The organism is Sivoneniella epilithica UHCC 1019 (genome assembly GCF_040830845.1).
Classification (GTDB): Bacteria; Cyanobacteriota; Cyanobacteriia; order Leptolyngbyales; family Leptolyngbyaceae; genus ULC077BIN1.
Map to the genome: position 1 here is coordinate 57,672 of NZ_JBFPDP010000007.1, position 52,879 is coordinate 110,550.

Annotated in this window: 53 protein-coding genes; 30 read left to right on the plus strand and 23 right to left on the minus strand. The window is 47.5% G+C overall.

Annotated elements, in window-relative coordinates:
• Positions 1-394 precede the first annotated feature (394 nt).
• Positions 395-3,460, plus strand: a complete 3,066-nt coding sequence (locus AB3R30_RS06535; RefSeq protein WP_458648349.1) for a hypothetical protein — start codon at positions 395-397, stop codon at positions 3,458-3,460.
• A gap of 20 nt (positions 3,461-3,480) precedes the next feature.
• Complete coding sequence (locus AB3R30_RS06540; RefSeq protein ID WP_458648350.1) at positions 3,481-5,202, plus strand: hypothetical protein; 1,722 nt, start codon at positions 3,481-3,483, stop codon at positions 5,200-5,202.
• Between the two features lie 171 nt (positions 5,203-5,373).
• Here AB3R30_RS06540 and AB3R30_RS06545 read toward each other — a convergent pair whose 3' ends face one another.
• Complete coding sequence (locus tag AB3R30_RS06545) at positions 5,374-5,793, minus strand: HHL1-like protein (protein WP_458648351.1); 420 nt, start codon at positions 5,791-5,793, stop codon at positions 5,374-5,376.
• A 186-nt stretch (positions 5,794-5,979) separates the two neighbouring features.
• Positions 5,980-6,345, minus strand: coding sequence for a hypothetical protein (locus AB3R30_RS06550; RefSeq protein WP_458648352.1), 366 nt, complete (start codon positions 6,343-6,345; stop codon positions 5,980-5,982).
• On the opposite strand from AB3R30_RS06550, the gene AB3R30_RS06555 reads away from it, so the two are divergent.
• The 4 genes from AB3R30_RS06555 to AB3R30_RS06570 all read left to right on the plus strand — a co-directional run bounded on the left by AB3R30_RS06555 (position 6,324) and on the right by AB3R30_RS06570 (position 9,412).
• Positions 6,324-8,327, plus strand: coding sequence for a tetratricopeptide repeat protein (locus AB3R30_RS06555; protein WP_458648353.1), 2,004 nt, complete (start codon positions 6,324-6,326; stop codon positions 8,325-8,327). The two genes, AB3R30_RS06550 and AB3R30_RS06555, sit on opposite strands and share 22 nt — an antisense overlap.
• Positions 8,328-8,415: 88 nt before the next feature.
• Positions 8,416-8,628, plus strand: coding sequence for a hypothetical protein (locus AB3R30_RS06560; protein ID WP_458648354.1), 213 nt, complete (start codon positions 8,416-8,418; stop codon positions 8,626-8,628).
• Entirely contained in the window at positions 8,625-8,993 is a 369-nt protein-coding gene (locus AB3R30_RS06565; RefSeq protein WP_458648355.1) for a type II toxin-antitoxin system VapC family toxin, read from the plus strand. The genes AB3R30_RS06560 and AB3R30_RS06565 overlap by 4 nt, the downstream gene beginning before the upstream one ends.
• Positions 8,994-9,040: 47 nt before the next feature.
• Positions 9,041-9,412: a helix-turn-helix domain-containing protein gene (locus AB3R30_RS06570; protein ID WP_458648356.1), complete on the plus strand. Its 372-nt coding sequence runs from the start codon at positions 9,041-9,043 to the stop codon at positions 9,410-9,412.
• A 56-nt stretch (positions 9,413-9,468) separates the two neighbouring features.
• On the opposite strand, the gene AB3R30_RS06575 is transcribed toward AB3R30_RS06570, so the two are convergent.
• Positions 9,469-9,699, minus strand: a complete 231-nt coding sequence (locus AB3R30_RS06575; RefSeq protein WP_458648357.1) for a hypothetical protein — start codon at positions 9,697-9,699, stop codon at positions 9,469-9,471.
• 429 nt (positions 9,700-10,128) lie between these two features.
• Between AB3R30_RS06575 and psb32 the strand changes: the two genes are divergently transcribed.
• From psb32 to AB3R30_RS06605, 6 genes are all read left to right on the plus strand, one after another.
• Entirely contained in the window at positions 10,129-10,758 is a 630-nt protein-coding gene (gene psb32, locus AB3R30_RS06580) for a photosystem II repair protein Psb32 (protein ID WP_458648358.1), read from the plus strand.
• A gap of 147 nt (positions 10,759-10,905) precedes the next feature.
• Positions 10,906-11,220 (plus strand): DUF2283 domain-containing protein, encoded by a 315-nt coding sequence (locus AB3R30_RS06585; protein ID WP_458648359.1) that lies wholly within the window; start codon positions 10,906-10,908, stop codon positions 11,218-11,220.
• Positions 11,221-11,265: 45 nt separating this feature from the next.
• Positions 11,266-13,215, plus strand: a complete 1,950-nt coding sequence (locus AB3R30_RS06590; protein ID WP_458648360.1) for an AMP-dependent synthetase/ligase — start codon at positions 11,266-11,268, stop codon at positions 13,213-13,215.
• 134 nt (positions 13,216-13,349) lie between these two features.
• Complete coding sequence (locus AB3R30_RS06595) at positions 13,350-13,799, plus strand: YlqD family protein (protein ID WP_458648361.1); 450 nt, start codon at positions 13,350-13,352, stop codon at positions 13,797-13,799.
• Between the two features lie 368 nt (positions 13,800-14,167).
• Positions 14,168-16,078, plus strand: coding sequence for a molecular chaperone DnaK (gene dnaK / locus AB3R30_RS06600; protein ID WP_458648362.1), 1,911 nt, complete (start codon positions 14,168-14,170; stop codon positions 16,076-16,078).
• A gap of 227 nt (positions 16,079-16,305) precedes the next feature.
• Positions 16,306-16,794, plus strand: a complete 489-nt coding sequence (locus AB3R30_RS06605; protein ID WP_458648363.1) for a DUF2996 domain-containing protein — start codon at positions 16,306-16,308, stop codon at positions 16,792-16,794.
• Between the two features lie 3 nt (positions 16,795-16,797).
• On the opposite strand, the gene AB3R30_RS06610 is transcribed toward AB3R30_RS06605, so the two are convergent.
• Complete coding sequence (locus AB3R30_RS06610) at positions 16,798-17,292, minus strand: NINE protein (protein ID WP_458648364.1); 495 nt, start codon at positions 17,290-17,292, stop codon at positions 16,798-16,800.
• 341 nt (positions 17,293-17,633) lie between these two features.
• On the opposite strand from AB3R30_RS06610, the gene acsF reads away from it, so the two are divergent.
• Entirely contained in the window at positions 17,634-18,710 is a 1,077-nt protein-coding gene (acsF, locus tag AB3R30_RS06615; protein ID WP_458648365.1) for a magnesium-protoporphyrin IX monomethyl ester (oxidative) cyclase, read from the plus strand.
• Positions 18,711-18,831: 121 nt separating this feature from the next.
• Entirely contained in the window at positions 18,832-19,770 is a 939-nt protein-coding gene (locus AB3R30_RS06620; protein ID WP_458648366.1) for a hypothetical protein, read from the plus strand.
• Here AB3R30_RS06620 and AB3R30_RS06625 read toward each other — a convergent pair.
• Positions 19,767-20,177 carry a hypothetical protein gene (locus AB3R30_RS06625; RefSeq protein WP_458648367.1) on the minus strand — a complete coding sequence of 137 codons (411 nt, stop codon included), beginning with the start codon at positions 20,175-20,177 and terminating at the stop codon, positions 19,767-19,769. The genes AB3R30_RS06620 and AB3R30_RS06625 overlap by 4 nt on opposite strands.
• Before the next feature lie 72 nt (positions 20,178-20,249).
• Here AB3R30_RS06625 and AB3R30_RS06630 point away from each other — a divergent pair, with 72 nt between their 5' ends.
• Positions 20,250-21,089, plus strand: a complete 840-nt coding sequence (locus tag AB3R30_RS06630; RefSeq protein ID WP_458648368.1) for a prephenate/arogenate dehydrogenase — start codon at positions 20,250-20,252, stop codon at positions 21,087-21,089.
• A 39-nt stretch (positions 21,090-21,128) separates the two neighbouring features.
• Here AB3R30_RS06630 and AB3R30_RS06635 read toward each other — a convergent pair whose 3' ends face one another.
• The 5 genes from AB3R30_RS06635 to AB3R30_RS06655 all read right to left on the minus strand — a co-directional run bounded on the left by AB3R30_RS06635 (position 21,129) and on the right by AB3R30_RS06655 (position 26,196).
• Positions 21,129-22,034, minus strand: a complete 906-nt coding sequence (locus AB3R30_RS06635; RefSeq protein WP_458648369.1) for an ABC transporter ATP-binding protein — start codon at positions 22,032-22,034, stop codon at positions 21,129-21,131.
• 42 nt (positions 22,035-22,076) lie between these two features.
• On the minus strand, positions 22,077-22,868 hold the full coding sequence (locus tag AB3R30_RS06640) for an ABC transporter permease (RefSeq protein ID WP_458648370.1): 792 nt from the start codon (positions 22,866-22,868) through the stop codon (positions 22,077-22,079).
• Between the two features lie 18 nt (positions 22,869-22,886).
• Positions 22,887-23,681, minus strand: a complete 795-nt coding sequence (locus AB3R30_RS06645; protein ID WP_458648371.1) for a class I SAM-dependent methyltransferase — start codon at positions 23,679-23,681, stop codon at positions 22,887-22,889.
• A 146-nt stretch (positions 23,682-23,827) separates the two neighbouring features.
• Positions 23,828-24,790, minus strand: a complete 963-nt coding sequence (locus AB3R30_RS06650) for an orange carotenoid protein N-terminal domain-containing protein (protein ID WP_458648372.1) — start codon at positions 24,788-24,790, stop codon at positions 23,828-23,830.
• Between the two features lie 374 nt (positions 24,791-25,164).
• Positions 25,165-26,196: a hypothetical protein gene (locus tag AB3R30_RS06655; protein WP_458648373.1), complete on the minus strand. Its 1,032-nt coding sequence runs from the start codon at positions 26,194-26,196 to the stop codon at positions 25,165-25,167.
• A 331-nt stretch (positions 26,197-26,527) separates the two neighbouring features.
• On the opposite strand from AB3R30_RS06655, the gene AB3R30_RS06660 reads away from it, so the two are divergent.
• Positions 26,528-27,082 (plus strand): PEP-CTERM sorting domain-containing protein, encoded by a 555-nt coding sequence (locus AB3R30_RS06660; RefSeq protein ID WP_458648374.1) that lies wholly within the window; start codon positions 26,528-26,530, stop codon positions 27,080-27,082.
• A gap of 139 nt (positions 27,083-27,221) precedes the next feature.
• Entirely contained in the window at positions 27,222-27,359 is a 138-nt protein-coding gene (locus tag AB3R30_RS06665) for a hypothetical protein (RefSeq protein ID WP_458648375.1), read from the plus strand.
• 268 nt (positions 27,360-27,627) lie between these two features.
• Here AB3R30_RS06665 and AB3R30_RS06670 read toward each other — a convergent pair whose 3' ends face one another.
• The 3 genes from AB3R30_RS06670 to AB3R30_RS06680 all read right to left on the minus strand — a co-directional run bounded on the left by AB3R30_RS06670 (position 27,628) and on the right by AB3R30_RS06680 (position 30,065).
• Positions 27,628-27,990 (minus strand): ribulose bisphosphate carboxylase small subunit, encoded by a 363-nt coding sequence (locus tag AB3R30_RS06670; RefSeq protein WP_458648376.1) that lies wholly within the window; start codon positions 27,988-27,990, stop codon positions 27,628-27,630.
• A 59-nt stretch (positions 27,991-28,049) separates the two neighbouring features.
• Complete coding sequence (rcbX, locus tag AB3R30_RS06675; protein WP_458648377.1) at positions 28,050-28,466, minus strand: RuBisCO chaperone RbcX; 417 nt, start codon at positions 28,464-28,466, stop codon at positions 28,050-28,052.
• 168 nt (positions 28,467-28,634) lie between these two features.
• Entirely contained in the window at positions 28,635-30,065 is a 1,431-nt protein-coding gene (locus tag AB3R30_RS06680; protein ID WP_458648378.1) for a form I ribulose bisphosphate carboxylase large subunit, read from the minus strand.
• A gap of 384 nt (positions 30,066-30,449) precedes the next feature.
• On the opposite strand from AB3R30_RS06680, the gene AB3R30_RS06685 reads away from it, so the two are divergent.
• The 3 genes from AB3R30_RS06685 (at position 30,450) to ureC (ending at position 33,292) form a co-directional block, all read left to right on the plus strand.
• The gene (locus tag AB3R30_RS06685; RefSeq protein WP_458648379.1) at positions 30,450-30,587 is read left to right on the plus strand and encodes a hypothetical protein; all 138 of its coding nucleotides are present in this window, start codon (positions 30,450-30,452) and stop codon (positions 30,585-30,587) included.
• Positions 30,588-30,850: 263 nt separating this feature from the next.
• A complete protein-coding gene (locus AB3R30_RS06690; protein ID WP_458648380.1) occupies positions 30,851-31,513 on the plus strand; it encodes a phytanoyl-CoA dioxygenase family protein in 663 nt (220 codons plus the stop codon).
• 69 nt (positions 31,514-31,582) lie between these two features.
• Positions 31,583-33,292, plus strand: coding sequence for an urease subunit alpha (gene ureC / locus AB3R30_RS06695; RefSeq protein ID WP_458648381.1), 1,710 nt, complete (start codon positions 31,583-31,585; stop codon positions 33,290-33,292).
• Between the two features lie 256 nt (positions 33,293-33,548).
• On the opposite strand, the gene AB3R30_RS06700 is transcribed toward ureC, so the two are convergent.
• Complete coding sequence (locus tag AB3R30_RS06700; protein ID WP_458648382.1) at positions 33,549-33,848, minus strand: ferredoxin; 300 nt, start codon at positions 33,846-33,848, stop codon at positions 33,549-33,551.
• 373 nt (positions 33,849-34,221) lie between these two features.
• Here AB3R30_RS06700 and AB3R30_RS06705 point away from each other — a divergent pair, with 373 nt between their 5' ends.
• Positions 34,222-35,250: a Gfo/Idh/MocA family protein gene (locus AB3R30_RS06705; RefSeq protein ID WP_458648383.1), complete on the plus strand. Its 1,029-nt coding sequence runs from the start codon at positions 34,222-34,224 to the stop codon at positions 35,248-35,250.
• Between the two features lie 82 nt (positions 35,251-35,332).
• On the opposite strand, the gene AB3R30_RS06710 is transcribed toward AB3R30_RS06705, so the two are convergent.
• Positions 35,333-36,094 (minus strand): OB-fold protein, encoded by a 762-nt coding sequence (locus AB3R30_RS06710; RefSeq protein ID WP_458648384.1) that lies wholly within the window; start codon positions 36,092-36,094, stop codon positions 35,333-35,335.
• Between the two features lie 158 nt (positions 36,095-36,252).
• Positions 36,253-37,479, minus strand: a complete 1,227-nt coding sequence (locus tag AB3R30_RS06715) for an N-acetylmuramoyl-L-alanine amidase (protein ID WP_458648385.1) — start codon at positions 37,477-37,479, stop codon at positions 36,253-36,255.
• 348 nt (positions 37,480-37,827) lie between these two features.
• Here AB3R30_RS06715 and nei point away from each other — a divergent pair, with 348 nt between their 5' ends.
• The gene (gene nei / locus AB3R30_RS06720; RefSeq protein WP_458648386.1) at positions 37,828-38,649 is read left to right on the plus strand and encodes an endonuclease VIII; all 822 of its coding nucleotides are present in this window, start codon (positions 37,828-37,830) and stop codon (positions 38,647-38,649) included.
• A 10-nt stretch (positions 38,650-38,659) separates the two neighbouring features.
• Here nei and AB3R30_RS06725 read toward each other — a convergent pair whose 3' ends face one another.
• Genes AB3R30_RS06725 through AB3R30_RS06735 form a run of 3 tightly spaced genes read right to left on the minus strand, consistent with a single transcriptional unit; the run spans position 38,660 to position 40,393 of the window.
• On the minus strand, positions 38,660-39,166 hold the full coding sequence (locus tag AB3R30_RS06725; RefSeq protein ID WP_458648387.1) for a GNAT family N-acetyltransferase: 507 nt from the start codon (positions 39,164-39,166) through the stop codon (positions 38,660-38,662).
• 10 nt (positions 39,167-39,176) lie between these two features.
• Positions 39,177-39,782 carry a Uma2 family endonuclease gene (locus AB3R30_RS06730; RefSeq protein WP_458648388.1) on the minus strand — a complete coding sequence of 202 codons (606 nt, stop codon included), beginning with the start codon at positions 39,780-39,782 and terminating at the stop codon, positions 39,177-39,179.
• A 17-nt stretch (positions 39,783-39,799) separates the two neighbouring features.
• The gene (locus tag AB3R30_RS06735) at positions 39,800-40,393 is read right to left on the minus strand and encodes a tRNA isopentenyl-2-thiomethyl-A-37 hydroxylase MiaE (protein ID WP_458648389.1); all 594 of its coding nucleotides are present in this window, start codon (positions 40,391-40,393) and stop codon (positions 39,800-39,802) included.
• Positions 40,394-40,638: 245 nt separating this feature from the next.
• Between AB3R30_RS06735 and coaD the strand changes: the two genes are divergently transcribed.
• Positions 40,639-41,208, plus strand: a complete 570-nt coding sequence (gene coaD, locus AB3R30_RS06740) for a pantetheine-phosphate adenylyltransferase (protein WP_458648390.1) — start codon at positions 40,639-40,641, stop codon at positions 41,206-41,208.
• Positions 41,100-41,798: an ATP synthase subunit B family protein gene (locus tag AB3R30_RS06745; protein ID WP_458648391.1), complete on the plus strand. Its 699-nt coding sequence runs from the start codon at positions 41,100-41,102 to the stop codon at positions 41,796-41,798. Before coaD ends, AB3R30_RS06745 begins: the two co-directional genes overlap by 109 nt.
• 131 nt (positions 41,799-41,929) lie before the next feature.
• Here the strand turns inward: AB3R30_RS06745 and AB3R30_RS06750 are convergent, their stop codons facing one another.
• The 3 genes from AB3R30_RS06750 to AB3R30_RS06760 form a co-directional block, all read right to left on the minus strand.
• A complete protein-coding gene (locus AB3R30_RS06750; protein WP_458648392.1) occupies positions 41,930-43,102 on the minus strand; it encodes a beta-ketoacyl-ACP synthase in 1,173 nt (390 codons plus the stop codon).
• A gap of 65 nt (positions 43,103-43,167) precedes the next feature.
• On the minus strand, positions 43,168-43,848 hold the full coding sequence (locus AB3R30_RS06755) for a peptidylprolyl isomerase (RefSeq protein WP_458648393.1): 681 nt from the start codon (positions 43,846-43,848) through the stop codon (positions 43,168-43,170).
• A 189-nt stretch (positions 43,849-44,037) separates the two neighbouring features.
• Positions 44,038-44,604 carry a photosystem I assembly protein Ycf4 gene (locus AB3R30_RS06760; RefSeq protein WP_458648394.1) on the minus strand — a complete coding sequence of 189 codons (567 nt, stop codon included), beginning with the start codon at positions 44,602-44,604 and terminating at the stop codon, positions 44,038-44,040.
• A gap of 264 nt (positions 44,605-44,868) precedes the next feature.
• Here AB3R30_RS06760 and psbD point away from each other — a divergent pair, with 264 nt between their 5' ends.
• Together psbD and psbC are read left to right on the plus strand one after the other, a co-directional pair.
• Positions 44,869-45,927, plus strand: a complete 1,059-nt coding sequence (psbD, locus tag AB3R30_RS06765) for a photosystem II D2 protein (photosystem q(a) protein) (RefSeq protein ID WP_458648395.1) — start codon at positions 44,869-44,871, stop codon at positions 45,925-45,927.
• Complete coding sequence (psbC, locus tag AB3R30_RS06770) at positions 45,911-47,299, plus strand: photosystem II reaction center protein CP43 (protein ID WP_458648396.1); 1,389 nt, start codon at positions 45,911-45,913, stop codon at positions 47,297-47,299. Before psbD ends, psbC begins: the two co-directional genes overlap by 17 nt.
• Before the next feature lie 225 nt (positions 47,300-47,524).
• Here the strand turns inward: psbC and AB3R30_RS06775 are convergent, their stop codons facing one another.
• Entirely contained in the window at positions 47,525-48,091 is a 567-nt protein-coding gene (locus tag AB3R30_RS06775) for a Fur family transcriptional regulator (protein ID WP_458648397.1), read from the minus strand.
• A 536-nt stretch (positions 48,092-48,627) separates the two neighbouring features.
• On the opposite strand from AB3R30_RS06775, the gene AB3R30_RS06780 reads away from it, so the two are divergent.
• The 4 genes from AB3R30_RS06780 (at position 48,628) to AB3R30_RS06795 (ending at position 52,671) form a co-directional block, all read left to right on the plus strand.
• Positions 48,628-49,344 carry a DUF4079 domain-containing protein gene (locus AB3R30_RS06780; RefSeq protein WP_458648398.1) on the plus strand — a complete coding sequence of 239 codons (717 nt, stop codon included), beginning with the start codon at positions 48,628-48,630 and terminating at the stop codon, positions 49,342-49,344.
• Between the two features lie 113 nt (positions 49,345-49,457).
• On the plus strand, positions 49,458-50,003 hold the full coding sequence (locus AB3R30_RS06785) for a GbsR/MarR family transcriptional regulator (protein WP_458648399.1): 546 nt from the start codon (positions 49,458-49,460) through the stop codon (positions 50,001-50,003).
• Between the two features lie 92 nt (positions 50,004-50,095).
• A complete protein-coding gene (locus AB3R30_RS06790) occupies positions 50,096-51,445 on the plus strand; it encodes an efflux RND transporter periplasmic adaptor subunit (protein WP_458648400.1) in 1,350 nt (449 codons plus the stop codon).
• Between the two features lie 5 nt (positions 51,446-51,450).
• Positions 51,451-52,671, plus strand: coding sequence for an ABC transporter permease (locus tag AB3R30_RS06795; protein ID WP_458648401.1), 1,221 nt, complete (start codon positions 51,451-51,453; stop codon positions 52,669-52,671).
• Positions 52,672-52,879 lie beyond the last annotated feature (208 nt).

The following is a 52,879-nucleotide window of genomic DNA, read 5'->3' on the forward strand; positions in this document are numbered from 1 at the left end:
TAATCTGTAATAAAACTTTGCAAGGGCGATCGCATTTGGCTAGCCATAAATCGTAATTCAGAGTTTCGCCAAAAAACTATTATTTTCTTGGTTTCCTAGCGTACACTTCTATCACTTTATACAACAAGAGAGTGCTGGTAGAATTGTGACACATTTTGAAGATAAGACAGTAACCCTAAACAATGGGCAAACTAAAGTATTGAGTATGGGCAATATCTAGCGTTCATCATCTAGGGCTTGATTTTGGGCTGATTCATGCTTTTTAAGGTGAGTTTCACCTAGGCAGAGTCCTGAACTAGGGAAGCCTTGAAGTATTTTTGCTCAAGTGTATTAGCTAGAAGATGCTGCTATCCCTTTCATTCTCTTTCCTCGTTTATTAGTCAGGGGCTATATTGTGACTTCTCAGAAGGATCAAATCCAAGCCTTAATTGCTGAAATTGACAGTGTCTTACAAAAGGCAAATTCTCGTTTGCCGTGGGTCATGTCTGGAGAGATTGCTCAACAGCGGCAGGTTTTGGAGCGTGTTCGGAATTATTTAGTGGTGCTTCAGCAGCAGTTGCCTGTGGACGAGCAGCGGCAAGGAGTCACTTATGCTGTACCTATCGGGTATCCGCCAGAGTTTTATCCAACGGGTGTTTCTGGGTCGCGATCGCCTGGGTTAGATGCTCAACAAATGATGCAAACCATTTTGCAAGAGATGAGCTATCTGCGGGCAAGCGTTATGCAGCCCATGCAAGCGGATCTAGAGAATTTGCGGCAGCGGCGAGAGTTGCTAACCCAAGAAGTGAATCACTTAGAAACTGAACGGCAAAATCAGACGTTTGCCCAGCTTTCTCCCAATTATTCTCCAAACTCGCAACAGTTTGCTGATGACCTGGTTCAAGTGCTGATGAGTCGACTACAAGAGAGTTTGTCTCAGCAAATTGGGCAGGCTTTAGGCAATGTTCAAGCTCAGGCACTTTCCTATCGGGCAAAGGCTAGCAACTTGGGCGAACCGTCGCTAAGTGCGCTTGCTAATCCTCAATATGAGCAATTACAAGCATTGCGATCGCGCTCCGACCAGATGCTAGTGAACCTAGATTCCACGCTCAATCTTGTTTTTGAATCACTCCAGCGCAATATTCAAGCCTATCAAGCATCGCTGACCCAAGGGCTAGAACGAATGCATACCATGGGGCAACAAAGCGAAGTAGCGTTTAAAACGCTGATTAAAGAGTTAGCGCAACAGTTGAATCAGGAAGCATCATCTTACTTACTCTCGTTAGCTCAAGGGCAAGCTGCGGTAGACCCCAAAGCGGTAAATCCAGACCGCAGAGAGACTTTTAGCTCTACTCCTGAGCCACTTTTGGAATCGACTGCTCGTCAAGCGATCGCCAACCCATCAATCTCTAGCCTGTCGATCGCCCCCAATTCTAGCCCAAATTTTCCCTATCCCGGCATGGAAGTTTTGGCAACTGATTTATCTACTACTGACCTGATCGGGTCTATCGGGGATCAAGACAGCAGCTTAGATGCAGCTTTGGAGTTTTGGTTGAGATCGACAGATAGTGCCAATTTTGAGGGTACAGAACTCGTTTCAAGTCTGGATGTTAACAGTCTGGTTGATATTCCATTGAACGATTCAGCCCCTGCACAAGCCGAAGTAGATTTTTCATCTCTGAGTGATGCTGCGATCGCAGCCTTTGGTTTATCTGCGCCTGAACCTGTATCTCAGCCTGTGACAGATGCAGATACTACCGAGTCAAATAATGATGACTTCAAATTTCTAGAAGAAGTAGTTCTAGAAAAAGTAGACAGTGAACTAAACGTTCCTCTCGCTTCCTTCACGCTGCCAGTAGAAGATAGTTCAGTGGAACAAGACGAGTTCTATCAAAGTTTGTTTGGAGATAGCGCTACTGAGCAGACTGATCTTGCTAAACCAGAGGCGATCGCGTTTCTCAACGACCTATCTAATGACTTATCTTCAGCAGTCACCCAGCCTAAAGCGGCTGAACCTAAGAGCGAACTGGACAACATTGAGCAGTTAGCGGCTTTGGCTGATCTTACGTTTGAGTCCAGCGGTGGCGACTTGGAGTTACCCGAACTTTTTCTAGAAGAAGCCAAAACAGAATCAACATTCATCACGGAGCTACCCGCTAGCTTGTTTGATGATGTTTCAAGTGTGGCTCAATCTTTAGAGCCATTTCCCCTCACTGCTGAAGCAGAATCATTACTCACGGATCTAGATCCCTTATTTTCAAAACCCGATAGCATCGGCTCCTTAACCGATTTATTTGAAGATCTTCCTCCTGAATTGGCGCAATCTACCCCCACTGATCCACCCGCAACAGATCCACCCGCGATCGCTCGTGATGGTGCTTCGCCGCCAAGTGCTGCACCGATGGCTAATCCTCCTGAATTGGTACAATCAGATGCTCTCACGATTGGTTTACCTGACTCTGAGTTTGCCTTAGAAGGAAGAGACGATCAATTTACTCGTGCGGCGCTGGATGAAAATCTTTTGCCCGATGCGTTCCATGAAACCGACACCGTTAGTTTTAACTTGGATGATGTGACCCTCAGCAGCCTGAGTGAAGATTTGTCTAACGTAGAAGCCCCCACCCCCTGGCAATCCGACGATCTCGCTACCGATGATGTGCCATCCTTAGACGAGTTTGCCCTATTTTTGGAAGATACCCAAGAAGTACAGCCCATTGAACCATTATTTGAACTCTCGTCCAGCGATCGCGCCGACCTCAGCACCAACCTCAGCGCTGACCTGACCATTGAAGAATTTGGCACCCTGTTCGATGATGCTCCTAACATTAGCCCTGCCCCCCTGCCCCCTGCTGTGAGTTCAAGTCTACCCACTCTTTCACTTCAGGAAACTCAGAGCGATCCTGAACACCATACAAGCAACACTGCCCCACCCAAAGCCGTAGATGATGGTTCTGCGCCTTTTACTCTAGAAGGCATGGATGACTTATTTGGAGATGCCCCAGACATTAGGTCAGTGCCTTTACCCCCTGCGCCCCAGCCCCTTGATCTCTCTGATCCCTCTCTATCTTCCTTAGGAATGCAGGATTTATTTGACGCTGATCCTAGTAGCTCCCCACCTGTTGGTACAACCCTACCCTTCACCTTAGAAGGCATGGATGACCTTTTTAGTGATGCTCCTTCGGTTCAGGTCACGGAATCGCCTGCATCGCGCCCAGCCACAAAGGAAATTTCGCCCTTCAAACCGAACCATGGAAAGCAATCCGTTGAGGAATCAACACCTATCAAGCCAGACCCACTCAATCATCTAGAACCAGAAGAGAATACTAGCAATACCCTAACTGACTCTTTGTCAGAAAATCCATCTAATACCCCGATTGATTTGGGGTTAGATGAAGCCTTTGAAAGTTTGTTAGGTAAGCCTACTGCGCTACATCCTTCTACTCTGAACGAACAGGGTAAGGAAAAAAAAAAGGCGCTCTAACCGCAAGCGTCCCAAAGGATTTGGATGAAGAAACCTTGGGTCGCTTTCCTGTAAAGGAGGGGGGCAGCACAGCGCGATCGCCTTGGTATTTGGGCATTGATATTGGCACAACCGCAGTATCTGCTAGCTTATTTAATCTAGAGACACGCCAACACTCCGCGATCGCGTGGGTGAAAAATACGCCACACGATCAGTTATCGTGGTCGGCGCTCCCGTCTGAATTGCCCAGTTTCAAGCCCTATTTCAACAGCGCGATTCCTTATTTCTCACCCATCACGCAGCAATGGGAACCGCTGATTGTGCGATCGCCTGATCAACATAGCCCCCTAATCCAGGTTCAGCACCAGTTAATGACCCTACTAGCGACTTTGAGATCGGCTGATTCTAGCTGGAGTTGCACGGCAGAAGGGCTGGATAATTCAGCTTTTCAATTGGCGCTCCAACAGCTTGCAGGTATCGTGGTAAATCAACCCATGGGCGCATCAGATGCCTATCGGTTCAACATCCGAGAGGCGGTGTTGGCAGCCGGATTAGTTAGTCAACCAGACAACATTTTTTTGCTTGAGGAAGGGGTTGCTGCCCTGCTCGCAGAACTGCATCAGCCGAGTACCCTGCCTAGTATGGAAACAACTGGTACAGGAACCACCATTTTGCAGTCCCCTGTCACGACCCTAAATGGAGGGATACTTGTCGTCAGCGCTGGAGCCACCACCACAGAACTTGCACTCATACGGATGGCTCAAGTAGGAGTTAATTTAACCCGTGCCGAGGTGCAGCAGCGTCGCCTTCCGTATGCAGGAAACGCGATCGATCAAGATATTATTTGCCAACTACTCTATCCCATGGGCAGCGATTGGGACGATTTAAGGTTAGAACCTTTAGATTTGCCCTTACCGGGTGAACCCGATTTGGAAGCTCGCCGTGTCTTACAGCAGCATTTAGAAGGAAGCCTTCACGGGCAAAAACGATTAAATGCCGTTAGGAAAATTAAGCCGATTCTATGTCAGCAGGATGTTGGAGCGATCGCCGGCAGTTCTCAAACAGCCCTCGAGTATGAAGATTTTTATAGTTGGGTGCTGTCTCCTTACTTACAGCAGCTTAATCGAGAACTGAATTTGCTATTGAGCCAAGCGGGAATCACCCCAAATCAGATCCAGCGAGTCGTCTGTACGGGCGGAACGGGTGCCATTCCTGCGATCGCCCAATGGCTCCAACAAAAGTTTTCTCAAGCGCAGACTGTACAAGATGTGGCTGACTCAAACAGCGCTCCTACACGCGATCGCGTTGCCAAAGGACTCGCGTTGCTGCCATGCTTTCCTCAAATACTAGACAGCATTCGGCATCAATACAGCGATTATTTTTTACTGCGAAAGTTGCTAACAGTGCCAATTCAAGCAACCGAAGCCTTGTCAGCGAACCAAATTTTGCAGCGATTAGAGCAGCGCGGCGTGAACGTTGCCGCCTGTAAATCTACCCTGATCGGCTTTTTGGATGGACAGCTACCCACTGGACTAGTGCCCTCCAAAGCCACGAAACTGTTCACACTAGAATCCAGCCAAAACGCTGATTATCAAGCATTGACAGCGGCTCCACTCTTTTCTTGCCACGATCGCCACTATCGACTCAATCCACAACAGCGCGATCGCCTGTGGCATCATCTACAAACCATTCTTGCCAAGACTCATCAAACTCTCGAAAACCCCTTGACCGTTGGAATTAAGAAAGTAGAGCGCAGTAAATAATAAATGCAGTAGATCAAACGTCAACATTGACTATCTGGCGTTGCTGATTGCAGCTATGATTTCCCTCATCCCCAACCCTTCTCCCCAAGGAGAAGGGAGCTAGAAATCTTATTCCCTCGCCCGTTGGGAGAGGGCTAGGGTGAGGGCACATTTAGGCGTTCATAGATCAATTCAGCAACGCCGACTATCTTTCAATAATCCAGAAAAGCGGTCTTTAAGCTGCTCGAAAAAGTTGCCTTTACCCGGTTGAGGAAGCTCTGCGAGTTGAATCGGCTCATCAGGAAACTGTTTTAACTGATAGCCATATTCCAAAAATTGCTGATGCTTTTTAAGCACGGGAAACAGCCGAAACGCACCTTGTAATAGTTCAGATTCCTGTTGGGCGATCGCATGATTAATCTTGTTCAGCCGACTCACAGCCAGCGACCCGACTGGATACCAAGTTTTTTTATCTTTAATCCGAATAAAAATATTGAATTCTGGCAAACCATCTGCCTTCATCTTGTCGTACTGCTGAGCCGCTTCCCCGCGCACATCAGCACTTTTTGAAGGTTTCTTGGGCTGTTTTGGCTGACCAAACCCATTACTCATAAATGATGCTTTCCTTCTGTTTATTAAAATGTTTAATAAAAGTTTACACCTTTAGCGACCTTCGAGATCGCGCCCAATTCCTGACTATTTCCTATTTTTCTGCAAAGTCCGTCAAAATAGCAGAAGTGGCAGCATGAATTAATTCAAACTCTATGAATGCACCCCGGCGGAATCGCGCCCGTGTTCTCACCCCCGATGGACTGAAGCAGTTACGGGAACGAGTGCGATCGCACGAAAACGAAGAGAACTCAGGCTGCAAGTATACGCTGGAAAAGTTGGGCGAGTTGACTGGGCTAGATCCTGAAACCGTAAAAAACGTTTTGGATGGCAACGGCTCCGATAAACGAACGATCGCCCGTTGCTTTGAAACCTTTGGCTTAACCCTGACCGATAGCGACCATAGCCCAGCGGCTCCACCACCAGCGGCACAGGCTGATCCGAATTTTGTTGGACGGGAGGGCGCGATCGCCGATCTGACCGCGCTGGTGAGCCGGAAGGCAAACCTGATTGTGATTCAGGCGCGGGGCGGCGTGGGCAAAACCACCCTGGCACGAAAATATCTCCAGCAAGAATTTGGCTCCTACCTGGAGTTTCCGATCGCCAAGGAAACCAAGGATATCGCTTCAATTGAAGGGCTGATTGAAGAAAAGCTGCGACAACTGGGCGAAGAACCAGGGCGCGAATTTTTGGTGTCCCTCGATCGGCTCAAGCGTAAACTGCAAAGCGATCGCATTGGCATTTTGATTGACAACCTGGAACCTGCCTTAGATTCCACCGGTAAATTCATCGAAGCCCACCGCCGATATTTAGAACTGCTGCGCGTTTTGAATGATCCGACCGTGCAATCCCTGACGCTGATCACCAGTCGAGAACGCCTGCGAGAGCCTGCGATTACAGTTCACCATTACGGACTGAAAAGTTTGGATCTGCAAGCTTGGTCGCAGTTCTTCCAAAGCCGCAGCATTCAACTTACGCCCCTCTCTTCCAATGCGAGTGAGAGCGCTCTAGCGGCTTTGCATCATGCCTATGGTGGCAATGCCAAAGCGATGGATCTAATCAGCGGCGTGATTTTGGAAGATTTCTCTGGAGAAACAGAGGCATACTGGCAGGCAAACCAAAACGATTTGCTGATTGAGCGCGATTTAGAAGACTTGGTGACGCACCAATTCAATCGCCTACAACAGCTTGATCCAGATGCCTACAATCTGCTCTGCCGCATGGGTTGTTATCGCTATCAAGATGTGCCAACCGTGCCCATAGAAGGGCTATGTTGTCTACTGTGGGACATCTCAGAAAATCGCCATCGCCGAGTAATTAAATCCTTGCAAGACCGCTCACTGGTTGATTGTAAAAATGGAGAATTTTGGTTGCATCCAGTGATCAGAGCAGAGGCGATTAGTCAGTTAAGAGTAAGGCAAGATTGGGAAACAGCAAATCGCAAAGCAGCAGAATTTTGGGTAATGTCTGTAAGTACATTTGAGACATTACAGGATGCTCGAAAAGCATTTGAAGCTTGTTATTTTTACATAGAAATTAGTGATTTTGAAAAAGCTAGTGCTGCAATTTTAGAAGAGAGAAGAGCCAAATACTCTAGATTTGGAAGTACTGAATCTCTCGGTCGAATATTTCATAAAATTGGAATGTGTAGTCAGGCAATTACCACTATAAAACTGGTTGCACAGAATATCTTGTCTAGTTCTTCTCTTGCACTAATTTACTCTATTTTAGGAGATTTATATTCATCTCTTGGCGATTTACATGAAGCCATAAAACATTACGATCAATCAAAAATAATTGCTTCAGAGGCAATAGCTAAATCATCTCCGAATTGTCAAAATCTTGCTGAAGATAGTTTTCTTGAAAAACTTAAATTAACAGAAATGCATTCTTTCTTCAATATTGGAATTTGCAGAATATTTCTTGGGGATCTTCATGAAGCTGCAAGGATTTTTGAAGATGGAAATTCTCTTTTTAGAGATAAGAGTTGGTCTATTTATTGTGATTTTGATGTCAATAAGATTATTTTGTTCTATTTGGCTTTTCTAAACTCTTGTCTAGGTTTAACTAAAGAGGCTTTTCAGATATCTGAAAAGCTTTATGAGGAGATCTTTCAGGGTGACCTACCTAGATGGGTCACGGAATATAGACTTTTTTTTCTTGGCAAGGCATACAGCAACCTAGAAGAACTTAAAAAGTCTTTTAGAATATATCGAAAAGTACTCTCTCTTGCTGAAGAAACAGATTTTACTCAAGTCAAAATAAGAGCTACTTATAGTTTAGCAGAAATTTATAGAAAACAGGGCAACTTTCAACAGGCAATTTTGTATCATTTTGATTCAGTTAAGTTAGCAGACCAGATAGGAGCTAGACATGATTTAGCTGAAGCTTATTATCAACTTGGATTGACCTTTCAAGCAATGGATGAAGATGAGAAAAGCCAAGAAAATTTTCAAGAAGCGATTCGGGTATTTAGTGAAATGGAAGCGCCGAAGCAGGTGGAGAGAGTGAGGAGATCAATGAAAAATGAAAAATGAAAGATGAAGGGAAGTGATGAATATGAAATTGGCTGAGTCTTCGGCTTAAAACTCAAGTTAATCAGTGGAACTTAATTTGAAAATAATAATGAAACCGATTAAAAAGCAAATTGTTACTGATGAATCGATGCGTCCTGTTGCAGTTCTGATTGACTATCAAGATTGGCAGGCAATTGAAAAAATTCTGGAAAACTACCAACAGCAAGATACACCATCTGCATTGGCTGCTTATGCGGGTGTGATTCAACTTACGGTCGATCCTCTAGACTATCAACAGCAAATTAGAGATGAATGGGAATGAATCATTCTCTAATGGTGCTTGATACAAATATCGCTCTGTATTACCTGGGTGGACGCTTAACAGATCCCTTGCCCGATGGTTTATATCATGTTTCCATAATCACTGAGATGGAATTACTTTCCTATCCCAATCTTAGTCAAGCAGAAGAACAACAAATATGTAGCTTTTTGGCTCAACTGCTGATTGTTGCCATTGATGAGCCAATTAAAAAAATGGCGATCGATCTTCGCAAACAATATCGACTGAAATTGCCTGATGCGATTATTTCAGCAACAGCCCAGTCTCTCAAGGCACTCTTATTAACGAATGATCTCAAGTTATCCAGCATTCCTATACTACAAACACAATCATTACCCATCAAATGAATGCTCTCTTTCAGACGACTAGTTTAAAAACTCCTAGCAGCTATTACATGCAACTTCTGAATGAATTTCCACCACGTTCGATCGCAAATGATGCGAAGCTAACAGCAACCCAAGCTCGAATTCATTTAATCATCGATCGGGGTAAGCTGACCCAGGACGATCGCGATTATCTAAAAGTATTAGGAATGTTGGTCTATGACTATGAAGAACACCATGAGCCAATGCCCAAACTCAAAGGCGCTGAACTGCTCAAAGCCTTGATGGAAGAATCCAATCTTCAACCCAATGATTTAGTTTCCATTTTGGGAAACGAGTCTGCCATTTTAGAAATTCTGGATTATAAAAGCCAACTGACAGAGGAGCAAATTCAAGAACTCGCTTCATTTTTCCATCTATCTCCTGCTGCTTCCTTTGCCTGAGTAAGTCAGTGTGTAATAAAACAGGTGAGAGAAGATCAATGCAAAATTGAAAACAGCTATTGAATGGATTCCATCACCACCGCTACACCGACGATGCAGAGAACGATAATGGCAAATTTCATGAAGTACTGTTCAAGTAACGCCATCAATAGGGTGATCAGTGGCATGAATCCGACGATGCCGAAAAACAGGAAAGCAATGAGCAAGCCAAACAGACTCAGCAGAAAATATTTGAATACTTTGCTGGCAAATCTGAGCAGCCAGTCCTGGTGATAAAAGTTTTTCATCCTAACTTCCTTGGTTTGGGGCTGATGCTGTCAGTATGCGATCGCCCAACAGGTCGAACCAGGGAACATACAGCCGTTAATCGCGAAGTTAGGAGTTTTTTGAGAGGAGCGATCGCGGGATTTGAGCAGTCGGCTTTTCAGCGCTTGGAGGATTTAGCCTTTAAAGTTGCACAACTGCTTAAAATCGGGGAAATGCGCTTATCTTCCAAAAACTCAAGTAAGCCCGTACTATGTGACACTGGCGATCGATTGAATTGCCTATCGGGATAGATAAGCGTAGTATTTGAAGAAGATAATGTTGCTACAAATATTGATATGAGTCGGCTCCTCAACCTCTTTTCATTGCTGATAGTTGCAAAGAATTTCTTACGACTTACATTTCAGCGGCTGTGTCTATCAGTCTTGCTAATTTTGCTCGTCACACAACTGATGACATTGCCAGCTAGCGCGACCAGTTTATATGAAATTCCTGACTTGCCAGAGGATACCTGGGTGATTGACAAGGCTGAAATCCTGAGTCGCAATACTGAGGGTAAACTCAGCACTACTTTCTCTGAGATAGCCGCTCAGTCTGGTTTGGAAACTCGCATTGTCACCATTCACCGATTGGATTATGAAGAGACGATCGAGGGATTTACCGACAAGCTGTTTAAGCGGTGGTTTCCTACGGCGGAAGAGCAAGCAAACCAAACGTTGCTGGTGATTGATAATGTGACGAATAATACTGGAATTCGCACGGGAGAAAAGGTGAAATCAGTGATGCCCGACGCGATCGCCACGAGTATCGCTCAGGAAACCGTTTTGATTCCCCTGAAAGAAGGCAACAAATATAATCAGGCGTTTCTGGGTGCAGGCGATCGCTTAGTTGCCGTGCTTTCGGGTCAAGCCGATCCAGGTCCTCCGGCGGTAAAAGATACTGTGATGGTAGAAGGCACGTTTGCCACGCCCGAAAAAACGAAAGAAAGTAATGCCACCGTTTGGGTGATTGGCTTCCTCGCTGCTGCAACTATTATTCCCATGGCAACCTACTACTTTTATCAATACATGGGTTCCCGTTAAGTAGAAGCTAAAACCGGAGTAAAACGTTAGAAGATAAGCTGATTGCCCAGAAAAGATTGAATGAGAAATTGGTTTTACGAGTGGTCTATCGAGAATATGAATCGTTTATTCTCATTATCACGCTCTATCCAGGGAGGCGAAGCCGATATGAAAAAGATTAGCTACAGTCAAGATGTTGATGCTTTGCTAGTTGAGCTATCCAATGAGCCGATCGCTTATGCAGAAGACGATGGGCAGGTGATTCTACATTACTCTGATTATGAAAAGCTAGTTTTAATTGAAATTCTAGATTTCAAGAAATTTATTTCGGATGATGCAGTCCTGGCGAAAGTGCCCGATTCTGAGCCAGAACGCTATGATCACTTACTCACAGGCGAACCATTTCCTGCAATGAGTACTGGCAGCCGCCCAACCCAACCGTTGGAAGGCGATCGTGGACTAGAGTTAAATCAAGATAGCTGAGATAATGGTTTCAGCAGCTTTTCTTTGCCAATGCAGGAGCCACGTATGAGCCGTTCTAGTGCGCCTTCCATGACTCAATCTTCTCAACCCTTTGATTACAATGCAGTGCCATCGATTCCGGCAATGTGGGCGATCTCTGCCCAGCGCTTCAGCACAATTGTTGCAGTGCAAGATTTTCATAGTGTGCCGCCCGTCACCCTGACTTATACGGCGCTCCATCAGCAAATGCAGGAATTTGCCGCTGGATTGCAGGCGTTAGGGGTAAAAGTAGGCGATCGCATTGGCTTGTTTTCTGACAATAGCCCCCGGTGGCTGATTGCCGATCAAGGCATTATGACAGCGGGTGCGGTGAATGCGGTGCGCGGCTCCCAAGCAGACACAGATGAGTTGCTGTTTATTTTGGAAAATAGCGGTGCGACGTTTCTGGTAGCAGAAGATTATGCCACCTTTAAAAAGTTGGGCGATCGCCTATATGATCTCCCTATTCAGGCGATCGTGTTGCTATCCGACGAAACGCCCGACGAAGATGAGCGGCTGAAAATCTTGAATTTTCCCCAACTCTTAGAACTGGGTATTGGGCAAACACTGCTGCCACTGTCTACCCAGCGAGATGATTTAGCAACGCTGATGTATACTTCTGGCACCTCTGGCAAACCCAAAGGCGTAATGTTGAGCCATGGTAATTTACTCTCGCAAGTGGATGGGGCAGGTCGGGTTGTGCGGGTACAGCCAAGAGAGCGGGTTCTGAGCATTTTGCCCGTATGGCACTGCTATGAACGGACGTTTGAATACTTCATTTTTGGGCATGGTGCTACTCAGGCATACACCAACATTCGCCATGTGAAAAAGGATTTGAAGGATTTTAAGCCGCACTATATGGTGGCAGTCCCTCGCCTGTGGGAATCGATTTGTGAAGGGGTGCAAAAGCAATTCCGAGATCAACCTGCGAAAAAACAGAAGCTTGTTCAGTTCTTTTTACAGGCTAGCGATCGCTTCATCCGGGCGCGTCGCACGTTGCAAGGGTTAGATCTGGAAAATCTCAATCCATCTACCCTAGATCGAGTAACGGCACTGATCCAGATTGTCCCCTTTGGAATTTTGCACGCTCTGGGCGATCGCTTAGTGTATAAAAAAATTCGAGACGGCGTAGGGGGAGAAGTCAAGTATTTCGTCAGCGGCGGTGGTTCCATTGCCGAACATCTGGAAGATTTCTTTGAAATTGTTAGTCTGGAGATTTTGGGTGGCTATGGGCTGACCGAAACCTCACCGATTACCCATGTCCGTCGCCCCAATCGCAACCTGCGGGGTGCCGATGGGCAGTCGTTAGTTCAAACGGAAACGCGGATTGTTAACCCCGAAACACGCCAACCTGTGGCGATGGGTCAACAAGGTCTGGTGCTGCTGCGTGGACCTCAAGTGATGCAGGGCTATTATCAAAATCCCAAGGCAACCCAAAAAGCGATCGATGCAGAGGGTTGGTTTGATACGGGCGATCTCGGCTGGATGTCAGATCAAGGCGATTTGATTATTTCTGGACGCGCCAAAGATACGATCGTTCTAACCAATGGCGAAAACATTGAGCCGCAGCCGATTGAAGATGCTTGTCTGCGGAGTGCTTACTTAGATCAGATGATGCTAGTGGGGCAAGACCAAAAGGTGTTAGGGGCGCTGATTGTTCCCAATATAGATGCCTTGGAAAAGTGGGCAGCGGCACAAGGATATACGCTACAAACGGCAGACTTGGAGAGTAAAAGTCAAGGCTCCGAGAAGCTATTAACCTTGGACAGTAAGCTAGTGCAAGATTTGATCCGGCAGGAACTCAATCGTGAAGTCAAAAACCGCCCCGGATTTCGCCCGGACGATCGCATTGGACCATTTCGTCTGATATCTGAACCATTTGCGATCGACAATGGATTGTTGACCCAAACTCTAAAAATTCGGCGAAATGTTGTGATGGATCGCTACCAGGGTATGATTAACGAGATGTTTGTTTGATTCCATAATGTCCTGCTCAATAGGCATTGTACGGCTGGCTAAACGATGATTGTTGGGCTACTTCTGCCTGCTCATACGTGTAAAGCTCTTTTCACCTAAACATCTTTTTCTCTTGACCTTTAATGAAGCGTTTTATGGATGTCTCACCCTCTCAATTAATTCTAAAGCGTTCTGTTAATGTAAAAGCGATTGTTACGCCCCGCTGGAAAGAAGAGGCGCAGCAACAACTGCAAGACCAAATTAATCAGATAGATAATCAGCTTCAACAGCTTGAAATGCAGGCGCAGCGAATGATTTCTGAGATTCAAAAACAAAGTTTGCAACTGCCTGGTTCTGAAGGCAATCAGCAAATTGAAAGCATTCAAGGACAAGTTAATCAGAAGAAAAGCGAATTACTGGAGCAAAAAAATCAGGTTTTGCAACAGCTTCAGCAAGTTCAAGTTTTAGAGATGGATCAAGAAGTCAACCAAGGACAAATCGATAGCGTTTTTCGGGTTGAGTTGGGAGATAACTTGATTGAAAAAATGCAGGTTGAACTGCTGCTGCGTGATGGCATGGTTGAAGAAATTCGAGGTATGGTTTAACCAGAGCTATTTTCTTCTAGACAGGGAGGATAGCAAGTCATAAACTGACTTCCCCCATGATTGCTGTCCCTCCATAAACCCGCTTGCAAGTGTAACCGAGGCGCACCTGCCCCCTTCTGGTGGGGTAGTTTATCGTGGTGTCAAAACTCAAAACTCAGAATGCTACAACCGCCCCACTAGGTACGGTAAATACTCCTTCATCAGAAACCATAATTGAGACGACTATGGAAGGAGGAGTGCTGAGCTATGGGAGAAATCGATTAATAAACGATGATTTCCGGGTCTTCTCATGATTATCAATTGTGACAAGTGAACAGCCCCTTAGATATTTTTAATCTCTCGCAGTAGTTGATGGAGCCGAAGTAGCAATGGCAAAAGTCGTCGGAATTGACTTAGGTACAACAAATTCGTGTGTAGCGGTGATGGAAGGTGGCAAACCCACTGTTATTGCGAATGCGGAAGGCTTCCGAACTACGCCTTCTGTAGTCGCTTTTGCAAAAAATGGCGATCGCTTGGTGGGTCAAATTGCCAAACGCCAAGCCGTGATGAATCCTGAAAATACTTTTTATTCAGTAAAACGGTTTATTGGTCGTCGGTTCGATGAAGTTGCCAATGAGCTAACTGAAGTTTCCTACAAAGTTGTGAATGTCAACGGTAACGTCAAAATTGATTGCGTTGCTAAAGGTGAGCAGTTTGCCCCAGAGCAAATCTCCGCTGAAGTGCTTCGTAAGCTGAAAGAGGATGCTAGTAAATATTTAGGTTCAGATGTCACCCAAGCCGTAATTACTGTTCCTGCTTACTTCAACGACTCCCAGCGCCAAGCAACCAAAGATGCCGGAAAAATCGCTGGCTTAGAAGTTTTACGGATCATTAATGAACCCACCGCTGCTTCGCTGGCATACGGCTTGGATAGAAAGAGCAACGAAACTATCCTTGTGTTTGACTTGGGCGGCGGCACCTTTGACGTGTCTATCCTAGAAGTGGGCGATGGCGTGTTTGAAGTGCTGGCGACCTACGGTGACACTCACCTAGGCGGCGACGACTTTGATAAAAAAATCGTAGATTATCTGGCAGACGAATTCCGCAAATCTGAAGGAATTGACCTCCGTAAGGACAAGCAAGCTCTGCAACGCCTGACTGAAGCTGCCGAAAAAGCCAAGATTGAGCTATCCAGCGTCACTCAGGCAGAAATCAACTTGCCTTTCATCACTGCAACTCAAGATGGTCCCAAACATCTGGATACTACGCTGACCCGTGGCAAATTTGAAGAACTTTGTGCCGATTTAATCGATCGCTGCCGGATTCCCGTAGAAAACTCGCTGCGGGATGCCAAGTTGGGTAAAGAAAGCATTGATGAAGTGGTGATGGTGGGCGGCTCTACTCGCATTCCCTCCATTTTGGAACTGGTTAAACGTATTTTAGACAAAGAACCTAACCAGACTGTTAACCCTGATGAAGTGGTTGCGGTTGGCGCAGCCATTCAAGCAGGTGTATTGGCAGGCGAAGTGAAAGACATTTTGCTGCTCGACGTTAGCCCACTTTCCCTGGGGGTCGAAACCTTGGGCGGCGTGATGACCAAAATTATTCCTCGCAACACCACCATTCCTACCAAAAAATCTGAGGTCTTCTCAACGGCAGTGGATGGTCAAAGCAACGTGGAAATTCACGTTTTGCAAGGTGAACGGGAGATGTCGAACGATAACAAGAGCTTGGGAACCTTCCGTTTAGATGGCATTCCTTCGGCTCCCCGTGGCATTCCTCAGATTGAGGTAATTTTTGACATTGATGCCAACGGTATTTTGCAAGTCACCGCCAAAGACAAGGGCACTGGTAAAGAGCAATCGATCAGCATTACCGGCGCTTCCACGCTACCCAAGGATGATGTGGAGCGCATGGTGCGTGAAGCTGAGCAAAATGCTACGGCAGACAAGGAACGCCGTGAAAAAATTGACCTGAAAAACCAGGCAGACTCCCTGTGTTATCAGGCAGAGAAGCAGCTTGCCGAACTCGGTGACAAAGTTTCTGATGATGACAAAACAAAGGTTGAAGGGTTGATTAAAGATCTCAGGGACGCGATCGCCCAAGACGATAGCGATCGCATCAAAACCCTCACCACTGAACTTCAGCAAACTCTATATACCATTGGTAGCAGCATTTATCAGCAAGCCGATGGCGCAACGGCTCCGGGTGCAGAAACTCCTGATGCTGATGCTGGAGCTAGTTCCTCCACGGGTACTGAAGAGGATGTGATTGATGCTGACTTCACCGAAAGCAAATAAAGCCCTGTATCATAGTCGGTTGAGTTTGGAGCAGTTCATCAACAAAAAGGGCTGATCAGCCCTTTTTGAGAAAATCCATTCACCCATTGATTTCTTTAATGCCTAGATACAGTAATCCTTGATAGTTCACTGACCTTGAATTCCAGTAGAATCAGGCAGTAAGCAAACGATGCTTAGCGACTTTTCCCCACTGCTGTTAAGTCTTTGAAAAAGGATTGAGCCAACTCATGCCAGAAGAAACGACTCCAGATTCAGCTACTCCAGAGCCAGTTAAAGAGCCAGCGATCGCTGGCGCAAAACCTGAAGCAAAAGCCAAAAAAGAAAAACCACCTGCACTGGAAGACAAGCCGTTTCCTGACTTTATTCAGCAAGATTTCCTCCCGGCACTTAAAGCAGGACTCGAAAGCCAAAGCATTCAAGGAGTAGAACTGTCCCTTGAAAAGAAAAAGATTGATGTCATCGGCTTTAGCCAATCGCCAGACTGCTGGCAAGTAGTCGGGGTTTGGAGTAGCGGCTACAAGCAAACCCGCGAATTTAACCTTTACTTTTTTGATGAAACCATCAATGGTAAGAAAGGATTTTCCTATGCTGAAAGCGGCGGCAAAGCCAGCACCTTAGAGTCTTTTCGGATTGATGAACGCAAATCCGATTTAGGGCTGCTAGTGTTTTGGACTTTGCAGCGCCTCAATGCTCAAAAGTGGCTGGTGCGAAACTGAGGACTATAGCTCTCTAAAGTGGTATAGCACTACGCCCGTTGCGACATCGTTGTAAGTGTCCACATAACCCGTTTTAACCAGAGTACGTAGAGTTGCTTCAACGGCAGCGAAACTTGCGTCTGTATCAATCACCCCTTGAGTGACTGAAAGCTTGCCACCTCGCGCTTGAGCCGCTTTGACTAATTTTACGGCAAGTTGATCGGGTCTTGGCTGAGGAACTACAGTAATCACTTCCGGTTTTTTGATGACCCGTTCGATCGCGGGTTGTGGAACTGAACTACCCGGTAGCGTTCCCTGACTGGCTCGAAGCTTAGTGTTGTATTCATCCACCATGCCAGGAACTAACACGAGATCAAACAACTGACCAAAACCCATCAGCCCAAAGGTAAACAGCCAGAGTAGCCCGGTGAAGGTTTTGCCGTTGTATAAACGTTGAAGTCCGTGAAGTTGGAGGAGACAGCCCAACCAAAGGACATAGGAAGTCGCAACATTATTCATATAACCCGTTGCATAGTAAAAGTGCGGCAGAAGGCATTTTCCCATGATAAGGATTTTGATTTGAGATGGACAGAAAAGTCAGCAAGAATTTAGGGCGTTGTGCGTTGGGTGGGCGAAAGCTTTAATATCTAATGTTTTGATAAGTTTGACGGTGTGTTGTAAGTCTTAATATTTTTTAGGTCATTAATTATAGGTTGGGTTGGTAGACTGATGGACGTAGCGATCTCGGGGCAATCCCCTATAATCGCTATAGCCGATGGGTACTCCTAGCGTAGAAAAGAGTACTTGCATCAAATTATTAAATAACCATTCTGTAGCTCAGAACCTAGAGAAAACGACTCATGGTAGATTCCCTTAAAAAGCCAAGTTTTGAAGAGTTGCGTCCCGGCATCAAAGTTCCGGCAAAGGAAACCATTCTCACGCCTCGCTTCTATACCACTGATTTTGATGCAGTGGCAGAAATGGATATTTCTGTGAATGAAGATGAGCTACAGGCAATTCTAGAAGAGTTTCGGGTAGATTATAATCGCCATCACTTTGTGCGGGATGCCGAGTTTGAGCAATCTTGGGATCACATTGACGGCGAAACCCGAAAGGTGTTTGTAGAATTCTTGGAGCGCTCTTGCACGGCTGAATTTTCTGGCTTTCTGCTGTATAAAGAACTCAGCCGCAAGCTCAAAGGCAAAAACCCAACTTTGGCAGAGTGCTTTGAGCTAATGTCGCGGGATGAAGCTCGTCATGCAGGCTTTTTAAATAAGGCGTTATCCGATTTCAACCTCCAGCTTGATCTCGGCTTTTTGACTAAGAGCCGCAGCTATACATTTTTTCAGCCTAAGTTCATTTTTTACGCGACCTACTTGTCTGAAAAGATTGGCTACTGGCGCTACATCATGATTTATCGCCATTTGGAATCGCATCCAGAAAATCGCGTTTATCCAATTTTCCGCTTCTTTGAAAACTGGTGCCAAGATGAAAACCGTCATGGTGACTTCTTTGATGCGATTATGCGCGCTCAACCTCAGTTTTTAAACGACTGGAAAGCGCGACTGTGGTGCCGTTTCTTCTTGCTCTCTGTGTTTGGCACGATGTATCTCAATGATGTCCAACGATCGGGCTTTTATGAAGCGCTTGGGTTAGATGCACGGGAGTATGACAAGGGCGTGATTGAAAAGACCAATGAAACGGCTGCCAGAGTCTTTCCGATCATGTTAGACGTGGCAAATCCAGAGTTCTACGATCGCCTGGAAGTTTGCGTGGGCAACAACGAAAAGCTGACGCAAATCGCCCGTTCCAATGTACCCAAACCGCTGCAACTGGTTCAGAAATTGCCTTACTACTTGGCAAATGGCTGGCAGTTTGTGAAGCTGTATTTTATGAAACCCATTGATGTGGTTCATACGCATGGTGTAGTACGCTAGAACATAGTATTCTCTGATTAATCGTTAAAACTCTGCATCTGTGATTTTTTCCGGGTGCAGAGTTTTATTTATGTGGCAGTGTATTGAAACGCATGTTTTAGGTGTGAGGAGAGTTTTTTGTATGAACAGTTCCAGAAGGCGATCGCCCCAACTCCCAGCAATTTTAATTTCGTCTTCCGTTTGTCTAGCTGCCAGCCTCCTAGTTGGTTTAGCTGGAACTGCCCAAGCAAATCCTACTTCTAAGCTTTTGGTGTCTTTAAAGGAAGACTTGCACCCCCCATCAGAACATCCTGCGAGTCAGCCGCTAGAGAAATCACTGAAGGATTTAAACAACCCGTTTAATCCCCAAATGACGATAAGCCCTGATGTTGGGACAGAGAGCAATCCAACAGAGAGCAATCCAGCCGCGCGATCGCCCTTGCAAGTGTCTCATTCTGCTAGTGATCTTGCCCAAGCTGAGCCTGCACTAGAAGCTCCACCTGCTAGACCTGCTGATGCGAGTCCGGTGCTGGATAAGTGGGAAAAACAAACGCCCAACGTTTTAGACGATATTAGACGCGATCCGAGTTTTCGGACTCGTGTACGTTTGGGGCTGTCCTACTTTCCTAGCACCAATGATGCGCTGGGCTGGAATGTCGGCGTAGAAGATTTTTTCATCGGCAAAACCAGCTTGACCCTCAGCGGTAACTATATTGCCTCTTTCAATGGCGATCGCAAAGCGGGTGGAGCCGACCTCCGCTATTACCTCTTACCTCTGGGCGGCTATTTTAATATTGCTCCCGTGTTGGGCTATCGCTACTTAGAATCTCCGCGCTACACGACCGATGGCTTAAATGTGGGGTTTCGGGTGCAAGCGGTGCCTTCCCGCACGGGTGCGGCAGACTTGGCTTTCATGCTCACTTGGGTCGATCCGGGTCAATATGATGAGGTAGGGGTACTCACGCTGTCGTTTGGCTATGCGCTGACTAAACATGTGCGGCTATCAACAGACATAGAAAAGCAAAACTCACGCTACAAAAAAGATAATCGGTTTGGCATCTCGCTGGAGTATATGTTTTAGGATGAGGCGGCGAAAAGCGATCGATGCGCTATACAAACTTGCCGCACAAACCGGCTTAAGTGCTGATGGTTCGTCTGTCCCGTTTTGCTGGCGATCGCAGTGTTTTCTGCATATAAATGTGCTATCACAGGCATTATTTCCGTATCGATCGCCACTCTAAACAAAGCGATCGGCAGCAATAAATCCGATCCCTGGCGCAAATCATACAGTTCAGGTAACGCTGACTGGGCGATCGCTAGATCTCCTGTAACTAAGGCTAACGGTCGTACCCAACATACCCGACGCTGCTCGGCAACTTGCACCACCTCGGCATACAAACGGCTAGAGTCATGTTCCAAACAAACAATCTGCGAGGGTTGAAAAGAATGGGCGGAATCGCCGGGAAATTGTTTGGAAAGCAAAGTCATGGTAGCGATTGGATAATCACTTAATTTTATCGAGAAAGTCCTATTTTAGAAGTTGACGCACCAGACAACTTTATGGTTATTGGCATTGTCGGACTGGGATTGATTGGTGGATCGTTGGGGCTAGATTTTCGATCGCAAGGGCATCGTGTTTTAGGAGTCAGCCGCAAGTCGGAAACCTGTGAACGGGCGATCTCACGGGGTGTAGCTGATCAATCTAGCGTCAGTCCTGAGATTTTGCGACAGGCAGATGTGGTGTTTTTGTGTACACCGCTGGGTGTAATGGAAGCTGCTATGGATGAAATTCTACCTTATTTGTCATTGGATGCCGTGGTGACCGATGTGGGATCTGTGAAGGGATGGGTAATGCAAGAGATCGCCCCTAAATGGAAGAATTTTGTGGGCGGGCACCCCATGGCAGGAACGGCAGAAAGCGGCATCGAGGCAGCCCAGCGAAAGTTATTTGTCAATTGTGCGTATGTGCTTACGCCTGCTGAAACTACGCCGTCGGAAGCGGTGCAGCAAGTAGAGGAACTGGCACGATCGCTGCAATCTCATGTTTATCGGTGTTCTCCAGATGAACACGATCGCGCGGTTGCCTGGATTTCTCATTTACCTGTAATGGTTAGCGCCAGTCTAATTTCTGCCTGTATCGGCGAGGCGGATCAAGCGGTTCTAGAATTGGCAAAAAAGCTTGCTAGCTCTGGGTTTCGGGATACTAGCCGGGTGGGGGGCGGCAATCCTGAATTGGGCATGATGATGGCAAAATACAACCAAAAGGCACTGGTGCGATCGCTCTATGCTTATCGGGAGCAGCTTGATCAGGCGATCGACCAGATTGAACACTCTGACTGGGGCGCTCTAGAACATGATCTGCATGCCACTCACCATAACCGACCCCACTTTATTTCATAAATTTCTTGTCGATGGTGGCTAGAGTGATGATGAATGGTGTCAGGCGTGGACATGGCTAGTGTGGGTGACTTCTAGGTAAATATGTTCTAGACGAACGGGCTGACGAGCGATCGAAGTGAGTGGAATAGTTTCAAACAATGCCACAATTTCCTTTAGTTCCAGACTTTGAGGTAGCCAAAAGGCAAGGTCGCCCCCATAACGACGATGAACAAAGCCAAGTTCAGTTGCACGAGCGATCGCGGCTTCCGACTGAGTCGTTTGCACCGTAACCACTTCGTGAGCAGGAACCCATTGACGCAGTTCTGTTAAAGTGCCTTCTGCCAATAGTCTGCCCTGTTTGAGAATCCCAATGCGATCGCATAACCTTTCCGCTTCATCCAGCAAATGCGTCGTCAACAGAATCGTGATGCCTTGATTTTTAAGCTGGCGAATCAGATTCCATAACTCATAGCGGGCTTCCACATCTAGCCCAGTGGTTGGTTCATCCAAAATCAGCAATTTGGGTTGATGCACTAGGGCGATCGCTAAACTGAGTCGGCGCTGCATTCCGCCGCTGAGAGTTTCGGCTAAGCTCGCTGCCCAATCTGCCAAGCCTACCGCTTCTAAGCAATAGCGAACTTGTCGAGTCTTTTCCTTGCCGCGTAATCCATACAAGCTGGCAAAAAAGCCAAGGTTTTCCGCACAGGTCAGAGATCGATACACTAATGTTTCTTGGGGAGCCACACCAATCCAATATTTCGTTTTTTCGGAAACAGCTTGTCCATTCACCTGCACTATGCCGCTATCTGCCTTCAGCAAGTTACAAAGAACATTGATCGTGGTGGTTTTGCCTGCTCCATTGGCTCCCAACAGCCCGTAAATTTGCCCGGTTGCGATCGACAAATTCAAGTCATCCAAAATCGCTGTCCGACCATAGCTTTTATAAAGATGCTCAATATTCAACATAGGAAGATGGTAAATTCAAAACTCAAAACTTTCTCCTCCCCCCTACAGCCTTCTTTCTACCTGGATCATACGTCGGTAAGATAGCCAACCAGCGCCAACCATGAATATGGCAAACACGGCAAGGAACCAAAAATTTGGGGCGATTTCCGACAAATTTCTTCCTTCTGCTAAGACTTTGGTTAGAGCTTCCGTCATGTGATAAATGGGATTGAACTGAGCTAAGTCGAGCAGCGTTTTTGGAAAGATGAAGGTTGGAACAAAGGCACCGCCCAAAATTAGCAAGGGCACCCCAAACGCAGCGACGAGAGTATTCACGTCTTCGGTACGACGGGCTAGTTGAGTGCCTAAAATAAAGCCCACGCCGACATAGGACAGAATGCTCAGCAAAATAATCATAGCGGCAAGCAAGGGGGAGCCTTGAAACTGTGCGCCAAGGGCGATCGCCACTACTCCAACCAAAATAGTTTGACCGATCGCGATCGCGCTTAGTGCCAATCCAATTCCTAAAAAATAGGAGATGCCGCTTAAAGGACTGAGGAATAATCGCTTTAAAGTACGTTGCTCTCGTTCTGAAACGACCGTGGCAACGCTACCGCCTAAACAACTGAAGAAAAGCGCGGCTCCAACTAAGGTCGCAGGTGCCGATCGCTCCAAGGCTTGCCCCAAGGTCAACGGTTCCGGCAGCGCCGTTTTGGAACGTTCTGCAAAAATCAACCCATTCATTACCAATACCGCGATCGGAAACACTGCCCAAAAAAATAGGCTGCGCTGCCGTCGTCCAAGTTCGGTTAGGATACGCTGGGCGATCGCGATCGTTTCATAGACATATTTCATAGAACCAAACAACTGCGCTTATCCACTAACTTTAATCGCCTCGACTTCCAGCCGCACCATTTTGACATGAGAATTTCCCTGGCGATCGAGTGGATGTTGATCTAAATAGCATTCAAGAAATTCTGCAATCAACTCCTCCCGTCTAACTTCCGGCACTCGGTGAATGTAAGGCATCCAGGTTGTCCGAATCCAACTGGCTAAACCCTCTTTCCCTAGGTGAGTCATATCCTTCGGCACAAGTTCCAGCCGTACAGGTTGAAAGTCAAACTCAGGTAACCAAGCCCCATACTTGTCTGGACTATAAAAAAAGTAGGGAAACTGAAAATTTGTGAAATAAGGCTGCCAAGTAGACTGCTGAATTAACGCCTCAAACACCCTCACAACGTCATCAGCATTGCCCTTCCCTCCACAGGAAATAACTAACTTTCCGCTCGATCTCAATACTTGACTAGCACCTCGCAGAAACGCTGGATGATCATCCACCCAGTGCAGCACCGCATTGGAAAAAACCACATCAAAAGTGCGATTGCTCTCAATTTTACGGGCATCCATGCAGACAAACTGTAGATTTGCGATCGCGGGTTGTAAATGCTCAGCAGCAGCGAAATCCACCATTTCAGTCGAACTGTCAATTCCTAAAACAAATCCATTCGGCAAACGCCGCGCCAGTTCAGCCGTCATTTTGCCATCGCCACAGCCCACATCTAAAACAGTTTCATTGCCACTAAATTTGAGTTTGGTTATTAACTCATGCGCCCATGCTGTCTGTGCTGACGAACTTTTAGCATAATCCTCAGCATTCCACTGCAACATGATTTATCCTCAACAATCTGCCCCCTCCAGTTTCACTTGAAAACTGACCCAAAAAAGTAGGGCAAACATCGCTCACCCTACTTTTAGATATTAGACTGGCGATTTTGGATTAATGAACCCAAAATACTCAGAACTTAAACTCAGTCCTACCGACGAACTAAGTTAAGAAGCTCTTTAGGCGATGCCAACAAATCAACCGCCACAAAGTAAATTTTGCCTTGAGGATCAAGCAAAAAGCGCCATGCAATATTCATACCAACACTGGCACCAAACCAAGGAGTTTGCACCTTACCTGTTACCTTAACGGGCGTGTAGCCTTGATCGGGTGCTTCAGCAACGCCCCGTTCTGGCATCATTTTCAGCCCTTGGCATTCTTCTCGCATATATGCCAAGATTGCCTGCTGACCCACAATGGGTTTTTGAAACGGAGGTTGCAATGCACCCTCAGCACCAAATAGCGCAACTGCTGCTTCAAAGTCATTGGCGTTCATGTTGTTGATGTAATCAAAGACTGTAGGATTATCAATGCCTTCAATCTTGACCTGACTCCGAGATGCCATCTCTGTAGGCACAACCACAGGATCTTCAACTTTCTTGTAGCTACCCGGTGCATTTGGATCAAAGCCCATGTCAAGAACCATGTTTCTCAAGATGGTGATCTGTTGTCCTGAATCAGCTTCCCGAACCGCTTGCAGCACACCTGCCGCTTTGGTTGAAAGCTTATATCCCTCTGGAATCGGAGCCACTAAACCCTGTGCCATCCATTCTCCAAGCTGATACCAAAAACCTAGCTTAATATTCATGCTGAAAGATGCATAGGAGCGGCAGATGGGCGTATCAGCGCGGTTTGCCAAGTCACACATCACCTGAGTTTGCGCCATGGGTGGCATTTGCTTGATTTGCTCAAGAATGCCCTGTGCCAAAATCATGTTGGCAGCGCCAGGAGCCGCGACGGTAATGGTTTTACCCATTTCAGTATAGATAAACCAAATCAGTGCTAGTTGATCTTCTGCACCCAATTGATTAAAGGACTCGATCGTGGCTGGGACAACATTGGCAGCTAAAGTTCCTGAAAAAATAGAACGAGCGGACTCGATACTAATTGCCATAGGTCAATCTCCAAAGCGCTCTCAGCGCATATGTAAAGAACTGTTACAGAGTATATCAAGAATTGTTGCGAAACTGAAATTATATTAATTTTTTGCTATCTGTTGTTTGCTAGGAAGATTATCAACAGCTTGCGTAACAGCGCTTAGTAAAGTGGCACAATCTGACAAAAGGTTAAGAATCGCTCATTCAAGATGAAGGGAAACATTCAAATGGAGTGGATCGGTCGCGCTTTTTCGTAGCTCAGCGATCGCGATCGTTTTTCTCTAAATAGACCAGTGATCGAGCATTTCACTTGTCTAGCGCTCAACCATCTCAAATATTCTTTTATTGCTCAATACATGATAAACGAGGGCGATCGCTCACCTGAGCAAAGCTATACCGAATCCATGCCCAACAGGTTTTTCAACTTTAACCAAAGCAGCCTGATTTTCCAAAACTTGCTGCTTTCCATCCCAGCAATTGTACTTTTCAACAATTTGACCTCAGCGTGTAGCTGCTCTGTGTTAAGACGACTAGATGAGGAGCTATTTAACTGTTCATCGAAATCTGGCGAGGTGAATTTTGGAAAATGAACCAGCGCACTTTCGTTTGTTTCATTCAGCGAAAACCAAAACCAATGTCCATTACGGGAGAATAGTTGATCTCCTAATAGATCTACCAGAGCGTTATTTTGCTCGTGGCTCAACTCAGTATAAAAACTCTCATCGGCTGAGTGTAAAGGCAGATGATTACGAGAGGTAAAGTCTACTAGGGCGATCGCTTGCTCGACTGCCGAGGAAAGGTGACCCAATACCACCCGGACAGTATGGTCGCTGTAAATATCATCGTTTCCCGCCCGCCATAAAGGCTTGTCTCCATAGCTTTCTTGTCCCGCGTGGTATCTCAAATCAGTGATATCATGCACCAAAACAACATGCTCACGGTTTTTCAGCAAAGGCATCAGCGAACCCAGCATATACTCCGCGACATCGAAGCCGTGAGCATCCCACAGGACTAAGATTCGCTGACTATTCCCTAAAAGCGCTTTAGCCTCAACCTGTAAAATGTCCGCGACTCTCGCATCCAATAGCTGAAACCACTCAACTGGGACAACTTGGCTGACTCGCGATCGCGTAGATTCTTGCCAATTCGTTGACCGACACAAGCTGACGACCCGACAATTTCCAATCTGATTTGCCGCCTCTGTAAAAGCACAAGTAGAGTTACCCAGGTTTCGCCCCAACTCCAACACCAAATCCGGCTTAAACTCCAAAACCGCTGCGTATAAATGAACCCACTGAGCCAACGCTAAAGAGTCTGGATCATCAACCGCGTGAAACAATGCTTGCAGGCGATCGCGCCTTTGCTGAAGGACTTGACGTTGATTCCAAACCGCAAAAGCAGGACTAAAAGGAGAGGATTGCATACCTAGAAAACTCACACATTGCACGTTCAAAAGTATGACAGCGATCGCTCAACTTAGCACCGATGGACAAGTGCTTGCTCCTGCGCGTGAACTAATCCGCTTTTTCAAAGAAGCTTGATGAGCAGTGTCTCTTAATATCTCCGGCGAGAAAGTATTACACGAAAAGAGTCTTGATAATCCTCTGTTCATGAAGATATTGGAAAGAGTCTTGATAATCTCCGATCAGATGATTAGTGTATGAAAACATTCCGATGGATCAATAGTTAGCTGGCTTTGTCCAACATCCTTGCACCTGTTTTCCAAAATTATCGATATCACAGGAGTACTCATCATGCGATCGCTAGTCCCAACCGCTGTAGCTTGCTTACTTTTAGCCCAGAGCATTTGCACCAAAGCAGAAGCAGCAAACATCGTCAACTTAACCCAGGGGCAATGGGAAGTTACCGGATCTGATAGCGTTAATTGGAACGGTTCAGACTTGGTTTTCGAGACCCAAAGTCCAAATGGTGCAGACTTTAACATTACTGGCTACTTTGATTGGTATAGCAGGGAAGTCTATCGAGGGCGCGAGTTGTTTACTGGAACCTACACTTCCAATGGACTTTTGAATTTGAGGGGCTTTCAACTTATCAATCCGATTGGCATTGGGCTGGCTAATTACCAAGCCGAAGTTCTCAGCCCATCACAAATTGACAATGGGACTTGGCGACTAGGGGGGATTCGCGGCATATGGACTGCCATAAACTCAAATACTGTTCCAGAATCAAATCCAAATACTGCTGCTGTTCCCGAACCTAGCTCCATGCTTGGATTGGGCATCGTGGCATTGGGTGGAGCCATGCTCAAACGGCGCACCAAGCGTAAAGCTCCTCAGCAGCTTGACTAAGCTAAGCAATCAGATACGGATATTGCAATGGGCAGCGGATTATCTTCACTGCCTGTTGCTTGGTCAAATATTCTTACGGTTTTAAAGTCACTGGTTTTAGAAAAGTTGCAATTAACTGCATTCACATTCCTAATCCCTTATGAGCCAAAGTCTAACATTAGAACTTAGTGAGCAGGTGTTTGTGGCAATTCAGCGACAAGCACAGGTGATTGGGATTTTTAGCCGCTACCCTGCTAGAGAGACAGTTTTCACAGGCTTTCAAGCTACTTTTGGATAACGCTGAGCAAAATGTGGCGCGCTCCAGGTTTGAGCATCATTTCGGGACATTAACACTACGCAACTCTACAGATTTAGGCAACGAAAGCATTGATGCGGATCTGGCAAAAAAGTATGCCAGCACTCATGAAGGAGAATAATGCTCTTCGATACTTTAGAGTGCAGGGAAAAGTTATCGGTGGGGTGCGAAGGATGGAATTTCTGATCATTCACACAAAAATAGGGTGGAACATCGCTGACCACCCTAAATCATTTAGTTATTCAACAAGCTAATAGCGGTAGCCGCTGCCGCCGCTGGTGTTGCCTGTGCTGCCGGGTTTGTGAACGATGAAGCTCATGACTTGACACTGTTTGATGTTGTCAAATGCAACCACGCGGATGTAGCAATTGCCATATTCTGAGCGGCATTGTTGCACTTCATTTAGCACTTCTTGAGGAGAAGAGCAGCCAAACATAGGCAGTTTCCACAAAGTCCAGTAGTAGGTTTCTGCATTGGAGTCTTCGTTAAACTCAACCGCAGGATGGAAGCCTTGGTCAATGGTGTATTGAATTTGGCGAGCGATTTGAGCATCCGTCAGGGGAGGCAAGTAAGAAAAAGTTTCGTAGCGCCGCTCTTTTGGGAGAGTCTTCATGAAAGTCCTCGGTAATGTCTAAAGGTTTAGGGTTGAAATCAACAGCTTTTAGCAATTGACTAATAGCTGTCGGGTTGATAGCCAGATTCCTGTTCAGGTTGTTCGGGCTGTTCAGGATGACTTGCGGATGCAGTGGGATCAGTTTGCGTCATTCGTTCCAACTGCTGAGTTCGCTGCTGTAAGTTGGCTTGCTGGATTCCCGTGCGGAGCATTTCCGGTAGGTAATCTGCCATTTCTTCAACAATATGTTCTCTGACAGTGAGAAGGCGAAAGGCGATCCGCTGCTCTTCTTGAAAGAGCGCTGTTAGATACACTTCGCTATCCTGAACGCTGACTCGAAGGGAAAACTGGCGTAACCAGTAAGCCCGTTTCGGTTCAGTTTCATCTAGCTGGGCAATCACCACTCGCAACGCCTGATAAGTCACGTAGCTAATCAGGGTTTTGGTTGTATCTTTCGCAATTTGCTTGAGATCCATAAATCAGAAAGTTTTGAATTTTAAGTTTTGAATTTTGAGTTAGGGTTCAACGTTGGCTATCAGCACTCTGCTAAAAGAACCAGAAAGTCGGGCTTCATCCACTGAGAACTGAATGCCTAAAACGTTCTTATAACTCAAAACTCAAAACTCATCACTCAGAACTTATCTTTAGATCGTGTCTTGTGCTTCAAACTCAAACTTGATTTCTTTCCACAGTTCGCAAGCGGTCGCCAACTCAGGCGACCAACGGCAAGCTTCGCGGATGATGTCGCCGCCTTCACGCATCAGGTCGCGACCTTCGTTACGGGCTTGAACACAAGCTTCTAGGGCAACGCGGTTTGCCGTTGCGCCAGGAGCATTTCCCCAAGGGTGACCCAGGGTGCCGCCGCCGAATTGCAGAACGGAATCATCACCAAAGATTTCCACGAGGGCGGGCATGTGCCATACATGGATACCGCCGGAAGCGACTGCCATAACACCCGGCATAGATGCCCAGTCTTGGGTGAAGTAAACACCGCGAGAGCGATCTTGCTCGATGTAGTTTTCGCGCAGTAAGTCGATGAAACCTAGGGTGATGGCTTTGTCGCCTTCTAGTTTGCCCACAACGGTGCCCGTGTGAATATGGTCACCACCAGACATCCGCAGGCACTTCGCCAAAACGCGGAAGTGAATCCCATGGTTCTTTTGGCGATCGATGACGGCGTGCATGGCGCGGTGAATGTGCAGCAACACTCCGTTGGCGCGACACCATTTTGCCAAGGTGGTGTTGGCGGTGAAACCAGCAGTCAAGAAGTCATGCATGATGATGGGCATTTCGAGTTGCTTGGCATACTCAGCCCGTTCCAGCATTTCTTCGCAGGTGGGAGCGGTGACGTTCAGGTAGTGACCTTTGATTTCACCGGTTTCAGCCTGGGATTTGTGAATGGCATCAGCTACAAACAGGAAGCGATCGCGCCACCGTTGGAATGGCTGAGAGTTGATGTTTTCATCATCTTTGGTGAAGTCCAAACCGCCGCGCAAACATTCGTAAACCGCACGACCGTAGTTCTTTGCCGACAGACCTAGCTTGGGTTTAATGGTGCAACCCAACAGCGGACGACCATATTTGTTGATCTTGTCGCGTTCTACTTGGATGCCGTGGGGAGGACCTTGGAAGGTCTTCAGGTAGGCTACAGGAATCCGCAAATCTTCTAAACGCAGAGCTTTCAGTGCTTTGAAGCCAAACACGTTACCCACGAGAGAGGTTAGCAGGTTGGTGACAGAGCCTTCTTCAAACAGATCTAAAGGATAGGCAATGTAAGCAATGAACTGATTATCTTCACCGGGAACGGGTTCGATGTCGTAGCAACGACCTTTGTAGCGATCGAGGTCAGTCAGCAAGTCAGTCCAAACCGTCGTCCAGGTTCCGGTAGAAGACTCAGCGGCTACTGCTGCTGCCGCTTCTTCATAAGGAACTCCAGGTTGAGGCGTGACCCGAAATGCCGCCAGGATATCCGTATCCTTGGGCGTGTAGTCTGGGGTGTAGTACGTCAAGCGGTAATCCTGTACCCCAGCCTTGTACCCAGCTTTTGCCTGGGTTCTAGTTTGCGCGTAAGACATAAATCTCCCTTCCTGTAATCTGAATCTAAAAAACCTTGCGATCCCTCTGTAGGAGAAACCGCTGGACAAACTGCAAAACGCCAAGAAAATTGAACATCACCATGTGAAGTTTGGGAAGCTTGGCACTTGCCCGACTGTAGCTAGAGAAATAACCGACTCAATCTCTAGAAAACCCTAGAGCAAATGGTTCAGACTCAATGCCTTTGATGCGTAAAGATGCATCTTGACTGAATCATATCAGGATTCAGATCATTTAAGATAAGCTCAACTTTAGTTATTCTGTTTAGTTAAATAAACAATAGTTATAAAAAATTACTAAGTTAACATCTTGCAAAGAATTGGTTCTGAAGGTTTCAAGAGCATAAAGCAGCAAGGAATAGCAACGTGTGGTACTTAGCAGAGATTCTATTTGCTCAACCGAGGCAAGCCGATCGCCGCATGTATGCTTGTGAGTCTTGTAATGTGCTGCTTCAGGTAATCTCGGCTGCTGAGGCTTATGACAAAGCTCAGGCTTGGGCGTAAGACTATATGGGGTCAGGAACTATTAAACTGCTAGGAATTTCCGATTTAACCAGTATTGGCGAAGAGATCGGGGATGGCGTAGAAATATGTGGTCATTATTTTTAGAAACTTGATGTTTGGGATCGCCCACCTCGCTCCCCGTCCCCCTTTTTCCGTCCTGGCTCTCAAAAAAACCTCTGCCCTCCTCGGTACTCATCCTTCCCACTGGCTACAAAGTCTCCGTAAAATGCTCACAGAACTACAACAAGTGTCTGGTTAAGCCCATGTTTGAGCAGTTTACAGAACCAGCGATCGCAAACTTTAATCAGACGATGTGTCTTAAATTCCCGTTTTGCTCACGAGAGCGATTGTATGGGTTGATTTACAAAGGTGAAGTGTTTGAACAGATGGTGCAACATCCAACCGTGATGGCAATTGCCGAAGCCATTTTGGGTGTGGACATGACTCTCAGCGGTTTTTCGGCTCATATCCTTCAACCTGGAGCCAGCTGCATGGGATATCCTTACTTCAGCTTGCCCCAACCTTACCCCGCTTCGCCTGTACTGGAGATTCAGGCAATCTGGATGCTGGAGGACTTTATCGAAACCAATGGCGCACCAATGTTTGCTCCCGGTAGCCAAGCCTTCTGCCATTTTCCTGACCCTGCCAAATTTCAGTTGTTAGCAAAAATTGTGATGGGCAAAGCTGGCTCTGTTGTTCTGTCTCACGGACTCTGCTGGCATGATACTTTACCCAACACCAGCCAACAGCCACGAGTGTCTGTCCTTGGCAACTACAATCCCAAAATCATTCGCCCACTGGAAGACTTAACAAAAGGTCAACAGTCTGCCTTCATGAATCGCGCTACCCTCACGCTTAAACAACTGTTGGGGTATGACGTTCTGCGAGCCTTGCTCAACGATGTAACCAAATTGCGATCGCATTAGTATTTTCTGCGACGATTCTGGTACAACTAAACGGCTACAAATTTCTCTATTAGTGAATTAGGGCATTCCATGAGCTATCGCATGAATCGCCGCGCCTATGCGGAAACCTTTGGACCGACGGTGGGCGATCGCGTCCGGCTTGCCGACACGGAGCTAATCATCGAAGTGGAGCAAGACTACACCACTTATGGCGATGAGGTAAAGTTTGGCGGCGGCAAAGTGATTCGAGAAGGCATGGGACAGTCGCCGATCACGAATGCAGATGGGGCAGTGGATGCGGTAATTACCAACGCGCTCATCCTGGATTGGTGGGGCATTGTCAAAGCCGATGTGGGCATTAAGGATGGCAAAATTCATGCGATCGGCAAAGCGGGAAATCCCCATATTCAAGATAATGTGACAATTATTATTGGTCCCGGAACCGAAGCGATCGCCGGGGAAGGGATGATTCTCACGGCGGGCGGCATTGATACGCACATTCACTTCATCTGTCCGCAGCAAATTGAAGTGGCGATCGCCGCTGGCATTACCACCATGATTGGCGGCGGCACGGGACCTGCGGCAGGCACCAACGCCACCACCTGCACACCGGGTCCTTGGTACATGCATCGAATGTTGCAGGCTGCGGATGCCTTTCCGATGAACCTGGGCTTTTTGGGTAAAGGCAACAGCGGCAAACCGGAAGCATTGGAAGAACAGGTGGAAGCAGGCGCGATGGGGCTAAAGCTCCATGAGGATTGGGGTAGCACTCCAGCCGCGATCGACACCTGCCTCAGTGTTGCCGATGATTACGATATCCAGGTTGCCATCCACACCGATACTTTAAACGAAGCCGGATTTGTGGAAGACACGATCGCTGCTTTCAAAAATCGCGTGATCCATACCTATCACACCGAAGGCGCAGGCGGCGGACACGCCCCCGATATCATTAAAGTCTGCGGTCAGGCGAATGTGTTGCCCTCTTCCACCAATCCCACCCGTCCCTACACCGTCAACACCTTAGACGAACACCTGGATATGCTGATGGTTTGCCATCACCTCGACCCGGCGATCGCCGAAGACGTTGCCTTTGCCGAGTCCCGGATTCGCCGCGAAACCATCGCTGCCGAAGACATTTTGCATGATCTGGGCGCATTCAGCATGATCTCCTCCGACTCCCAGGCGATGGGGCGCATCGGCGAAGTGATTATCCGCACCTGGCAAACCGGACACAAAATGAAAGTCCAGAGAGGCAACCTCTCAGAAGATTCCAGCCGCAACGATAACTTCCGCGCCAAGCGTTACATTGCCAAGTACACGATCAATCCCGCGATCGCCCACGGTATTGCCGATCATGTGGGTTCCGTGGAAGTCGGCAAACTGGCGGATCTCTGCCTCTGGCGACCTGCCATGTTTGGCGTGAAACCCGAAATGGTGATTAAAGGCGGCATGATTGCTTGGGCGCAAATGGGCGATGCCAATGCCAGTATTCCCACGCCCCAACCCGTGCATATGCGCCCCATGTTTGCGAGTTATGGCGGCGCGATCGCCCATACCTCCCTAACCTTTGTCTCTAAAGCAGCGCTCAAAAAAGGGATTCCTGATGAATTGGGCTTGCAGAAAAAAGCGATCGCCGTCTCCAATATTCGCCAACTCACGAAACACGACATGAAGCTCAACGATGCCTTGCCCCACATGGAAGTAGATTCCGAAACCTACGAAGTTCGCGCCGATGGACAACTGCTTACCTGCGAACCCGCCACCGTCCTCCCGATGGCTCAACGCTATTTCTTGTTTTAATCACTCAACTAGAAACATTCTGCAAAAGGCATTCTGCGAGAATCAGTTGAAACCGTGACGGAGTAAAGCCTCTACAACTCAAAACTCAAAACGGTATGACCGTTTGCGCTTGCGCCTTCAAAAAAATACACCCCATAGCAAAACTGCCATGAGGTGAGTTTTTATAGGTATATCTCTTTGCAAAAATGACGCGATCGCTAAATTAGCAAGAATTGGCAACCCCATCAAAATTTTGCAAGCTTCTAAAGAAAAAGCACTAGTACAGAGCTTCTTCTTGGTGAGTCTGAATTGTCACATCAGCGGTGGGATAGGCAACGCAAGTCAGCACATATCCCGCTTGAATTTGGTCATCATCTAGGAACGATTGATCCGATTGATCAACTGCACCAGAAACAATCTTGCCAGCACAGGTGGAGCAAGCACCCGCACGACAGGAATAGGGGAGGTCAAGCCCTTGCTCTTCAGCCGCATCGAGGATGTACTCATCATCGGGAACATCGATGGTGGTATTTAGCCCTTCGGCTTCGTTGATTAATGTGACCTTAAAAGTTGGCATGCAGTGGTCCTCTCTTTAATGGATACAGCACTTTAAGAAAGCTTATTTAAAGCTGACTGTGCATTCTTATAAGTTAAGACTGCTTTACATTTCAGCCTTACCACTCTTGATACTACGGGATAACGAGCGGTTTATGACTCCTGATCCCCGACTAATACGAATGGGATTCGTAATAGAAATGGTCAATCCAATCTACTTATCTTATGAGACAAGGGAAAAGCACTGAATAATCATCGATTTAGCCTGAAAAAATAACTAAAACACACTAAAGTATTGACTTTTGAGTTTTTTATTAGTCAGATAAGTATTCATTTTGAATAATTTGAATCATGATAATTTCTTATATATACTTGGACTTTAAGCCGTATTTTTTATGCAAGTAGGATTGATTGGAACCGGACATGCCGCAAGACTCCGGGCTGATGCACTTCAGGGAGAACCTCGTGCTGAGTTGATAGTTGTTGCAGGACATGACTTAGAGCGTACTCAAGTATTTAGTCAGCCCTATGGCGCGATCGCCTGCGACTCTTGGCACGCTCTGATTGCTCGCTCTGATGTGGATTTGGTGGTGATTGCGACAATTAACCGAGATCATGGCGCGATCGCCCAAGCTGCCCTCAAGGCTGGAAAGCACGTAGTCGTGGAATATCCCTTGGCGCTAGATATTGCCGAAGCCGAAACCGCGATCGCGATCGCAAAAGTTAAGCAAAAACTCCTGCATGTGGAACATATTGAACTGCTGGGCGGCGTTCACCAAGCCCTCAAAGCGTCCTTAGCTCAAATTGGCGATCCCTTCTTTGCCCGCTATGTCACCCTCAAACCCGAACGTCCGGCTCCGCAACGCTGGAGCTATAGCCTAAAAGACTTCGGCTTTCCCTTGGTCGGTGCCCTCTCTCGCCTTCATCGCCTGATCGATCTGTTTGGCGAAGTTGCTTCCGTCACCTGCCAAACCCAATTCTTCCCCCCTTCCTCCACCTTCTGCGATGATGCTACACGATCGGCATTCGTCACTCATCCCTCGTCACTCGTCACTTCCTACTACTCCACCTGTCTTTGCACTGCCCATTTACGCTTCAAAAGTGGGCTTTTGGCAGAAGTCACTTACGGTAAAGGCGAGGCACTCTGGCAAGCCAAACGAACTTTTGAAGTGCAAGGCAAAACCGGAGCATTGATATTTGAAGGAGAACAGGGAACCCTTATCCGGGCGGAGGGCAGTGAAGCGATCGCGATCGGCAGTCGGCGGGGACTATTTGCTAAAGATACCGCGATGGTGCTAGACCATTTAACCATTGGTACACCGCTCTACATCACCCCAGAAGCTAGCCTCGACACCTTAAAAGTTGCCAATGCAGCCAAACAATCCGCTGCAACAGGAAACACTGTAGAGATTGACTTTTTTTGAATACTTGAATTGCTGCCCAGAAACTCAACTTAACCCAAGCTAACAAAGGGAATTATCTGCTAAACCGCAAAGATTCTCTAGCTCAGCGCCCTATACAGTCTTGTAGCTGAACGGCATTCACTTGAGTATCAAAGCCTTGGAATCGTCCTACCAAAGTTGCACGTTGATTCGTCTCCAAAGCTGCAACGGCGGCATCTTGGTTTTTAGCCATCGCACACACGACCGTTATTTTGTCTATTGAAGTAGTTCCCACAATCGGTTGATTGCCGTCAAACGACACTCTGTAGGAACCATTGCCCTCGGTGATGCCAAGCACATTCCCAGTCACCCGGAACGTTTTGCCGATAAAATTCAACCGTAGACGGGCAGGATTATCCGCCGACTCCTTCACTTGCTTCGCCAGCGTATTTGCCGCGATCTCGATCGCTGTAGAATCATCCTTGATTGGCAAAGTCGCGGCATTAGCTTTGGGCACCAGTTGATTGAGCGCACTACACAGGTGTTTTTTCACAGTTTCCCTACGTGCGCTCACGCCGCTCGGCAAGGTAAAGACCATCTCGACATTTAGCAGAGTGCCATCCATCGAGGCAAACACATCAATCGGTAGAGCGCGCTGAAAAAGGGTAGAGGGATTTTCAGCTTTCATCACTCCTGTACTGACATCAGCGCTGGTCGTCTTGATGCCATCACGAGCCAAAATAGGGCGCAATTGGGAAAACGCTTTCTCGACGGTTCCCCCCTCAACCTGAACCCGCGCAGCAAAGGCTGAACCGTTGAGAAAGTCGCCTTTTTTCTGAAAACTTTCCTCGCAGGTAGAGGCTATGGCAGGACTGGTTAAACCCATGAAAGCGAGAGTCAAAACAAGCGATCGCATATCTTACGTTAGAAAATCAAAAGTATCAAACCTAGCATGAACTACTCGCTAACCGATTGGCAAGGGATCTAAATTCAAAACACAATACTTTTGACACCCTTGGTCGCAAGTTATTCACCTGGGATCAATTAACTACTCCGCCCCAAGTAGCGCAAAATTCCTTTGGCGATCGCGGCTGCCATGCGGCTGCGAAAGCCAGCATCCCGTAAGCGTGCTGCATCTGCTGCCCCGGTAACAAAGCCCGTTTCGATCAGAATTGAAGGCATTGAGGTGCGGCGGAGGACGTAAAACCGAGACGATCGCACTCGGCGATCGGGAATTCCCAATTCTTCTAAAATGGTGCGGTGTACTGTAACTGCTAGGGCTTTTCCAGAATTGAAGTAATAGGTTTCCAGTCCATTAATATCTGGACGAGCCAAACTAATTGCGTTGGCGTGAATACTCACAAATATGGCAGCATTCGCCTTATTTGCCATTTGTACTCGCGGTTCTAGCCCCAAATCATACTCCGCATTCCGGGTTTGAATCACCGTCACACCCTGACGTTCCAACAGTGCAGTCACCTGGCGGCTAATGTCTAACACAATATCCGTTTCCTTTAAGCCCCCAATCCCTACGGCACCTGGATCGGGTCCTCCGTGTCCTGGATCAATCACCACAACGCTCCGACCATTGGCAGGTTGGATGATGGAGCGAGCGATCGCAGGCGGCGGTGGACTTACAGGCATCGGAGGTCTACTATCGCGATTGGGCAAAGAGAACCCAGCATTCGGCGAGGGTTCAGCAGTTGCGATATTAGGCGATATTGTTGTTGGGTTTGCTGGAGTGACCACATAGCCAGGATTAGGCGAAGGCACTGACTCACTTGAGTTGAACAGTCGACTTTTACCGGCAATCACACCGGGCGCTTGGGGCACTGCGATCGCCTGACTCGGCTGGCTAGTGATATCTGCAAGCAACGGTAGAACCGTAGGTTGAGGCAATTCTACTGTCCATTGACGGGCGTTGCTATAGCGAAACTTCACCTGCGTCGGGTCAAGCGTATAGCCCTTTGCCAATTCCAACACAATTCGCGTAGTATCACGTTCAAACTGAGCAACCCGCAAGGAAGTAATTGTGCCGCGATAGGCTTCAGTTTGCTTGGGACGACCTAGCCGCGTTCCCGGAATATCAATCACCAATCGGGCTGGATTTTGCAATAATTGAGCACGGGGTTGAACTCCTTGATCGGCTCTAATTTCTAGCCGATTTTGGGTCTGACTAAACCGCCAAAACTGAAGCGTGGCAGCTTCGGCGGCGGCAGATAATAAGAGAAAAAAGCCAACAATACCGGGGAATAACCAACGCGATTTCACTCTAACGATACCCTCGTCTAACTACCTTTTGAAGCTGACAAATTAGAAGGTGAATGATACCTGATTGATTGAGTTGACAGCTTACCATGTTCCTAAACTCTCTTAAAAAGGGAGTAGGGAATAGGGAGTAGGGAATGGGGGCATCCCACATTTGTAGCCCTCACCCTAAATCCCTCTCCCAGAGCGGGAGAGGGACTTTGAATCTTGCTCCCCTTCTCCTATTTTGGGAGAAGGGGCTGGGGGATGAGGGTCAACTTGCAAAACTGGGATGCACTCGTAGGGAACAGGGAATAGGGAATAGCCAGGAGTGCTATTCTTCCTTAACGTTCGCCATTCGCCATTCGTTATATGCCAGAAGGACCGGAGATCAAACAAGCAGCAGATAGGATTGCGATCGCGATCATTCAGCAGCCATTAACAGGAATTTTCTTTGCATTTGACCATCTCAAGCCCTACGAAGAACGATTAGTCGGTCAGTCGGTCACTTCAGTAAAGCCTCGTGGCAAAGCCTTGTTAACTCGCTTTCAAAATCAGATCAACATCTACAGTCACAATCAGCTTTATGGTAAATGGGTTATCCGGTCGGCACACTCCTATCCCACAACCAATCGCCAGCTACGGTTAGCGCTGCACACTCAGAAAAAATCGGCATTGCTTTACAGTGCCTCGGATATCGAGGTGTTGACCGATGAGCAAGTCGCAACCCACCCTTTTTTGAGGCGATTAGGACTCGATGTACTTGATGAAGCGACGACGATAGACCAGGTGCAAGAACGCTTGCTCGACAAACGCTTTGCTCGACGTGGATTCGCTGGGCTGTTATTGGATCAGCAGTTTCTTTGTGGGTTGGGTAATTACCTGCGGAGTGAGGTGCTATTTGTGGCGGGGGTGCATCCCTCTCTACGTCCGGTGGATTGTACGGTTGAGCAAATTGTGAAGTTGGCGATCGCTGCGATCGCGGTCAGTCGGCAGGCGTATCAAACTCACGGCATTACCAATGATTTAGAGATTGTCTCCACACTCAAACAACAAGGCTATTCGCGCCGTGCCTATCGTCATTTTGTTTTTAGCCGTGAAGGGCAATCTTGCTTCGTGTGTGGCACGGAAGTGCTAAAAGTGATTCTGGCGGGTCGTCGCCTTTATTATTGTCCTACTTGCCAATCCAAATAATTGTCAGTGATCAGAGTGCTTTTTGTGATTTAGATTCTCCGCAATTTTTCATATACACGCGATCGCAGCGAATAGTTTCTACACCCGTTGCAGGTTTATAATCACTGCTTTCGTAGAGTTTGACGGCTTCCTGCAATACGCTAGCAGTTTCAATCCAAATCTGCTCAAATCCACGGCTGGCGATCGCGGCTTCCAATTGTTGCAGTAGCCATCGTCCCAAACCCTGACCTCTCGCTGTGGGCACCAAATACATTTTGCGAATCTCAACGGCATTTTGTCCTCGCTGAATCGGGTAGTAGGCTCCTGTGCCCACCACTGTACCCTGCTGCTCAATCACCCAAAATTCGCCGCCTGTTTGCCAATAGTAAGTTTCAATTTCTAGCACATCGAGATCGGCTCCACCCGGCTCCCACTCTAAACCATACTCTGCCAACACAGAACGAATGACTTCAGCGGCAAGGGCGCGATCGCTTGGTTGCCACTCTCGAATTAGAAAAGTCTGATAGCTCTGCCGCATGATGGGTTGGTTACCAAACTTTTGCCATTTTTAAGATAAATCCAGGCAGTTCAGGTTCACCGCTCACCGCTTCAGGATTTTCTAAAATCTGTGGGGTTTGATTAGGTCGGTAGATGTGAACTTGTCGCTGTTTGAGATCGATCAGCCAACCCAAAACCGCTCCATTCTCCACATATTCTTGCAGTTTCGCTTGCAAGCTGTTCAGGCGATCGCTAGCTGAGCGTAGCTCAACCACAAAATCGGGACACAGTGGCGCAAAAGAGGCTTTTTCAGAGTCCGTCAATAGGTTCCAGCGATCGGTTTTGATCCAAGCAACATCTGGGGCGCGGGTTGCTCCATTCGGTAAAGTGAACCCTGCACTAGAATCAAATCCAATGCCCGTCCCATCTTTTTCAGCCCAAACTCCAAACTGGACAGCTAGGTTGAAATTGCGATTTCCGGTATCTGAAAACGCTGGGGACATGATGATGACTTCTCCTGCCGCCGATCGCTCAATTCGTAATTCTGGATTTGCCTGACAGAATTCATAAAACTCTGGCACTGTCATCTGGCTTAATGTGGGCAGGTTAACCGCCATGCGAGCGGAGTCTGCTTGGATCAGCAATGTGGTTGCCATGGTATATGGAACTCCTGCTAGCTATGAATTCGAGGTTCAGGATGCAGCGTGGAGAGTAGCTCACTTTCAACAATCGCCAATTCTGCAAGTCGTTGATCCACTTGGGCGCGATCGCAGTAGGTGGTTGCCAAAACCCAATAAATCCCGTAGTGCCGTGCTTCCGATGCCATTAAGCCCCGATAAAATTTCGCCAGTTCCAAGTCGGGACAATGGGTTCCCAGCAAACCTAAGCGCTCGTGGCTACGGGCTTCAATCAAAGCCGACACCAACAGGGCATCCAGCAAGCGATCGGGTTCTGGCGATCGAATTTGTTTACTCAAGCTTGCTCCATAGGGAGGAGCCGCTAACGGTGCTAAGGGAATGCCACGCTGCTCCAAAATCTGATTCACCTGATCGAAGTGTTCCAGTTCTTCTTGGGCAATGGCAGTCAGCGATCGCACTAATTTTGTATGCGCTGGATAGCGAAACATCAAATTCAGCGCCACTCCCGCCGCCTTTCGTTCGCAATGGGAATGATCCAGTAAAACTATATCTAAGTTCGCCAACGCCTGCTCTAGCCATGCCTGAGAAGTTGGCTTTTGCAAAAATTTAATCGTTGTTGCTGTTGACACTATCCTCCCCTTGATCGACTGATGAATTTTATGGGTCACCTGCCTTAACTTAGACTAATTTTTTGGGTAGCCAAACAAAATTCAGAAACGCTACATGCCATAACACCCCATAATCTTCACGTCTATCCAAGCCTATGGTACGACAGAAAAACAATCCGTTTTGGCTGAACTCGTCTTTATCTTCCTTGCTTTTAAACTCACGTTTGCTCTTATAATCGCCTCATCAGTCAATTTGGTTCCCGTTGGTGTTTGCAATTTACCCTGGCAGTTTCGACCCAATCACCCTTGGACATTTGGACGTAATTGAACGGGGTTCTCGCCTGTTTGAGCGGGTTATTGTAGCTGTGCTACGCAACCCAAACAAAACCCCGCTATTTACCATCGCAGAGCGGATGGAGCAAATCCGACGCTCTACTGGTCATCTCATAAATGTTGAAGTGGACAGTTTTGATGGGCTAACAGTGACTTACGCAAAAATGCGACAGGCAAACGTGCTGCTAAGGGGTCTAAGGGTTCTATCTGACTTTGAGATGGAGTTACAGATGGCGCATACGAACAAAACGCTTTCAGAGGCAGTTGAAACTGTGTTTTTGGCAACCTCTAACGAACATAGCTTTCTCAGTAGTAGTTTAGTCAAAGAAATTGCTAAACTTGGCGGTCGAATCGATCATCTTGTCCCCCAACCTGTCGCCCCAGATATTTACAAATGTTACGCCAAGATTCTTCCAATATCGGTCCCGAAGCAGGATTCAACGCCAGTGTTGGAGCATCCCAGAACGGAGTTTCTTCCAGGGAAGGCGGACGAACTGGGGTAGACATTCAGCGTGAGTTAAATCGCTTAGAAGAGATGATTCTGGATAGTCCTCGCTTTTTTGGGCGAACTTTTCTGGATGAGGAGCGCATTATTGAGCAGCTTGATCAAATTCGTTTGAGCTTGCCTGATGCGTTTCATGAGGCGGATAGCATTGTGCGCCATAAGGAAGAAGTCTTTTTGCAAGCAGAGCAATATGCTCAGGAGATTATTGACACTGCCGATCGCCGCTCCAATCAATTGATGAATGAGTCAACGATTGTCCGGCAGTCAGAGATGCAGGCACAGCAGATCCGGCAGCGGGTGCAGCAGGAGTGTGAATCGATTCGGGAGCAGACGATCTCTGAAATTGACCGAATGCGGCAACAGGCACAGCAAGAATTGGAAGAAATGCAGCGGATGGCGATCGCGGAATGTGAGGCGATTCAAGCCGGAGCAGATGACTATGCTGATCGCACCCTGCACGATATGGAATCTCAGCTTGGCGAAATGCTGCGAATTGTTCGTAATGGTCGCCAACAGCTACAGCCAGAACCGCCCACCCGTAGCAGCTTTGGGCAAGGTGGAATGCGTCCTGCTCAACGGGGCAAGTAAGATTTTGCTTGGGTGCGATCGCGACTCCCGCGCTTTTGTGTCTGCGATCGCCCAACCCCCTTCAATCCGCTAGCAACCTACTGGCTCAGCTATACGGCTGTCTCTGAGCATCCAAAACTGCTGTAAGTTATTCAATCAATCACTCTAGAGGCAGCGGAATACTGGTCTGTTGTTCTGGAAAGCGCGATCGCGCCATTTTGTCCGCCAAAGCCAAAGCAGAGGCAAAGGGCATGATTCACGATCGCTGAGCGAGTTTGGGTGACAAAATTCAGGTCGAAATCTGGATTCTGTAGCCCCACATTCGGCGGTAACTGCTGGTGTTTGAGTGCCATTAAGCAAAAAGCGGTCCCCAAGGCTCCAGATGCGCCAATCGTGTGCCCGGTTGCGCCTTTGGTGGAACTCACGGGAACATCTGGCAAAAGTTGCTGAATGAGCGCCGCTTCGTTGCGATCGTTGAGTTGGGTGGCGGTGCCGTGGGCGTGGATATAGCCAATATCTGAAGAAGTTAATCCGCTGCGATCGAGGCATTGTTGGATCGCGATTGCACCCATTCGACTATTCGGTGCCGGGGCGCTAACGTGATATCCATCCGCTGTGAATCCCCAGCCCACAATCTGCCCATAGAGCTTAGCTTGGCGCTGTTGGGCTAACTCAGCGGATTCCAACACCAACACAGCACCGCCTTCACCCAAAACCAACCCCTCGCGATCGCGCTCAAATGGATAGGCTCCCGTCTTTGCCAAAGCACCCATCTGACGAAATCCGGTGAGGGTGAGCGGCGTAATCGGAGTTTCCACGGCTCCCGCAATCACGCGATCGCACTGCCCGGTTCTGACTAATTCATAGGCTTGAGCGATCGCCCATAGTCCAGTGGCACAGGCTGCCATCGGCGACAGCACTGGAGCCTGGGTGCCGATGAGTCGAGCCGCCGCGATCGCCGCTCCATTTGGCAACGTGTTCAGCCAATCCAACAGTGTGACATCTTGATCCTGCCTATGACCAACGGACTGTTTTGCCAAAGCTTCCCACTGTGCTTGATGACCTCGACTAGACCCAACGACTATCCCGCAATCCAGCAAGGGTAGATCCAGTCCCGCATCTTGGATCGCGGCAGAAACAACCCGCTCTGTCAAAGCAGTAAGGGCGATCGGCTGGAAAGCAATCAGCGCAACAGGAAACGGATCAAGATCCAAAAAAGGCTGATGGAAGTGAATTCCAGATTTTCCTGCAAGTAAATGTTGCCAGGTTGATTGCAAGGAGCCAAGAGCAGAAACCAGCCCAATTCCCGTGATTACAACATCCATAAACCAAATCGCAGCGAACCCGGCAACCGAACAAAAATATCAATTCTTTCGCTGCTATCTTTTCCTCACGCGCCTTTCTTTAAATTTCCACCACTGATTACTTTAATCGACTCAATGCGATCGCCCTGCTGAATCTTATCAACGGTTTCCATGCCCTTCGTCACGTAGCCAAAAACTGCATAGTCGCCATCTAAAAAGCTTAAGTCGGTCAACGCGACATAAAATTGCGATGATGCCGAATCGGGGAGAGAAGACCGCGCCATTGCAAGCGCGCCACGAGTATGACGCAGTTTAGGCTTTACGGTAATCCCCGCCGTTGCAAAGGTTTGAGAATAAATCGGCTTATCCGCACCTTGAGGCTTAATTTCCAAAGGAATGTAACGTGGTTTAGATGTTGCAGGATCAATAAAACTGCCAGTTCCCAACCGTTCCGAAGGGAAATTAGTATCCTTACTTTGTGGATCGCCCCCCTGAACGACAAACGGTTGAGGTTCACGCACAACCCGGTGAAACACCAATCCGGTATAGATCCCTTTTTGTGCCAGATCAATAAAATTCCCAGCGGTAACTGGAGCGTTTGTGCCGTCTATTTCAAGAGCGATCGGTTCACCTTTCACAACCATCTCAACCGTTGCCTTCCCCTCCAGCTTGGGTAGAGTAGTCGCTTGAGTGCCAGCCGCAATTGCAGTTGGTGTACCCGTTGGGCTTGCTGATGCTTGAGTCGTTACCTGAGAAGAACAACCCACGATAGTTAAAGCACTCAGCACTAAAAAAAGTGACAAAAAACGTCGGAAAACCTTCATATTGCTACCCAATTTCTACGAGCTATCAAAAACTGAAATTAACTCAACCAACTTCACTCAAGGTACAAGTTTAAGCAAGTTCTACGTTTTAGTGAGTTGAGGAGAGATAACGACCTCTTCCCGCCAGTGTCACTATAGCCCTTCCAATGGAACGCCTAAAAAGCGGGCAAGATCAGCCCCTTGATTTTCTAAAGTAGAAAGAGCTAACGGTTGCCCGACCCGTGTTAGTGGCAAATCTCGTAGCCCTTTAACGCGCAAATACAAAGCTCGTTTTGGATTGATTCCTTCTCTCAAATCTACCCGGACTGCCTGAACATCCTCTGTTTTACAGATCACTTCAATCTGGCGGTTTTTGCCAGGAAAACCCCATCGAAAAATTTTGACTTGCCCTGTAGCGCGATCAAACTCGTTATAGCCACCCCCTATATCCCACAAGATGGTTAGCCACAGGTAAATTGCAAACAATGTGCCAACACCACCATAAAATCCCATCGCAATCCCTTGAGGAATAAAAACTAAACGGGTTGGATCAGAAAAGGGTAATAAATTCACTTTAAGATAGCTCGAAATGCCAGCTAGCAGAAACCCTATGCCCCCAATGGTGATAACAGCAGCCGATAAGTAGTTGCTAGCGCGGCGAGAACCAACCACAGTCTGCCGTAGAAGTTGCTGTTCTTTAGACGGTGTTTGTGCGGTCATAAGTACAACTCAGTTGGTGTTAAAAAATGAACAGATATTCTTTCTATCTCAATCTTATCGGATAGGAAGCATATCGCCGCCTTGTCGAATCAGAAGCAACAACTTGACACTTTGGCTCTGTAAATTTAAATATGTAAGCTGAAACATTAATGAGAATCTTCGTATCAGTTTGTAAAATTTCTGATTTCTCCTATGATGTATACACATATGAGCCTTTCACTCTAGACTTTTTGCACTTTTAGTAACCCTAGAGGATTTGAATCCATGACCGTAGCAATGGGGCGCGCGCCTGCAAAACAAGGGCTGTTTGACGCTCTTGACGATTGGCTGAAACGCGATCGCTTTGTCTTCATCGGTTGGTCCGGCTTACTGCTGTTCCCCTGCGCCTACATGGCACTGGGCGGATGGCTGACCGGCACCACCTTCGTCACCTCCTGGTATACCCACGGACTGGCATCTTCTTATCTTGAAGGCTGCAACTTTCTAACCGCAGCCGTTTCCACTCCTGCCGATAGCCTCGGACACTCCCTCTTGTTTTTGTGGGGTCCTGAAGCCCAAGGCGACCTGACCCGCTGGTTCCAACTGGGCGGTCTGTGGGCATTCGTTGCCCTCCATGGCGCATTTGCTCTCATCGGCTTCTGCCTACGCCAAATCGAAATTGCTCGCTTAGTGGGCATCCGTCCTTACAACGCGATCGCCTTCACGGGACCGATTGCCGTCTTCGTCTCAGTCTTCTTAATCTACCCCTTGGGACAATCAAGCTGGTTCTTTGCACCGAGCTTAGGAGTAGCGGGTATCTTCCGCTTCATCCTATTTGTCCAAGGGTTCCATAACTTCACCCTTAACCCGTTCCACATGATGGGCGTTGCTGGGATTTTGGGTGGAGCATTGCTCTGTGCCATCCATGGAGCAACGGTCGAGAACACGTTGTTTGAAGATGGCGAAGGCTCAAACACCTTTGTCGCGTTCTCGCCCACCCAAGCCGAAGAAACCTACTCCATGGTGACAGCGAACCGCTTTTGGTCGCAGATCTTTGGTATTGCCTTTTCCAACAAGCGCTGGCTGCACTTCTTCATGTTGTTTGTGCCAGTGACGGGATTGTGGATGGCATCGATTGGCATCATTGGGTTAGCGCTCAACCTGAGAGCGTATGATTTTGTTTCTCAGGAAATCCGAGCCGCAGAAGACCCAGAGTTTGAAACGTTCTACACTAAGAACATTCTGCTCAATGAAGGCATCCGCGCTTGGATGGCTCCTCAAGACCAGATTCACGAAAACTTTATCTTCCCTGAGGAGGTGCTTCCCCGTGGTAACGCTCTCTAATAGTTCAATGCTTGTAGGCGCTGGTCGCGATCAGCAATCCTCTGGATTTGCTTGGTGGTCTGGAAACGCCCGTTTAATTAATCTGTCTGGTAAACTGCTGGGCGCTCACGTTGCCCACGCTGGTTTGATTGTCTTTTGGGCTGGAGCAATGACCTTGTTTGAGGTTGCTCACTTCATCCCCGAAAAGCCAATGTATGAGCAAGGAATGATTTTACTGCCTCATTTAGCTTCCCAAGGATGGGGAGTTGGGGCTGGCGGTGAAGTCATTGATATTTTTCCTTACTTTGTAGTCGGCGTTCTTCATCTAATCTCTTCGGCGGTGCTTGGATTTGGCGGCATTTATCACGCCATTCGTGGTCCTGAAGTGTTGGAAGAATATTCCAGCTTTTTTGGCTACGACTGGAAAGATAAAAACCAAATGACTAATATTATTGGCTATCACCTAATTTTGTTAGGTTTGGGTGCATTTTTGCTAGTTGCTAAAGCCATGTTTTTTGGTGGGCTATATGACACTTGGGCACCCGGTGGTGGTGATGTTCGCATTGTCAATAACCCCACCTTGAACCCTGCGGTTATCTTCGGCTATTTGGCTAAGTCTCCTTTTGGGGGCGATGGCTGGATTGTGAGTGTGGATAACCTAGAAGATATTGTTGGGGGTCACATTTGGGTTGGCTTAATCTGCATTGCGGGTGGCATCTGGCATATTTTGACAAAGCCTTTTGGTTGGGCACGTCGTGCTTTGGTCTGGTCTGGCGAAGCTTACCTGTCCTACAGTATTGGCGCTCTGTCTTTGATGAGCTTAATTGCTGCTTGTTTTGTGTGGTTTAACAACACTGCCTACCCTAGCGAGTTTTATGGTCCGACGGGTCCTGAAGCCTCTCAAGCTCAGGCGATGACTTTTTTGGTTCGTGACCAGCGTTTGGGTGCAAATGTGGGTTCTGCTCAAGGTCCTACAGGTTTGGGTAAATACCTGATGCGATCGCCCACTGGAGAAATCATCTTTGGTGGAGAAACCATGCGCTTTTGGGATTTCCGTGGTCCATGGTTGGAGCCTTTGCGTGGACCTAATGGTTTGGATCTGAGCAAGATCAAGAACGATATTCAACCCTGGCAAACTCGTCGTGCGGCTGAGTATATGACCCATGCTCCTTTAGGTTCTATCAACTCTGTAGGTGGCGTAGCAACTGAGATTAACTCGTTTAACTACGTGTCTCCTCGTGCATGGTTGGCATCATTTCACTTCCTAATGGGATTCTTCTTCCTGGTTGGACACCTCTGGCACGCCGGGCGCGCTCGTGCTGCTGCTGCTGGCTTTGAAAGAGGCATCGATCGCGAAGATGAAGCAGTTCTATCGATGCCAGATCTTGACTAACTCTTAGCCAACTGAGGCATCTTTTCAGGCATTGCTGAATGCAAGTATGATTTCTGATTGTAGGGGTAGGTCTTGTGCCTACCCTGCCGAAGATAGAGAGCAACCACAAGGGATTGCCCCTACAAATTTCATCCCCCAATTCAGCAATGCCCTTTTCATAAAAATGGCTCCTGTGGTTTTACATAGGAGCCATTTCTCTTAGTTTAGTCTATGAACTAAGGTGAACTAAGATTGTGGGCTTGAAATCTCAGACTTCTCGGTAGGTTCCATACTGGCAATTGAGCGAGAACACATCCAATGGCTAGGAACAGAAGCAGGCCAACCCATTCGGAGCGCTTCTGGGCAAATAGTATAAATCGTTAGTTGGCAATCGATCATTTGAAACCCGGCTCTATCTACTTGTTTCAGCCCTTGCTTCCAAATGGAGTCATTTTCAAACTCAATCGTGCGGTTACATTGCACACAGACTAAATGGTGATGATGGTGAGGTGAGGCAGAATTTAATTCATAGTGCTTATGTCCCTCAGCCAGCTCAAGTTCACGCAAAATGCCCATGCGCGCCATTAACTTTACAGTACGATAAACCGTGGAAAGACTGATTGGCTCCCCACGTTGACCTAATATGTCATGCAGTTCTTCTGCGCTGAGGTGATTACCTCTAGGCAGGGTTTGAAACACCTGTAGGATAGTTTCCCGTTGGGGAGTCAATCGCCAGCCTTTTGAATTTAATTCCGATTTGAGCGAACCAGCCGTATAGGAAAACATAATCGCCTCTGAAGCTAAGGCTTGCATTTGATGTTGTCATGATAATTCTAACGTCATCCAATTTCAAGAAGACTTCTTATTGAGAATATGTTGCAGAGAGATGGCTAAATCCCATTTGATTTGATTTGGCAGTTTACCTGAATAACCCTGTTGAAGACGTGTTGTTGGGTGTTCATCATTTTATTAAGTTGCTATAGAGTTGAGAGAGCAAACAATACAATCTGCGATCGCGCTTGTGATTAGGCTGAGTTGATGATTTTAATTCCTATCAGCTAATAGATTTTTGAAAACTGCTTTGAAAAGTTGTCATGATAATGCGCCTTGACTAGCTAGATTGCTGAGTATCTAGCCTCAGTAAACAACCAAAAGGGTAAACAGATTGGTGGCATCCATCTAGTGGCACACATCCAATTGTTACGGTTGCATCGTACTTTTGAAGAGGCATAGGATTATCATCTCTATTTCTACCGATATCTTAGATAGTGGGGCAGAATCGGTATTCACTAAGCGATCCACATTATGGATACTTTAATTGGTCTAGTTGAACTTAAAGAGGTGCTAATATGCTCGACTTTGCAGATGTTCTACGATTAGTCCATCCGGCGATCGCGGTTACTGTGGTATTTCCAATCATCGGAATGGTTCTGAGAATGGCGTGGTTAACTCGTGAACGTCGGCTCAAACTCGCTGAAGAAGGAAAAAGCAAGATTCCGCCAGGTGTTGGGCAAGATCATTTGAAACTAGGACAGTGGTTAGCTGGATCAGTCGTTGGAGTAGAGCTACTCGGCATTACCCGCCCCATGTTTAGCAAAATTGCTAAAGACCAATTGTGGAACACCGATCCGTTCAAATTTGTCTTGATTTTATTGATGTATGTCGTCACTATTGGCTCTTTAGTGATGCTTTATAAAGCGCAGAAAAAGCTGTGGCGTGGCATTTTTGCAACCTTATGTGGTGCAGCCCTAGTGGTTCTTAGCCTACAAGACGGCATCTATCGTCGAGACAATGAATGGTTTATTTCCCATTTTTATTTTGGTGTGACTGCCACCTTACTGATGATTTTTTCCCTAGCTATTATTCAAGACATTTATCAAGATCGTAGCCATCGCTGGCGGATTGTCCACGCGACCTTAAATTCTGTCGCCGTGTTGCTGTTTATTGCTCAAGGCATGACCGGAACTCGTGATTTGCTCGAAATCCCGCTTTCATGGCAAGAGTCTCATATTTATCAATGCAACTTTGCAACTAGGAAGTGCCCAGAACCCGCACCCCAGAAATAAAAAGAGAGTATGACTATCAGCACTAAATTTCCTATTTAGAATGTTCAGTAATTACTGAACATAAGAAACTAATATATGTTAATCTGTGTTCATAGCAGAAATTCAAAGGTGCTGTGAACTTGAACCCTGTAATTAGCGCACAACGGCAAGGAGTAGAGCAGTCGCCAGTTGCGATCGCAGAGACTGGGAACTTAGCCACGGAAGAGCATTTTCAGTTTATTGAAGCCGTAGGACTTTCGTTTGAAGGGGTGAGCTTGCCTCGGATGGCTGGGCGAGTCTTTGGCTGGCTTCTAATTTCTAATCCGCCTCATCAGTCGCCCACAGAACTAGCAGAAGTATTGCAGGCAAGCAAGGGATCGATCAGTACAATGACCCGACTGCTTGTGCAACTGAGCTTAATTGAGCGGATTAGTCTACCGGGGCAACGACGAGATTATTTTCGGATTAAGCCTAATGCCTGGGCTGAACTCAGCAAACAGCGGTTAGCACAAATTACTGCTTTTCGGAAATTAGCCGATCAGGGCTTGAAATTGTTGGAGCAAGATGAGCCACTCTTACGTCAGCGATTAGAAGAAATGCGAGATATTCATGCATTTTGGGAGCAAGAGCTACCTCTGATGACCCAACGCTGGGAACAGCATCAGCAAACCCTGCTTTAAGTCACTGCTTTAGTTAACCCCCAACCATTCGCCTCTCTACCTTCGACCTCTCTGAACTCTTCTAAAATCCTAAGCTATAAATTCCTAAGACTATGCAGCTTCCACTTATTCATAAAGTCAGCAAAAATTCTTCTCCTTGGATGGTTGGGCTATTGGCGGCTGGGTTGGTTGGTGTTCCAGCGATCGCGTTCTTGGCAATTAAGGGGCAAGCACCTCAGCAAGATTTGACAGCTTATACCGTGCCCGTGCAGCAGAAAGATGTAACTGTGCGAATTACTGCCAATGGGGAGGCGGTGCCAGTACAGCGGTTAAATTTGAACCCGAAAACGGCGGGTCGATTAGCCAAGCTTTATGTGGAGCAGGGCGATCGTGTGCAGCAGGGTCAAATTATTGCTCGGATGGATAGCCAAGAGCTTGATGCAAGACGGGATCAAGCCGTAGCAGAACTCGCACGGACTCAAGCAAATTTGGCATTACTGAAAGCGGGGAATCGTCCTGAGGCAATTGGGCAAGCCCAAGCATCGGTCAGCCAGTCTCAGGCAGAAATTGCCGCTGCCCAAACCCGGCTCGACCTAGCAAGTACGCGAGTGAAGCGCAATCAATCGCTAGCAAACGAAGGTGCGATTAGCCGCGATCGCTTGGATGAAGTCCTCAACGAAGAACGCAGCGCCAGAGCCAATCTAGAACAGGTGAAAGCGCGTTACGCCAGTTCGCAACAACAGCTTACCCAGCAAAAAAACGGTTCTCGCAGTCAAGAAATTGACCAAGCCGCTGCTCAGGTTGCTTCTGCCCAAGCGAGCCTGCGACAGATCGATACTCAGATGGAAGACACGGTGATTTTGGCACCGTTCTCTGGTGTGATCACTCAGAAAAATGCCACCGAGGGCGATTTCGTCACGCCGACCAGTTTTGCCTCCAGCACCTCTTCAGCAACGTCTATCGTCACCCTAGCCAACGATTTAGAAATTCTTGCCAAAGTCCCTGAAGTAGACATTGGACAAATTAAGCAGGGTCAAGCGGTAGAACTGCGGGCAGATGCGTTTCCTAGCCAAACCTTTAAAGGGGTGGTTCGGCTGGTCTCTCCTGAAGCTAAAGAAGATGCGACCCAACGAGGCGTGATTACCTTTGAAGTGCGGGTCAAGCTGCTGACTGGGAAAGATAAATTGCGCTCTGGGATGACGACCGATCTCGCTTTCTTAGGGAAACAAATTAATGATTCGTTAATGGTGCCAACAGTAGCGATCGTGACGGTGAAGGGTCAAACAGGCGTGTTGCTACCCGACAGTAACAACAAGCCAAAATTTCAGCCTGTCACGATTGGTCCCAACATTGGCAACGAAACTGAAATCATTAGCGGAATTAAATCCGGTGACCCAGTATTTGTGCAGTTGCCCGAGGGACAGAAGCTTGACGACATTGTGAAGGGATTGGAGAAGAAATAAGCGCTATGGATTTTTTAGAAAGCACTAAGATGGCGGTGAAAACGTTGACCGCCAACAAGCTCCGCAGTACCTTAACCATGCTGGGCATCATTATTGGGAATGCTTCGGTAATTGCGGTGATTGGCATTGGTCAAGGCGCTCAACGTCTAGCCTCAGAACAGTTTGAATCCTTGGGACCCAACGTCTTGTTTGTCTCCCCGGGCACCAATCAGGCACGTAACGGTCCTCGCGGTGATTTACCCAAAACGCTGGTCTTGGAAGATGCTAAGGCGATCGCCGCCCAGGTGCCTTCCGTCCAAGGGGTCGCAGCGCAGAGACAAAGCCAGTTTCCCATTGTCTACCGTAACCTCAACACCAATTCTACAGTCGTAGGAACTACCCCCGAATTTCTGTCAGTTCGCAGCTTTGATATAGCGAAAGGGCGGTTTATCACCCAGCAAGACATGGAGCGAAACACTCAGGTGGTGGCATTAGGGGCCGACGTGGCGACTCGCTTTTTTGGCAATCAAGACGCGATTGGGCAAGAAATCCGCATTAAAGGCATTACCTTTCGTGTGATTGGAGTGATGCAACCGAAAGGGGCATTTTTGGGCACTAGCCAAGATGATTCAGTCTATGTGCCGATCACCACTCAAGCAAATCGGTTGTCAGGGCGAACTTCTCCCTACGGGCTAGATGTCAATATCATCTCGATCGCGGCAAAAAATGAGGCAAGCATTCCCGCCGCAGAGTTCCAAGTTACGAATCTGCTGCGCTTGCGCCATAAAATCACTGGAGATGATGACTTTACCGTCCAAACTCAGAAGGACGTACTAGCGATTGTGGGCACGATTACTGGCGGTTTGACTGTGATGTTAGCCGCGATCGCCGCAATTTCACTGGTTGTGGGCGGAATTGGCATCATGAATATCATGCTCGTTTCCGTCACCGAACGAACCCAAGAAATTGGCTTAAGGAAAGCGATCGGAGCTTCTCAGCAAAATATCTTGATCCAGTTCATGATCGAAGCCGTGATCCTATCTGCTGCGGGTGGACTGTTGGGCACAGGCGTTGGCATCGGTGCCGTGACGCTGGTTGCTGCCATCTCTCCTTTGCAAGCTGCTGTTTCTCCCGTGGCGATCGCCGTAGCAGTAGGCGTTTCCGGCGGTATCGGCTTGTTCTTCGGCGTAGTTCCTGCCCGTCAAGCCGCCAAACTTGATCCCATTGTTGCCCTCAGAAGCGCGTAAATCATTTGGGCGATCGGGCAACAGAAAGGACGTAGCATTTGAGCGGAACCCTTTGCGATGAACCAAAGATTTTTTGCCAAATGCTGCGCTCCTACAGACCCCGAATCCTTGATCGAAACTCAAAATCCAAAACTCAAAATCCAAAACTCAAAATCCAAAACTCAAAATCCAAAACTCAAAATCCAAAACTCAAAATCCAAAACTCAAA

What these genes read in the sequence shown, in the direction of transcription:
- AB3R30_RS06545 (WP_458648351.1), bottom strand. Translation starts at nt 5,793, where the DNA reads ATGAGTAATGGGTTTGGTCAGCCAAAACAGCCCAAGAAACCTTCAAAA.
- AB3R30_RS06560 (WP_458648354.1), top strand. Translation starts at nt 8,416, where the DNA reads ATGAAACCGATTAAAAAGCAAATTGTTACTGATGAATCGATGCGTCCT.
- AB3R30_RS06565 (WP_458648355.1), top strand. Translation starts at nt 8,625, where the DNA reads ATGAATCATTCTCTAATGGTGCTTGATACAAATATCGCTCTGTATTAC.
- AB3R30_RS06570 (WP_458648356.1), top strand. Translation starts at nt 9,041, where the DNA reads ATGCAACTTCTGAATGAATTTCCACCACGTTCGATCGCAAATGATGCG.
- AB3R30_RS06575 (WP_458648357.1), bottom strand. Translation starts at nt 9,699, where the DNA reads ATGAAAAACTTTTATCACCAGGACTGGCTGCTCAGATTTGCCAGCAAA.
- psb32 (WP_458648358.1), top strand. Translation starts at nt 10,129, where the DNA reads ATGACATTGCCAGCTAGCGCGACCAGTTTATATGAAATTCCTGACTTG.
- AB3R30_RS06585 (WP_458648359.1), top strand. Translation starts at nt 10,906, where the DNA reads ATGAAAAAGATTAGCTACAGTCAAGATGTTGATGCTTTGCTAGTTGAG.
- AB3R30_RS06590 (WP_458648360.1), top strand. Translation starts at nt 11,266, where the DNA reads ATGAGCCGTTCTAGTGCGCCTTCCATGACTCAATCTTCTCAACCCTTT.
- AB3R30_RS06595 (WP_458648361.1), top strand. Translation starts at nt 13,350, where the DNA reads ATGGATGTCTCACCCTCTCAATTAATTCTAAAGCGTTCTGTTAATGTA.
- dnaK (WP_458648362.1), top strand. Translation starts at nt 14,168, where the DNA reads ATGGCAAAAGTCGTCGGAATTGACTTAGGTACAACAAATTCGTGTGTA.
- AB3R30_RS06605 (WP_458648363.1), top strand. Translation starts at nt 16,306, where the DNA reads ATGCCAGAAGAAACGACTCCAGATTCAGCTACTCCAGAGCCAGTTAAA.
- AB3R30_RS06610 (WP_458648364.1), bottom strand. Translation starts at nt 17,292, where the DNA reads ATGAATAATGTTGCGACTTCCTATGTCCTTTGGTTGGGCTGTCTCCTC.
- acsF (WP_458648365.1), top strand. Translation starts at nt 17,634, where the DNA reads ATGGTAGATTCCCTTAAAAAGCCAAGTTTTGAAGAGTTGCGTCCCGGC.
- AB3R30_RS06620 (WP_458648366.1), top strand. Translation starts at nt 18,832, where the DNA reads ATGAACAGTTCCAGAAGGCGATCGCCCCAACTCCCAGCAATTTTAATT.
- AB3R30_RS06625 (WP_458648367.1), bottom strand. Translation starts at nt 20,177, where the DNA reads ATGACTTTGCTTTCCAAACAATTTCCCGGCGATTCCGCCCATTCTTTT.
- AB3R30_RS06630 (WP_458648368.1), top strand. Translation starts at nt 20,250, where the DNA reads ATGGTTATTGGCATTGTCGGACTGGGATTGATTGGTGGATCGTTGGGG.
- AB3R30_RS06635 (WP_458648369.1), bottom strand. Translation starts at nt 22,034, where the DNA reads ATGTTGAATATTGAGCATCTTTATAAAAGCTATGGTCGGACAGCGATT.
- AB3R30_RS06640 (WP_458648370.1), bottom strand. Translation starts at nt 22,868, where the DNA reads ATGAAATATGTCTATGAAACGATCGCGATCGCCCAGCGTATCCTAACC.
- AB3R30_RS06645 (WP_458648371.1), bottom strand. Translation starts at nt 23,681, where the DNA reads ATGTTGCAGTGGAATGCTGAGGATTATGCTAAAAGTTCGTCAGCACAG.
- AB3R30_RS06650 (WP_458648372.1), bottom strand. Translation starts at nt 24,790, where the DNA reads ATGGCAATTAGTATCGAGTCCGCTCGTTCTATTTTTTCAGGAACTTTA.
- AB3R30_RS06655 (WP_458648373.1), bottom strand. Translation starts at nt 26,196, where the DNA reads ATGCAATCCTCTCCTTTTAGTCCTGCTTTTGCGGTTTGGAATCAACGT.
- AB3R30_RS06660 (WP_458648374.1), top strand. Translation starts at nt 26,528, where the DNA reads ATGCGATCGCTAGTCCCAACCGCTGTAGCTTGCTTACTTTTAGCCCAG.
- AB3R30_RS06665 (WP_458648375.1), top strand. Translation starts at nt 27,222, where the DNA reads ATGAGCCAAAGTCTAACATTAGAACTTAGTGAGCAGGTGTTTGTGGCA.
- AB3R30_RS06670 (WP_458648376.1), bottom strand. Translation starts at nt 27,990, where the DNA reads ATGAAGACTCTCCCAAAAGAGCGGCGCTACGAAACTTTTTCTTACTTG.
- rcbX (WP_458648377.1), bottom strand. Translation starts at nt 28,466, where the DNA reads ATGGATCTCAAGCAAATTGCGAAAGATACAACCAAAACCCTGATTAGC.
- AB3R30_RS06680 (WP_458648378.1), bottom strand. Translation starts at nt 30,065, where the DNA reads ATGTCTTACGCGCAAACTAGAACCCAGGCAAAAGCTGGGTACAAGGCT.
- AB3R30_RS06690 (WP_458648380.1), top strand. Translation starts at nt 30,851, where the DNA reads ATGTTTGAGCAGTTTACAGAACCAGCGATCGCAAACTTTAATCAGACG.
- ureC (WP_458648381.1), top strand. Translation starts at nt 31,583, where the DNA reads ATGAGCTATCGCATGAATCGCCGCGCCTATGCGGAAACCTTTGGACCG.
- AB3R30_RS06700 (WP_458648382.1), bottom strand. Translation starts at nt 33,848, where the DNA reads ATGCCAACTTTTAAGGTCACATTAATCAACGAAGCCGAAGGGCTAAAT.
- AB3R30_RS06705 (WP_458648383.1), top strand. Translation starts at nt 34,222, where the DNA reads ATGCAAGTAGGATTGATTGGAACCGGACATGCCGCAAGACTCCGGGCT.
- AB3R30_RS06710 (WP_458648384.1), bottom strand. Translation starts at nt 36,094, where the DNA reads ATGGGTTTAACCAGTCCTGCCATAGCCTCTACCTGCGAGGAAAGTTTT.
- nei (WP_458648386.1), top strand. Translation starts at nt 37,828, where the DNA reads ATGCCAGAAGGACCGGAGATCAAACAAGCAGCAGATAGGATTGCGATC.
- AB3R30_RS06725 (WP_458648387.1), bottom strand. Translation starts at nt 39,166, where the DNA reads ATGCGGCAGAGCTATCAGACTTTTCTAATTCGAGAGTGGCAACCAAGC.
- AB3R30_RS06730 (WP_458648388.1), bottom strand. Translation starts at nt 39,782, where the DNA reads ATGGCAACCACATTGCTGATCCAAGCAGACTCCGCTCGCATGGCGGTT.
- AB3R30_RS06745 (WP_458648391.1), top strand. Translation starts at nt 41,100, where the DNA reads ATGTTACGCCAAGATTCTTCCAATATCGGTCCCGAAGCAGGATTCAAC.
- AB3R30_RS06750 (WP_458648392.1), bottom strand. Translation starts at nt 43,102, where the DNA reads ATGGATGTTGTAATCACGGGAATTGGGCTGGTTTCTGCTCTTGGCTCC.
- AB3R30_RS06760 (WP_458648394.1), bottom strand. Translation starts at nt 44,604, where the DNA reads ATGACCGCACAAACACCGTCTAAAGAACAGCAACTTCTACGGCAGACT.
- psbD (WP_458648395.1), top strand. Translation starts at nt 44,869, where the DNA reads ATGACCGTAGCAATGGGGCGCGCGCCTGCAAAACAAGGGCTGTTTGAC.
- AB3R30_RS06775 (WP_458648397.1), bottom strand. Translation starts at nt 48,091, where the DNA reads ATGCAAGCCTTAGCTTCAGAGGCGATTATGTTTTCCTATACGGCTGGT.
- AB3R30_RS06780 (WP_458648398.1), top strand. Translation starts at nt 48,628, where the DNA reads ATGCTCGACTTTGCAGATGTTCTACGATTAGTCCATCCGGCGATCGCG.
- AB3R30_RS06790 (WP_458648400.1), top strand. Translation starts at nt 50,096, where the DNA reads ATGCAGCTTCCACTTATTCATAAAGTCAGCAAAAATTCTTCTCCTTGG.
- AB3R30_RS06795 (WP_458648401.1), top strand. Translation starts at nt 51,451, where the DNA reads ATGGATTTTTTAGAAAGCACTAAGATGGCGGTGAAAACGTTGACCGCC.